Origin of the sequence: Shinella sp. CPCC 101442 (genome assembly GCF_024704725.1) — a bacterium.
Classification (GTDB): Bacteria; Pseudomonadota; Alphaproteobacteria; order Rhizobiales; family Rhizobiaceae; genus Shinella.
In genome coordinates this window covers 1-57022 of record NZ_JALIQS010000016.1, presented here as the reverse complement: position 1 = coordinate 57022, position 57022 = coordinate 1, and the positions used below count along the sequence as shown (strand labels likewise).

Below are 57022 nucleotides of genomic sequence, written 5' to 3'. Positions count from 1 at the left end.
TCGCAGCGCTTTGCCATCCGCATGCACGGTGCAACAGCCGCACAGAGCGGCGCCGCAGCCATAGCGCGTTCCGAGCAGCCCGAGCGTATCACGCAGCGCCCACAGGAGCGGGGTGTCGTCGGGAAGATCGATCTCGTGCGGCGATCCGTTGACCTTGAGAACCGGCATTCTTGCCTCCAGCAGTTGACCGGAAGCCAAGGTAGAATGAACCTGTCGCAGAATTTTCCCGTGAGGGGCGGGATTTGTATCGGATTGTCGCAGCCGCCTGATGCAATTTTTTACAATTTTTCGCTGCCGGAAGCGCGGCTCCATCCTGTATTGAAAGGCAATGGCTCCATTTCCCCACATCGTCGTCACCGACGACAACGCCGACATTCGTGAACTCCTCGCCGATTATCTCGGCGACCGCGGATTTCGTGTCGATACGGCCGATGGCGGCCCGGCGCTGCGGCAGATCCTGCAGGTGTCGTTGCCGGACCTGATCGTCCTCGACATCATGATGCCCGGCGAGGACGGCCTGACCCTTTGCCGCGACCTGCGTGCCAACATGGAAGTCCCGATCCTTTTCCTGACGGCGAGGACCGACGAGACGGACCGCATCATCGGCCTGGAGCTGGGCGCGGACGACTATCTGGTGAAACCCTTCAATCCACGAGAACTGCTCGCCCGCATCAAGGCGATCCTGCGGCGCGTGCGGTCCCTGCCGCCGCAGCGCGACGTCATCAAGGCGAACTTCGTGCATTTCGGCCAATGGCGGCTCGATACCGGCCGGCGGGAACTCGTCAGCGCTGAAAATGTCGGCGTGCCGCTTTCTTCCGCGGAGTTCCGGCTGCTGAAGGCCTTCATCGACCATCCGGGCATCGTGCTCAGCCGCGACCAGCTCCTCGACCTGACGGCCGGCCGCATCGCCGATCCATTCGACCGGGCGATCGACAACCAGGTCAGCCGGCTGCGCAAGAAGATCGAGGTCGATCCGAAGAATCCGGAAATCATCCGCACGCACTGGGGAGGAGGGTACAGTTTCATGCCCTCCGTCGCAAAATGTTGAAGCTATGGAAGAAGAGCCTTGCGGGCCAGTTCATCGTCGCGATGCTGGTGGCTTTGCTGGTCTCGCAGGCGATTGGTTACATCCTCGCCTCGGGAGACCGCATCCGCGACCTGCGCGCATCGGAGGAGACGGAGTTCCGCCGGGCGGCCAGCGCGTTGGCGGCGGCACTCGACTCCGCTTCGCCCGACATCGCCAAGCGGGTGACGGCGGCAAGCGGCAATGCCTATACGCGTTTCTGGATCGCCGATGCGCCCGAGCCGCAGCCGGGCGCCGTCTGCGTCCTGCCCGGCACGGCCGGCAGCAATCCGCCGGGCGCCTTCCCGGAAAAACCGGTCACGGACTGCACCGAGAGCAGCTACATAGACGGTAACGGGCTCGGCCTTGCCGTTCCCTCCGGCACGCGCTGGCTGAACGGCATCTACTACAAGCGCATCAGCAGCGGTTCCCTGCAGCGCCAGTCGATCATCAGCTTCGTGCTTTTCGCGCTGGTGCTGGCCGTCGGCGGGACCATTTTCGCGCGGCGCATCGTCCGGCCCCTCACGGCGCTCAGCGATGCCGCCGACCGGCTGGGCCGCGGCGAGCAGCACAGCCCCCTGCCAGAGACGGGGCCGGAGGACCTGCGCAAGACCGCCGCCGCCTTCAATCGCATGCAGGACCGGCTGCACCGTTTCGTCTCGGACAGGACGCAGATGCTTGCGGCCATCGGGCACGATCTGCGCACCCCGTTGACCACCCTGCGGCTGCGGGCGGAATACATCAAGGACCCCGCCCTGCAGGATCGCATCATCGCAACGATCGAGGAAATGCAGACCATGGTGGACGCGACGCTCGCCTTTGCCAAGGGCGAGGCGACGGCCGGCGAAACACGGACGGTCGATCTCAACGCCCTGGTCGATAGCCTCTGCGAGGACATGGCGGCGGTCTATCCGGGCATCGAGTTCACGGAAGGCGAGCGCCTCGATTTCCGCTGCCGCCCGGAGAACCTGCGCCGCGCTCTGCGCAACCTGATCGAAAACGCCATGCGCTATGGCAATGCGGCCCGCGTCAGCCTCGCCGTCAGCGATGCGGAGGTGCTGATATCGGTCGCCGACGACGGGCCGGGCATTCCGGCCAATCAGCTGGAAGCGGTCTTCTCACCCTTCGTGCGCCTCGAGGATTCGCGCAACCGCCAGACGGGCGGCGTCGGCCTTGGCCTGTCCATCGCCCGCGCGATCGCGCACCAGCACGGCGGCGACATTCGCCTCGTCAACCGGAATCCGGGTCTTTGCGCCATACTCGCGCTGCCGCGCGAACATCTGGCAAGTCTGGCGGCCTGAGGCCGCGGGCCGGCATCGGGAGATCGGCCCTTCCGCACAAAGAAATACCCGGCATCTCCGTTGTTGGTGATGCCGGGTCACTGGGTGGGGGACAGACTGCTGACGAGGATATCGTCGCCCGGGGCCGGGTCGCCGGGCTTCATCTATGTGCGGCGAAGGCGGCCGATGCAGCACCGGTTTCGAGTTGCGGATCCAGCCAGTGAGAGCGGCAATCCGCCCCGATCGCCATCGCCTCCTTCAACAGCGCCTGGGCCTGCTTGCGCCACAGCTCATTCGTCGAACCGGTCTGCGCCGCCGCGTTGATCAGGCGAAGCGAATGCTCGAAGAGGTCGGCCTTGCGCCGGACGGCTTCGTCGAAGGTTGGCGGCACGCTCACGGCCCGGCCGGCCACTTCCTGCAGGGCGCCCTCCCATATGCCGCTGACGAAGGTGCGTTCGGAAGCCTCGATGTCGGGCCGCTCATCGTTCCAGTCCGCGTCGCGAACCGCCAGGAGGCAGGCTTCCTCCAGCGTATCGGCATTGTAGACCCGATGCCGGTAGATCGGCAGCTTGTAGGTCGTTTCGATCGTGTAGGCGGGCATGGGGATCTCCTTCGCAAACTTTTGCGGATTCCAGTCTGCGGTCAACCTGTCTCAGCGTTTTGCCGTCTTTGTCGAAAATTGTACGCCACGGTCAAATGGCCCCGAAAGGGCGCGCGGGGCCGCGGGATTTCAATGCTGCAGTGCGATACAATTTGATACATTCAGCCGGCCTGCGGGCACATTCCTGAGACGGGGCGACGGTAGGCTCACGAGCAATCCCAACCGTAGCGAGGCCGTCTCATGTGGAAAACAGCGCCCCCCGTTTTCATCGCCCCTCTCCTGGCGCTGGCGCTCAGCGCCTGCACCGAAGCCAGTTCGAACACGGCCGGCCAGGCGGAGAAAGCGGAGACGGAGGTCAGCGTCATCACGCTTTCGCCGGAGGATGTGTCCGTCTCGTCCGAACTCGCCGGCCGCACGGTTGCATCCAGCGCCGCCGAGGTCAGGCCACAGGTTTCGGGGCTGGTGCGCGCGCGCGTCTTCACCGAGGGCCGCGAGGTGAAGGCGGGCGATGTTCTCTACGAGATCGAGCCGGCTTCCTATCAGGCCGCCTATGACAGCGCCGCCGCCGCTCTCGAGCGGGCAGGTGCTGCCCAGCGCAACGCACAGGCGAGGATAGACCGCCTCGGACGCCTTCGGACAGCCGATGCGGTCAGCAGTCAGGACTATGACGATGCTGCGCTGGCGCTCGGGCAGGCGGTATCCGACGTCGCGGCGGCAAAGGCGGCGATCGAGACGGCGCGCATCAATCTCCAGCGCACGGCCATCCGCGCGCCGATCTCCGGCCGTGTCGACCGTTCCTCCGTCAACGTCGGCGCGCTTGTCACCGCCGAGCAGGCCGCTGTCCTGACGACCATTCGCCAGCTCGATCCCATCTATGTAGAGGTGAGCCAGCCGAGCGCGCGCCTGCTGTCGTTCCGCCGCGCCGCCGGCGCGGGAGGCCTGACGCCGGCGACGATGCCGCAAGTGCGGCTCACCCTGGAGGATGGCTTGGCCTATCCCCATGCGGGCAAGCTGCAATTCTACGAAACGACCGTCAGCGAGACGGCCGGGACCGTCGTGGTGCGGGCGGCCTTTCCCAATCCCGATCACCTGCTGCTGCCCGGGATGTATGTTCGCGCCACGATCGACGAGGGTGTGATGGGCAACAGCTTCCTCGTGCCGCAGCGGGCCGTCACGCGCAATCGCGGAGGGGAAGCCCTTGTCAAGATCGTCGGCGAAGGCGGCAAGGTGGAGGAAAGGACACTCGCCATCGACCGCAGAAAAGGCAACAGCTGGGTGGTGACAGCCGGTCTTTCCGACGGTGCCCGGCTCATCGTCGAGGGCGCGCAGAGCGTTCGCAGCGGCGAAACCGTCAAGGCGCTCGAGGTTGCCATTGACGATGCGACGGGTGCCATCAGGCCGGTCGCCGGTGCCGATCCGGCAGAGGGCCGCCCCCCCGTCGAAGTCTCCAGCCGCTGAGGTGCCCATGTCCCGTTTTTTCGTCGACAGGCCGGTCTTCGCCTGGGTCATCGCCATCGTCATCATGCTGGCAGGCTTGCTTGCCGTCCGTCTGCTTGCCGTCGCGCAATATCCGCAGGTCGCGCCGATCACCGTTCGCATCAGCGCCACTTATCCGGGCGCGGATGCGGTAACGGTTGAAAACGCCGTGACGAAGGTCATCGAGCAGGGCCTGACGGGCATCGACCATCTCGACTACGTGACGGCCACTTCGACCGCCACGGGACAAGCCGATGTTTCGGTGGTCTTCACCTCCGCGGCCGATCCCGATATCGCGCAGGTTCAGGTCCAGAACAAGGTGCAGCTCGTCACCAGCCAGCTGCCGCAGGCCGTGCAGGCGAACGGCCTGACCGTCGCCAGGGCGGGAACCGGCTTCTTCATGGTGGTCGCGCTCGCCTCGTCCGACGGCCGGCTCAAGCCGATCGATCTCGCCGATCTTATTGACAGCGACATCAACGACCCGATCCGCCGGATCGACGGTGTCGGCGACCTGCAGATTTTCGGCTCCGGCTATGCGATGCGGCTCTGGGTCGATCCGGCAAAGCTTCTGAAGTATCAACTGATGATCGGCGACGTGCAGGCGGCGGTCGAGGCCCAGAACGTCCAGGTTTCCGCCGGCCAGCTAGGTGCGCTGCCGCAGCTTGCCGGCCAGCAGCTCAACGCCACCGTCACCGCCAAGAGCCGTCTGCAGACGCCAGAGCAGTTCGAAAATATCATCGTCAAAAGCGCGGCGGACGGCGCGGTCGTCCGGCTGCGCGATGTGGCGCGGGTCGAGATCGGCGCCGAGAGCTATGTTCGGTCCGGCACCTATAACAACCGGAACGCGGCCGGCTTCGGCATCCAGCTTGCCAGCAACGCCAATGCGCTCGACGTCGCCGCGAATGTGCGGGCGACCTTGGACCGCGTGAAGGCGGAGCTGCCGGAAGGGGTCGAGATCCACTATCCCTACGACACGGCGCCCTTCGTGCAGCTGTCGCTCGAGAGCGTGGTCGAGGCCCTCTTCGAGGCGATCGTGCTCGTTTTCGTCGTGATGTATCTCTTTCTGCAGAATTTCCGGGCGACGCTCATTCCAACGCTTGCCATTCCCGTCGTGCTGCTGGGCACGTTCGGCATCCTCGCGCTCTTCGGTTTCACCATCAACACGCTCACGATGTTCGCCATGGTGCTGGCCATCGGTCTGCTCGTCGACGACGCCATCGTCGTCGTGGAAAATGTGGAGCGGCTGATGGCGGAGGAGAAGCTTTCCCCGCGGGAAGCGGCGATCCGGTCCATGCGGCAGATCAGCGGGGCACTGGTCGGAATTGCGGCCGTGCTCTCGGCGGTTTTCGTGCCGATGGCATTTTTTCCGGGCTCCGTCGGTGTCATCTATCGGCAGTTTTCCATTACGATCGTCTCGGCGATGGTCCTGTCCGTTCTGGTGGCACTGGTGTTCACGCCGGCCTTGTGCGCCACGCTTTTGAAGGCCCGGCATGATGGCCCGCGTCGTGGTCCGCTCGGCCTTTTCGAGCGTCTGATGGAGCGCATGACCACGGGATACGGGCGGGCGACGGAGGGTCTGGTGCGCCGCGCCTTCCGCTTCCTCGTGGTCTTCCTGGCCCTGTCCGTCGCCGCGGGCTGGCTGTTTTACCGGCTGCCTACCTCCTTCCTTCCGCCTGAGGACCAGGGGCGTCTCCTGGTGACGGTCCAGATGCCGGCCGGGGCGACCATCGACAGGACGACCCGCGTGCAGAACGCGGTGATCGACTATTTTCTCACGCAGGAAAAGGACACGGTCGACGGCGTGTTCGGCAGCGTCGGCTTCAACTTCAGCGGACAGGGGCAGAATGTCGCTCTTGCCTTCGTGAGCCTCAAGGATTTTCGCGAGCGCACGGCGCCGGGGTCTGATGCCCAGTCCATCGCCCGGCGGACGACGCAGGCCTTTTCGGGGCTCAAGGACGGGCGCGCCTTCGTGATTGCGCCCCCGGCGATCCAGGGCTTCGGCAACGCGGCCGGCTTCGAATTCTACCTGCTCGATACCGCCAATACCGGGCGTGAGGCGCTGGTGACGGCGCGCAGCCAGCTGCTGGCCGCAGCCTCACAGAATCCTGCCCTGACCGGTACGCGCCCGAACGGGCTGGAGGATGCGGCGCAATATGCGATCACCATCGATCAGGACAAGGCGAGCGCGATGAACCTGAGCCTTGCGGACATAGACGCGACGCTCTCCGCTGCCTGGGGCAGCCGCTATATCAACGATTTCGATCTGGATGGGCGTATCAAGCCCGTCTACATCCAGGGCGAAAGCGACGCCCGCATGCAGCCCGACGATCTCGACAAGTGGCACGTGCGCAATGCCGACGGCGAGATGGTGGCGTTCTCCGCCTTTTCCTCCGGCGCCTGGACCGCGGGCTCGCCGCGAAGGGAGCGTTACAACGGCCTGCCGGCGGTCCAGATCCAGGGCGCGGCCAATGGCGTCAGCTCCGGCACGGCGATGCGGGAGGTGGAGGAGCTCGTGCGCGCTCTGCCGCCGGGCTATGCGCTCGCCTGGAGCGGCCTTTCCGCGCAGGAAGAGGCATCGGGAAATTCGGCGATGCAGCTCTTCGCGCTTTCGGTGCTCGTCGTCTTCCTGTCGCTCGCCGCGCTTTACGAAAGCTGGACCATTCCCTTCGCGGTCCTGCTCTCCGCGCCCATCGGCATTTTCGGGGCACTGGCGGCGGCGACGCTCTTCGATCAGGCCAATGACATATACTTCAAGGTCGGGCTTTTGACGACAATGGGGCTTGCCGCGAAGAACGCCATTCTCATCATCGAGTTCGCGGTGGAGAAGATGCGCCATGGCGCAGACCTCGTGCCTGCCACCGTGGAGGCGGCCCGCCAGCGCCTGCGACCGATCCTGATGACCTCCTTCGCCTTCATCCTCGGCGTGCTGCCGCTCGCGCTCGCGCAAGGGCCTGGCTCAAATGCGCAAAATGCCATCGGCATCGGCGTGATGGGCGGCACGATTGCCTCCACGATCCTCGGCACATTTTTCATCCCGCTCCTCTTCGTTGTAACATGGCGGGTTTTCAAAACCGGGAGAGGCCGCCGGGGCATCCGGGCCGAGCACGCCGCTGCGCCGGGGACAACTCTGTCGTGACTGGTGGACCGTCTGTGCGAGGCGGGCGGTCATACATAGCCAGGCCCGCGCGCCAAACGCATCGAGGCGGTCATCTCGATACCTGAACGGCAATCCGCCCGAAATCTCTACTGTTCAGCGGTGTTGGCCGGGAGAAACCAGCCGTGACGTAACACGCGGTCGAAAGCGTCACCCAGACGACGATCCTGAAGGCAATCGCGAGAAGGGCTGGGAGGTCGATTTTGCCTCCCATCCATGGTCTCGCCGCAGTTGCATCCATGTTCACTCCATCCGCAAGTCCGTCGGACACATGTTTTCTGTCTCTGGGCGCCGGAATCTTCAGCCAAGACATTCACTCTCCGCTATTACGAGAACGATGTTGTATTATTAGTAAAACCGTGTTTTGTTGTGCGGCGCTTGAGCGGGCATCCTTTTCCCGCGAGCTCTTTCGAAAGAGAAGTGAGACCGAATGCCAGGTGATCCGAACTTGCCCAATCCCCATCGCCGGAATTTCCTGAGAGGATCGGCTGGCGTCGCCATTGCGCCTTTTGCCGTGCGTGCGGCGCGGGCCGAGATACCGGCGCTTGATGCCTCGGAAGATGCCCGGGCGCTGACAGCCGTCGGAATGACGGTCAACGGCCAGCGCCGGCGGCTTTCTGTCGACGCCCGCACGAGCCTCCTCGATGCGCTTCGCGACCAGGCCGGCCTGACCGGTGCGAAGAAAGGGTGCGACCAGGGCCAGTGCGGCGCCTGCACCGTCCATGTCGATCGACGCCGCATCCTGTCCTGCCTGATGTTCGCCGTGGCGTCTGACGGCGCCGACATCACGACCATCGAGGGTCTTGCCGGCGAGGATGGTGCATTACATCCGATGCAGGCGTCCTTCATCGATCAGGATGCCTTCCAGTGCGGTTTCTGTACGCCGGGGCAGATCCTGTCGGCGGTCGCCTGCGTCAAGGAGGGGCATGCTGAGACGGAGGCCGATATCCGCGAATATATGAGCGGCAATCTCTGTCGATGTGCCGCCTATCCGAACATCGTCGCCGCCATCCGGCAGGCAAAGCCTTTGATGGAGGGGTGAGCCATGCAGCCGATCACCTATGAAAGGCCAGAGACCGTGGAGGCGGCCGTGCGGGCGCTCGGTCGGCCGGAAACCCTGTTCGTGGCGGGCGGGACGACGGTCTTCGATCTCATGAAGGTCAATGTTCTGAAGGCCAGCCATCTGGTCGATGTGACGCGGCTTCGCGATCCGCGCCTTTCCGCCATTGAAGTCAGTGATACGGCAATCCGTCTTGGCGCGCTGGTGCGCATGGCCGATCTGGCGGCCCATCCCGGTATCCGGGCGATCTGCCCGCTCATACCTCTGTCGCTCGATCTCGGTGCGTCGGAGCAGATCCGCAACATGGCGCGGCTTGGCGGCAATGTGCTGCAACGCACGCGCTGCGCCTATTTCCGGGATACCAGTTTCGAGGCTTGCAACAAGCGCAATCCGGGCTCCGGCTGCGCCGCCCTCGACGGCCACAACCGACAGCATGCGATCCTCGGAACGAGCACCGCCTGCATCGCGATCTATCCGGGTGATTTCCCGCAGGTGCTCGCGGCAGTCGACGCGCAGGTGGAAATCGCCGGCAGGCAGGGCAAGCCGCGCACCATTCCCTTCACGGACCTGCATCGGCTGCCGGGCGAAACACCTGATGTCGAGACCGTGCTGAAGCGCGACGAGTTGATCACTGGCTTCCTCATTCCACGCGGGCCGTGGCTGCGCCGGTCGCTGTATCTGAAGATCAGGGATCGGCAATCCTATGCTTTTGCGCTGGCAAGTGCTGCCGTCGCGCTCGACCTTGCGCCCGACGGTACTGTGCGGGAGGCCCGTGTCGGGCTTGGCGGCGTGGCGACCGTTCCATGGCGCGCCCGCGAGGCGGAAGCCGCCTTGAAGGGGAATGCATTGACGGAGGCGATCGCGCATCGCGCCGCCGAGGCGGCCTTTGCGGGGGCCGTCACGCGCTCGCACAATCATTACAAGATCCCGCTCGGCAAGCAGACCCTGGTTCGGGCGCTGCTCGGCGCGGCGGCGATGGAGGTCTGACCATGTCGGGACATGAAACCGCGCTTCGCGAACTGCCGCTCATCGGCCGCGGCCATGCACGCTATGACGGCCGGGCCAAGGTGACGGGCCGCGCCCAGTTCGCGGCCGATGTCGTCGTTGCCGATCCGATCCATGCATTTTTGCTTCTCAGCACCATTCCACGCGGGCGCATCGACAGGATCAAGACGGACCGCGCGCTGGTCCTGCCGGGTGTGATCGATATTTTGACGCATGAAAACGCACCCGCGCTTGCAGCTCCTGTCAGCCAGGCGGCGGGCTCGGCGACCAATCACCAGCCATTGATCGATCCGGACATTGTGTTCGACGGCCAGGTCATCGGTGTCGTGCTGGCAGAGAACTTCGAGACCGCCCGTGAAGCGGCCGCGCTTGTCGATATTCACTATGTGAAGCAGCCGGCGGCGGTGACACTGGATAGTCCGGGCGCTGTTACGGAGCGTTGGTCCGAGATCAATCAGAACTTTGAGGATCTGGAGGTTGGCGATGCCGAAAAGGCGTTGGCGGAGGCGCCTGTGACCATCGACGCGACCTATCATATGCAAAGCCAGGTCCATAATGCCATGGAGCCCTTCCCGACAACGGTCCTGTGGGACGGTGACGATCTCATCGTCCATGAGCCCAGCCAGTACGTCGTCGGCCTTCAGCGGGGTGTTGCGCGACAGCTCGGGATCGATCCGTCCCGGGTCCGTATCATAAGCCCTTATATCGGTGGTGGTTTCGGCAGCAAATTGAGCCTGACACCGCGAACGGCGATCCTCGCCGCGCTTGCGCGCAAGCATCGCCGGCCGGTGAAGCTGGTGGCGACGCGTTCGCAGGGCTTCACCTTGTCCACCTATCGCGGCGAGAGCCGGCATCGCATCCGGTTGGGCGCTACGCCTGATGGCAAGCTGACGGCATTCGCGCACGAGGCGTGGGAAATGTGCTCGCGTTTCGGAGCCTATGCCAGCGCTTCGACGGACCTCACGGCGGACATGTATGCAGCGCCGTCGATTCTGACGCGCGTGAACATCGTACGTACTGATCGGACGACGCCCGGTTTCATGCGCGGGCCGGGCGAGATGCCCTATATGTTCGCGCTCGAGACGGCCATGGACGAACTGGCATATCGCCTCGAAATGGACCCTGTCGAATTGCGGCGTCTCAATGAGCCGGCCAGAAGCCCGATCGACGGCTCCCGCTTCACCAGCCGGTCACTTGTCAAATGCTTCGACGAGGCAGCCGAGCGCTTTGGATGGCGCAACAGAAATCCGGTTCCGGGCGCGAACCGCGACGGCGACTGGCTTGTCGGCTACGGCTGCGCAGCCGCGACATTCCCCTGCTTTAACTATGGCGGCAGCGCAACCGTCACGTTGCTGCGTTCCGGCAGGGCGCGGGTCGAAACGGCCGCCTCCGAAATCGGCACTGGCGCCTATACGGCATTGGGTCAAGTGGCGGCGGAGCTTCTGGACCTGCCGATCGAGAATGTCGAAGTCCTGTTGGGGGACAGCCTGCTGCCGCCGACGGCGCCGGCGGGCGGTTCCATGCAGACCGCCAGCACCGTTCCGGCAATCCGGCTCGCCTGCGAGCGCATCGTTTCGCGGCTTGGGAACAGGATGCCTGCCCTGGCCGATCTCGGAGCGGCATTTGACAGGTTGGGAACGCTTTCAATCCAGGAAACGGCACAATATGCCGCCTTCGACGGCAAAAACGCCAACGGCGGCCGAGCCGTCCTTTCGACGCCTGATGGCGACGAGCCCATCGCCATCGCATCCTACGGTGCGCAGTTCGTGGAAGTCAGGATCAATGCCCGCACGAAGGAGCTGCGCGTGCCACGTCTCGTCGGCGCCTTCGCCGCCGGGCGCATCCTCAACGAGCGCATGGCGCTCGCGCAGTATCGTGGCGGCATGGTCTGGGGGCTGTCTTCGGCCCTCTTCGAAGGATTGGCGATCGATCCGATCCAAAGCAGGGTCACCAACACCAACTTCGAGGAATATGCCATCCCCGTGAATGCCGATGTGCAGATGGTCGAAGCGATCCTCGTTCCTGAAGAGGACCATGAGGTCAATCCGCTCGGCGTGAAGGGTATTGGGGAAATCGGCATCGTCGGTGTCGCCGCCGCGGTCTCGAACGCGATCTTCCATGCGACCGGCAAACGCCTGCGCGATCTGCCGATCACCTTGGACAAGCTGTTCTGATGCGAGGGGTCGCGTGGCGCTAACCGTGCGGTTCCAACTCGATCGTCGTCGCAAAGACGAGCACGGCCTCGCCCGCGATACGGATGCCGAACGTTTCGCCGGCGTGGCGGACTTCGACTTTTACGAGACCAGGCCGACCCATGGACTCGCCTTGGCGCACTGTGAATTCGGTTGTTTTTGCTGGCTCTAGGGCAATAAGGCCGTGCCGGGCCAGGTAGGCACCGAGTGGGCCGCAGGCGTTGCCGGTGACCGGGTCTTCTGGAATGCCGATTGCCGGAGCGAACATTCGTCCGTGTGCGAAAACGTCTTCGGACGGATCGGCAAGCACGAAGGTGAAAAAGCCGTTGCAGCCGATCCGTTCACTGATCCGAGAAAGTGCGGCGAGATCGGGTCTCAGCCCATGCAGGATCGCGGTCGACGTCAGTGGGACCATGACCTTGCTATGGCCGGTCGAAACGATCTGGACCGGTCCGATGGCCGAGAGATCGGCGATACCCAGGCTTCGCGGATATCGCCCTTTACCGTCTCGCCGAAGGGTACGCCAAACGTTGCCGGCTTTTGCGTCATCCAGATGCGTGTCGCATCGCCGACCCGCTCGATCTCCACGGGCAGGATTCCCGCTCCGGTGTTCTGCATGTAGGTGCCATCGGTCGCGCCTTCATGGGCGCGGACCCAGTGTGCGGAGACCGTGGCGTGGCCGCAGATTGGCACCTCTGTCGTGGGCGTGAAGAAACGCACAGTCATGTCCGAACCGTCCGCCCTTGCCGGAAAGATGAAGGCTGTCTCGGAGACATTCATCTCCCGCGCGATTGCCTGCATTTGTGCGTCGGAGAGCCCCGTCGCGTCCGGCACGACGCCTGCGGGGTTGCCGGTGAACCGCTCGCGAGTGAATGCGTCGATCTGATAGAGGCGATATGATGTCATGTTCTTTCAGACCTCGTCAGCAAGCCTTTGGCGACCTGGTGAAAATCGGCTATACGATTACACAACCATGGCCGCACTAATAACGCAACAAAGTTTTGATAATGGCGATGACGAACACGTTCCAGCGAGCCCGCAGCGCTGAGGCCAAAGAGCAGCGCGAGAATGACATTCTGCAGGCCGCCCGCAGGCTCGCCGCAGAACAGGGTATTCGCGCGATCACGCTGACGGAGATCGCGAATACGATCGGCATGCACAAGTCAGCCCTGCTACGGTACTTCGAAACCCGCGAGCAGATTTTCCTGGTTTTGGCCGGGCAGGGGTGGCGGGAATGGTCCCCCGCGTTGCGCGCAGCTCTGGAAGAGATCGAAACGCCCGGTTCGCAAACGGTGGCGGAGGCCTTCGCCCGTACACTCGTCGCGCGCCCTCTGTTCTGCGACCTGCTCGCCCACGTTCCGTTGAACCTCGAACGCAATGTCTCGGTGGAACGGGTGCGCGCCTTCAAGCTGATTGCACTGGAGGAAGTGGCGGCTATCGCTGCGAAACTGGAGGGCCGGATAGGCCTGTCCAGAGCACAGGCGGTCAACATCATATCCACGGCGACGAGTATGGCTGGTGCGCTCTGGCAGATGGCGACGCCTGGCCCGGACGTTGCGCGACTCTATCGCGAAGAGCCGCTTCTTGCTCATGCGGTTGTCGATGTCGAGTCGCGGCTGGTCGATATTCTTTCCGGGCTCATGACCGGTTATCTCGCGAAGAACTGTCTTGGGACGTAGCGCCTGCAAGGCGATGCCATGGGTGTAAAATGCCCTAATTTCGAGACCAGGCGTCGAGGGCGAGGTCGACAAGTCGGCGCATGGCAACAGGTATAAGGTACTGGATTTGCCGGGCAGTGGATGTCACCTATGCCGAGCTGCATTCTTGGCTTGAGCGCACCCTCTCGATCGATCAGGATGCAGGTAAATGCCGCTTGCATGCGCGCCCGGTTCGGCGAGGTGGAAGCCCTCATATGGACGGCATTCGCAGCCCTCCGGACTACAATGCCCGCATAGCAGCAGGTTGACGGCCCCGCCTCACGGCACAAAAACGGATATTGCTTTCTCCAGAATCCTGAAATCCACGGGCGTCGTGGTCTTGAGTTCGCCGTCGAGATTGACCGGGCGGGGGCGGCTGGTGCGGATTGTCAACGACTTGGTCGAGAAAGCCCTCACGTCGTCCCATTCGCCGTGCGTGCCCCTGCGCAGGCTGGGAAGCAGCCGCAGAAGCCGCCACCAATGGTCGACCTCCAGGCTGTAGAAATCGAGCATGCCGTCCGTTGCGGTGGCATCGGCGTGCACGGTCATCCCGCCGCCGTAGAAACGCCCGTTGCCGACGGAAACCTGAAGCGTGCGCAATTCTTCGCTCCGGCCGTCATGGTCGAGCGTTGCGGTGAACAGGCGCGAGCCGGCCAGAAGTCGCGCCGCCACGAGGGCGTATCCGAGCTTGCCCCAGCGTTTCTTGGCCTCTTCCGTCAAGGACATGGCGAGATCGGCGCTGAAGCCGATGCTGGCGACGTTGAAGAACGGGTGGCCGTTCGCCTGGCCGAGGTCGACCGCCACGGTGTTGCCCCTGGCGATCACGCCGATGGCGGAGGGCAGGTCGAGGGGGATGCCGACCGTGCGGGCAAAGTCGTTCGCCGTGCCGAGCGGCAGGACACCGAGCGGCAGCCCCGTCTCTAGAAGGGCTTGAGCCGTGCCGTTCAGGCTTCCGTCTCCGCCGCCCACGATCACGCGGTCGATGCGCGCGGCATGCTCGCGCAGGAAACCGAGCGCCGTGGCATCCTTCCCGTCGGGCAATTCGGTGAATGCAATTCCCGCACCGGCAAGCAGTTGGCGAACCTGCGGAAGGTTTTCCCTGCCGCGCCGTGCGTTCGGGTTGACGAGTAGCAGAGCTGTCTTTTGGTTCATGCCATCCTGTCTTTCGGGCCGCTGGGCAACCTACATATGTGCAGTGCAGCATCGCCATTCAATGTGAGAGCATGCGATCAGAGCCAGCCGGCCATCTTGAAGCGCATGAACAGAGTGGCATAGGAGGGGGCGATGACGCCGAGCACGACGAAGTAGCCGTAGCGAGTCTCAAGTACCGGCATGTGCTCGAAGTTCATGCCGTAAATGCCGGCGATCGCCGCCGGGACAGCGAGGATCGCTGCCCATGCCGCAAGCTGACGGGTGATCGTGCCCTGGCGCTGCTGTTCGAGAGGGTTGCTCGCCTTGAATACCGACGTGATAACGCGCGCTCGCCATCAGGATAGATGAAGGGGGCAACGATCGTCATGAAGGCGATTCCCTGAACGTTTGGATGATACTTGAGGCAGCGGATATCCGTCTTGTGCGATGGGGTATGGGGGTAACCTCGGTGTCTTATGCGATCCACCGCCCTCGCAAACTGTATGGGGTTGCCTCTGAATGTGTCCGTTGGCCTCTATGGAATCTTGATTTCTTTCCCCCTCCACCTGAATGGAATCTATATGGGGAAAGCATCAGTCTCTCGGAACGGCGGTTGTCGCCGAAGCGAAGGACTGGAGCACGAAGATGTCCTTGGAGTTCAGGGGCGATACCGCGGCCGTGCTGGCGGAGAGCCGGCGGCTGAACGTGCTGTGCGACCTTCCACTCGACCGGATCGCATCGCAGGCCGAAGCCTACGACATCCTTGCGGCCGCGGAAGACGCCTATAGTTTCGAGCGCGGCGGCTATGCCGTCGTCGGTTCGGGCGAAGCCGTCCGCAAGACGCTTGGCCTCGCAACGCCGATCTTTTCCGAAATTCCGGCCTCGGGTTTGCTGCGGGGCCAGAGGCGGTTCAAACTTCCGGCGGGCGTCATCGGCGCCCAATGCGAACTTGTCTTCTCCATGCTGCGGCCGTTTCCGGATGCGGGCGAGGCGGTCACGCTCGAAAGCGCGGCCGATGCCGTGTTCGGCTGCATGCCGGCCATCGGCATTCTCGGGCGCAGAACCCGTAGCGCCGGCATCGGAACCGAGGCGGCGATCGCCGACTTCGCCCTCCATGCCGCAACGATCTGCGGTGGGGTCGTGACGACCCTCGGTCCGGCCAGCCTCGCTACAATCGAGGTTGGCGTGTCACTCGACGGACGGCAGGTGCTGACCGGGCGTTCAGATTGCGTCATGGGCCATCCCCTGAATGCCGTCGCATGGCTGGCGCGGCAGCTTTCGGCGCGAGGACACAAGTTCGGGATCGGCGACGTCGTCGCAACCGGATCCTGCACCACCATCCTCCAGGTTCTGCCCGGACAGACGATGGTCGCGGATTTCGGCCCGCTCGGCAGCGTCGAATGCAGCTTTCACTGACCATATCCAAGGAAATCGAGATGCGACCGCAGGCGAAACCATTTGTCGTCGAATTCAAGAAAGGCCGCCGCCGCAAAGGGCCGGCAGCGGCTGGGGAGGGGGCCCTCGTTGTCAAAATCCGGCGCGACGCTGCGTTGCTGCGCCGACCCGTCGTAAACGAGGTTCGCAAATGAGCGTGAGCCGCAGCCTTCCCTACGAGTACTTCGTACTTGCCGGGACCCGCAGTGTCGGACCGATTGCGGGCTATGTCCGCGACCGGTCGATCTATGCCGCGGTTATCGATGGCCATGGCCGCCGCTACCGCTTTGTCGGGCTTGCCGGCCGGGATCGAAGCGGTCGGCTGAACGTGTTGTCGTTGCGACAGGACGAATGGATCGTCGCGCCAGACCTCATCTATAGGAAAATGCCATCCGCCTAGTAGTGTTGATCGCGTTCTTCATTCGCCGCAGGGATAGGCGTCGTCCTCGGGGAAGTCGTGGCTGCGCAGGAACTTCGCCAAGGCGGCCGCTGGCGGACCAATCCCCGATGAACCGATGATCATGTGAAAGCTCACCGTTCTGCATCAGGTAGAAACGGGGAGGGATGCAGACGGTCGGTGTCTCGCACGGTGGCAGAACAACGAAAATCCATTGTTTGGCCGATACTCGCGGCTGGATCGCTGCCCTCGCCCCAGCTGATCGCCGACAAAGCCTACGACGCGGACCGGCTACGTCTTTGGATCAGGGAAAGAGGAGTAGGGGCCATTCGCCCCGGAAGGGCAAGTCGCTACGTGGCTTATCCCCTCAACCGGGCCGCTTACAGACGTCGAAACATCAGCGAGTGTATGTTCGGCAGACTCAAAAATTGAAAGCGCACCACCACTCCATACGATCGCCTCGCTGTCCACTATCTCGCTGCAATCGCCCCTGTTGCTCTTGCGACACAGAGGCTTGAATGAGCCCCCTCCCCGGAGGAGTTTTTCGAGCGCGCCAGCTTTGTGAAGTCGTGAGAGATCCATCAAAATGTCGGGGGCGTGCAGACCCAGAGAATGCTGGCCGCGTCGTCGCCGATGTTCCGGTAGGAATGGGGGATGTTCGAGCGAAAGCAGAAGCCATCTCCGGTTTCCAGGCGGAATGCATCGCCGTTGAGGGTCAGTTCGACGGTACCGGTAAGGACATAACCGACTTCCTCACCCTCGTGCGTGATGGTCTCGCCACTTTGCCCGCCCAGTTCCAGGTGGTGGATGTTGCACTGGAGCAGGTGGCCGTCCTTGTAGGGAATGATGCGTTCGAGCATCAGGCCGCGGGACGTTCCTTTGTGCCTGTCGAGGGTTATGAAGGGGCGTGTACCCTTGCGGAAGATGACCGATTCATCATCAGCCGGCTCGTCGAAGAGCCAGCTGATATTGGTTTCCAAGACCTGCACGACGCGGTGGATCATCGGGAGGGAAGGCAGCACCTTGCCGTTTTCCACCTTTGACAGGAGGCTCTCCGAGCATCCGCTGCTTTCGGCGAGTTCCTTCAGCGTCAGCCCCTTCATCTGCCGTGCGAGCCGCAGCCGCACGCCGAGGCTTTTCTTCGTGTCGCTGAGGCTGTCGCGCTGAGAGCCCTGGCTCTTCTCCCGCTTCATTCCGGTTCCTTCTCGGCCGTGGATCGTGCTGGTTGGCTTGTCGTTGAAATTCAATGGGCCATGCCGCCATCGACCATCATCTGCTTTGCAGTGATATAGCGGGATTCCTCCGATGCCAGAAACACATAAATCGGCGCCACTTCGTCCGGCGTACCCTGACGGCCGAGCGGCACGATTCGCTTGACAACCTCGCCATGGGCCTCGACGCCTCCCATGAGAGCGATGGCCGGGTTGTTGAACGGTGTGTCGATCCAGCCCGGCAGGACCGAATTCACGCGAATGTTGTCCGGCGCGAGTTCCTGGGCAAGCGCGACGGTGTAAGCGATGACGGCGCCCTTCGCTGCGGCATAACCCGTCATCCCCGGTGCGCCGCGCAGACCCGCCAGCGACGAGGTGGTGATGATGCTGCCGCCGCCCGCCTTGCGGATGACGGGGACGGCGTATTTCGTCGCGAGGAACGTGCCGCGGGCATTGACGTCGAACACCGCGTCCCAGTCGGTGGTGGAAAATTGCTCGGCATGGCCGAGTTTCTGCAGCCCGGCGAAGAAGACCAGCGTGTCGATCCCGCCCATCCGGCTCTCCGCGGTGGCAACGGCATCGCGCACGCTCGCCTCGTCGCGGACGTCGCAGGTGATGGCCGAGGCGTGGCGGCCTGCTTTCACAAGGTCTGCGATCGTTTCCTCGGCGGCCGGCAGGTTGATGTCGGCGATGACGAGGTCGGCCCCGTTCTCTGCGAACTGGATGGCGGCAGCCCTGCCGATGCCGGTGGCCGCGCCGATCATCAAGGCTTTCTTGCCCGAAAGTCTCATGTCTTTTCTCCTCAGGTCAGGTCGTTACAGGATTGGGGATTGGCAGGCCTGCGCAAGGGCGACCCAGTATTGCGCACCGAGCGGCAGGACATCGTCGTTGAAGTCGAATTCCGGGCTGTGCAGCGCCGTCGATCGACCGTTGCCGATCCAGGCATAGGCGCCCTTGCGCGCGGCGAGCATGAAGGCGAAGTCTTCCGAGGCCATGCTCGGCGGGAACTGCGTGATCGCCGTTCCGCCGGCCGGCGAGAGTGTCGCAGCGCGCAGCATGATGCCGGCGGCGTCCGGATCGTTCGTCGTCACGGGATATTGCGATTTGAGGTCGAGCGCGATCTCGACCGCATGTGTCCGGGCCGTGCCTTCGACGATTTCGTGCATGCGCCGGTGCGCGGTGCGTGCGGTGCCGTCGTCGAAATAGCGCAGGGTTCCGCGCAGCTCCACGCTGTCCGGCAGCGCATTCAGGGATTGGCCGCCATGGATCTGGGTGATCGAGAGCACGAGTTGTTGGTGTGGGTCGATGGCGCGGCTGACGATAGTCTGCAGCGCTTGCGTCAGAGCGCCCGCCGCCACGATCGTGTCGGTGCCGAGATGCGGCAGGGCCGCATGCACACCGCTGCCGCTGATCGTGATGGTAAAGAGGTCCATGGCGGCCATCATCGGTCCCGGCTGTACGGCGATCCTGCCCGTTTCCAGGGAGGGCCAGTTGTGCAGGCCGAAGACGAGGTCGCATGGCGCATGGTCGAAGAGCCCGTCCTCGACCATGACCCTGCCGCCGCCCGCCGCCTCTTCCGCTGGCTGGAAGATGAAGTGCAGCGTGCCTGCGAAATCGTCCTGCCGGCTGAGGTAGTCGGCCGCAGCCAACAGCATGGTCATGTGCCCGTCATGGCCGCAGGCATGGGTGACGCCCGGGCGGGCAGAGCGATAGGGCAGGCAGGACTGCTCGTTCAGAGGCAGGGCGTCCATGTCCGCGCGAAAGCCGACGGTCGGCCCGGACCTCTTCCCCCGCAGGCTCGCGACGAGGCCGGTCCCCGCAAAACCCTGTTTTACCGGCAGTCCCATCTCGCCGAGACGAGCCGCGAGGAAGCCGGCGGTGTCACGCTCTTCGAAGGCGACCTCCGGGTTCTGGTGGAGATGATGCCGCCAGGCGCGGTGGATCGGGGCATGCTCGCTGAAGAATGCGGGCGCCTGTTGAAGTGGGGAGTTCATAAGCTGTCCATTCGTTTCGGGGCGGCCCCGATGCGTGCCTTCGCAAGGATCGACGGCGCAGGCAGGCGATCGACGTCCAGATGGCAAGCGGTCGCGGTTCCGCCCGCCTTGATCGAAAGCGTCGGCTCGACGGTTCGGCAGGTGTCGATGACGAAGGGGCAACGGCTGCGGAAGGAGCAACCTCCGGGGATGTGGATCGGATCCGGCGGTTCGCCTTCGAGCAGGTAATCCCTCGGCAGGAAGGGCTTTGCTTCCACCGTGCTCACCGAACTCAGAAGGGTGCGCGTATAGGGGTGGGCGGGCGCATCGAAGATCGTCTCGTTGTCGCCTATCTCGACGATCTTGCCGAGATACATGACCGCGATGCGGGCGCAGGCGCGCCGCACCATGGCGAGGTCGTGGGAGATGTAGAGATAGGTTATGCCGTGTTTGCGCTGAAGGCTGTCGAAGAGATCGAGGAGCTTTGCCTGCTCGACCTGATCGAGTGCGGACAGCGTCTCGTCGAGGATCAGTACGCTCGGTTCGAGAACCATAGCTCGCGCGATGTTGACGCGTTGCCGCTGACCTGCGCTGAGGCCGACCGGCAGGGCGTCGTAGAGGTCCGGCGGCAGGCCCACTTCCCGCATGACCTCGCAGACCCGCTCCCTCAGCTGCTGCCCCGTAGCAAGCCGATGGATACGCAGGGGCTCGGCGATGGTTGCGCCAATGGAGACGTGCGAGGGGATGGAATTGTAGGGGTCCTGCAGCAGCAGCTGGAACCGCCGCCGCATCGAAAGCAGGGCATCGCCGCGCAGGGTGGCGACGTCGACGCCGTTCACTTCGATCGCACCGCGATCCGGCGATTCGAGCGAGGAGAGCAGGCGCGACAGGGTGGATTTCCCGCAGCCGGATTCGCCGATGAGCCCGAGGCTCTCGCCGCGCCGAACGTCGAAGGAGACGCCGCGAACCGCCTGTACGCGGTTCTTCCTGAACAGGGACGCGCGGTCCTTGACCTCATAGGTCTTGGCGACGTCGCGCACGCTGAGCACGACGGGCTCGGCATTGGTCTCCGGCACGCTGCCGACGTCGTGCCAGAGGCGCGGCACCTTGGCGAGCAGTTCCTTCGTGTAGGGATGGACCGGGTTCTTCTGGATGCTGCCGGTATCCTGGGCCTCCACGATCGTTCCTTTGTCGAGAACGACGACCTCGTCGGCGACCTCGACGATCGTGCCGAAGGATGAGGAGACGAAGACGATGGAGGTGCCGAAGTCGCGTTGCAGGTCGCGCAGCAGCCGGAGGATCTGTGCTGCGACGGTCACGTCCAGCGGCTGGGTGATGTTGTCGGCGACCAGCAGCTTCGGTTTCGAGATGAGCGCATCGACGATCATCGCTCGCTGCATCATGCCGCCGGAGAACTGGAACGGATACTCGTCGAAGCGGGAGCGGGCGGAGGGGATGCGCACGGCATCGAGCAGATCGATGACGCGCTGTCTCGCCTCCCGGCGCGGCAGGTCCGGTTCGATGGTCCGCAGCTTCTCCTCGATCTGGTGGCCCACCGGCATGGTCGGGTCGAGCGCCGTCGTCGGGTTGGCGCCGATATAGGCGATCTCGCGGCCGCGCAGGCGCGCCATGTCGGCCTCGGGCAGCTCGAGCAGATCGCGGCCCTGGTAGATCACCCTGCCGGACGTGACACGCAGCGGCGGACGCACCCAGTTCACCAGGGCGCGCGACAGGAGCGTCTTGCCCGAGCCGCTTTCGCCGATGATGCCGAGGACGGATTTCGGCCTCACCTCGAAGGCGACGTTGGAAATGAGCGTGCGCGCGGCCTCGCCCGAACCGAGGGAGATGCTGAGGTTTTCGACTTTCAGGAGGAGTTCCGCCGCCATCATGCAGCTCCCTGCAGGACGAGGTTCCGGCTTTTTTCCAGAACGCCGCCGATGAGATTGAGGCTGCCAAGCGAGAGGGCGAGCAGACAGCCGGGCACGATGGTGATCCACCAGGCGTTCAGGAGATATTGCGTGCCGCCCGAAATGATCGTGCCGAAGGTCGGTGTCGGCGGCTGGATGCCGATTCCGATGAAGCCGAAGATCGCCTCGAAAATCATCATCCGTGCCACGTCGAGAACCGCGACGAAGGCGATGGGCGGCAGGATGGACGGGGCGATATGGCGAACCATGATGCGCAGGTCCGACGCCCCGATGATGCGTGCGGCGCGGACATATTCCTTCTGGCGTTCGGCAAGCGTCACGCTGCGCGCGACACGGGCATAGATGGGCCAGCCGGAGAGCACGAGCACCGCGACGATGGTGAACGGGTTCGGCCGGGACATGCCGAGAATGGTGATGGCGAGGATGATGACTGGAATGGACATCTGCACGTCGGTGATGCGCATCAGGATGACGTCCGTCCAGCCGCCGCGATAGCCGGAGAAGATCCCGATCGCGCAACCGAGGACGAACATCAGGACGACGCTGACGACACCGATGAGAAAGGCGTTGCGCAGGCCGACCAGCGAGCGGAGCAGGAGGTCACGGCCGAGCTGGTCGGTGCCGAGGAAATAAGGGAGCCTGCCGCCCTCCATGAAGACCGGCGGCAGGAACTTGTCGGCGACGGAGATTTTCGTTGCGGAGGCGTCGATGATGAAAGGTCCGAGAAGCGTCAGGAGACAGAGCGCGAAGAACAGAGCGCTTGCCACCTTCATTTCGGGCGATCGCCAGGCAAGGCGCAGGATGCGGGCATTGACGCTCTGGCCGCGGGCCGGTGCCGGCGATGCCGAGGATTGCGGGGTGGAGGATGCGATGGCCATGATACCCCTCAGAACTTCAGGCGACGGTCGATCGTCGTGGAGGCGAAATCGACGGCGATGTTGATGAAGACGAGCACGGTGCTCGCGAAGATCGCCACTGTCTGGATCACCGGAAAGTCGCGCTGGAAGACGGCGTTGATCGTCAACAGCCCGATACCCGGGAAGCTGAAGATGTATTCGACGACGAAGAGCCCGCCGAGCAGCATGCCGATCATCTGGGCGCCGAAACTGTTGAGCAGCGGAACGGCTGCGTTGCGCAGCACGTGGCGAAACAGCATGGTCCTCGCGCTGAGACCGCGCACCTGACCGATCTCGTAGAACGGATCCTGGACATTCGTCGCGACCGCCACCGAGATCGAGCGGATCATCACCGGGGCCAGCTCCACCGCGACGACGATCGCGGGAATGATGACATAGCCGATATGCTGGTAGCCGATGGCGGGCAGCCAGCCGGTGCGGGCCGAAAGCAGGTAGATGAGCACGATACCGACCCAGACATTCGGCAGGGAGACCAAGAGGGAGGAAAGGTAGAGGGCGACCTTCTGGGGCCAGCCGCTATTTTTCACCCCGGCCATGATGCCGAGCGGTATCGAGACCAGACAGGCCAAGAGAAAGCCGCAGGCGGCGAGCAGCAGCGTATAGGGCAGGGCCTTGGCGATCAGTTCGATCACCGGTGCGCGCTCGACAGGCGGCGAGCCCGCGGCATCTTGGGAGCCGCCGGTGGTGCCGCCCTGCTTGCCGCGAATGAAGGAGTTGCCGAAGTCGCCCTTGGCGATGTCGCCGAGATAACGCAGGAACTGCATCGGAATGGGATCGCGCAGCCCGAGGCGCTCCGCCGTTTCCTCCATGGCGCTCGGCGTTGCCATCGGCCCGAGGATGATGCGGATCGGATCACCCGGCGCGATGCGCAGCAGCGTGAAAATGACGAAGGCGACGGCCAGGACGATGAGAACGCCCTGACTGATGCGCCGCAAGAAGAATTCCAGGGCAAAAGCCATATGTGGTCATCCGGCGAGACGGGAACGAGAGCGGGCGATGCGGTGATGCGCATCGCCCGCAGGCGGCCTAGGACAGTGTCGCCTTGGACAGATCGATCGGGCCGTTCGGATAGAACTTGACGCCGTCGAGCTTCGCACTCATCGCGCGCAGGAAGACCGAGGAGAAGAGCGAGATGCTCGGCGCCTTCCCGGCGATGAGCGGCAGGGTCTCTTCCTGCAGGATCTTCAGTCGTTCCTCCGTGGAGGTGGCGCCGCGTTCCTTGTCGAGGGACTGATCGATCTGCGGATCGCTGATCCCGTTGATGAGCGCGAACGTGGAATGATAGTTCGGCCGCAGCACGAGGTCGGGTTCGGGCGAGCCGGTGATCCAGCCGACGTCGATGATGTGGCCGGGGCCCTGGCCGTCGGCGCGGCGATAGAGCTGTTCTTCCCAGGCTGCCGGTTCGAGCGTCGTGAGCTTCACCGGGAAGCCCTGTTCCTGCAGCATCGCCGTGATGAGTTCACCATATTCGCGGGTCTTCGGATAGAAGCCGACCGAGGTGATGTATTCGATTTCCGGCAGGCCCTGGCCATTCGGGAAACCGGCCTCGGCCAGAAGCGCCTGCGTCTTTGCCGGATCGTATTCCGGATAGCCCTTCACGTCGGCGAAGCCGAACTTGACCGGCGAGACATGGCAGTTCGATGCCTGCCCGGCTTCTGCGACCACGGCAAGGACCTGCGTGCGATCGATCGCGTGGCAGACGGCCAGCCGGATGCGGGGATCGTCGAAGGGCGGCTTGTTGCAGCGGAAGTGAAGATATTTGTTCTCGCTGGAAAGCGAGCGGTCCGTCTTGAGGCCTGCTTCCTTCTGAAGGGAGAGATACTGCTCCGGCTCCAGGCGCTCTGTCAGGTGGTACTGGCCGTTGAGGAGGCCGAGCACGCGGGTGTTGGCATCCGGCACATAGGCCCAGACGATTTCCTCGATGGCGGGCTTGCCCTCGTGGAATTTGTCGAAGGCGGCGAACTTGATCTGGTCGCCGACGGTCTCGACATATTTGAACGGACCGGTGCCGTTCGGCTTCTGCTTGAGCGTGTCGGGATTGGCGACGTCGGCGGCCGACAGGATCGGCAGGAAGCTTGAAACATACCAGAAGTTCAGCGCCGGATAGCCGTACTGCTTGGTGTTCAGCCGCACCGTGTAATCGTCGACCACGTCGACGTCCACGCGCCCGGGATACCAGGCCGAAGCCGGGCGATCCGGATTGGAGGCATATTCGTAGGTCGCCTTGACGTCCGCCGCGGTAAAGGGCTTGCCGTCATGGAACGTGACGCCCTGGCGCAGCTTGTACTCCAGCGTGTGTTCGTCGATCACGGACCACTCGGTTGCGAGGTCCGGCAGGATTTCGCCCGGATTGGCCTCGCTCATGGGGCATTTGGTGAGATGGCCGAAGAGGAACCCTTCGGCGGTAATCTGCGGGGCGACCGTGTGTGAGGTCGGATCCCAGCTGCTGGTCACGGTGCCTGCGGCGGCGAAGATGAGCGGGCCGGATGCGGCTGCCGCCCGGCTGGCGAGGCTCGGCAATGAAAGTGCTGCGACGCCGAGGGCGGTCGCCTTCATGAATTCACGTCGGTTGATCGTCACGGTCAGGTTCCCTCTGGTTGGCAAAAAAGCACGCAAAGGGGCGCCGGCTAACGGCCGGAAAATGTTGAAAAAAATGCTGCCCCTCTCGGAAGGCGGATTTCTTTGGATCCACTTGCTTCCACGGTTTTTGTAAACAGAAACGCAATTCTATTCAAGTGACTTGAATGTGAGTGTGATGTAATTTCTCTTCGCGACTCCCGTCGAGGGAGCGTGGTCGGCAAATCCGCGAAAGGGGCTATGGTCCCAATCGTAGCGGTTTGCGGCGTGTTGCGCCGGGCAGGGCAGGCGACACGGCGGCGACATCAGGGCTTGAAGAACCGCATGTTGACATTCCGCATTTCTCGATCCTATCGTAAGGGAACGTCAATCCGGTGACGGGCGGCAAGGTTGCCGCCGAACTTCTGAGCGCAATGTCGCCTCCTGTGCCTCGCATCGTTCCGAGGCTGGGAGGTTTTTTGTTTTCTGGCGGGAGAAAGAAAACAGGCGCATCCCGGGGGAACGCGGACGGACGACACTTCGGCAAGCTGATGCGATGGGGCGGCAAGACCTCACCAGCGGTGGCCGATCAAAAAAAGGGGATCAAATACAGGGATGAACCGAGACAATGGGAGCTCTCAATCGAAACCAGCGGACTTCTGCGCCATGGCGTGTCGGGGTCCTGTTCTCGAAAACCGGATTCATGTCGGTCATCGAGGAAACGCAGCTACGCGGCACGCTGATCGCCATCGATGAAATCAATGACCGGGGCGGCGTCAACGGGCGCCCGATCGAGCCGATCGTCTACGATCCGGGCTCGGAGATCCGGTCCTACGGGCAATATGCCAAGCGCCTGATGGTCGAGGACGGCGTCAGCACCATCTTCGGCTGCTACACCTCGTCAAGTCGCAAGGCGGTTCTGCCTGTCGTCGAACGGCTCGACGGCCTGCTGTGGTATCCGACGCTCTACGAGGGTTTCGAGTTCTCGCCGAACGTCATCTATACGGGCGCAACGCCGAACCAGAACTCCGTGCAGCTTTGCAAGGCGCTGATGAGCCAGTTCGGCAACCGGTTCTTCTTCGTCGGCTCGGATTATGTCTATCCACGTGAATCCAACCGCGTGATGCGGGAACTGGTGCGCAACAATGGCGGAACGGTCGTGGGGGAGCGGTATCTGCGCCTCGAGGCCGATCGCAGCGAATTCGTGCCGCTCGTGCGCGAGATAAAGCAGGCGCAGCCCGACGTGATCTTCTCGACGGTTGTCGGCGAATCCACGACCTTCCTCTATCAGGCCTATCACGATCTCGGCCTCAATCCGAAAACCGTTCCGATTGCCAGCCTCACCACGACCGAGGCGGAAATCCGCGCGATGGGCTATGATGTCGGGGAGGGCCACTACACGGCCGCAGCCTATTTTCAGGGTATCGAGACGGCGTGCAACAACAGCTTCGTCAGCCACTACCAGAAGCGTTATGGTGGCGACGAGCCGACCAATATGTGTCTCGAAGCTTCGTATTTTCAGGTGAATCTCTTTGCGCGCACACTGGAGGAGACCAATTCCCTCGACACCAAGCAGCTTCGCACCTTCGTCATGGGTGCGGAGTTCGAGGCGCCGCAGGGAAGCGTGTCGATCAACCCCGTCTGGGGGCATGCGGACGTGTGGACACGCATCGGCCGGGCAAACCGGCAGGGCCAGTTCGACATCGTCTTCCAGTCGCAGACGAGCGTGAAGGCCGATCCCTATCTCATCGGCTATGGCCGTTGTCTGGAGAATTGCTGAATGCAGGGAACAGGAACGCGCCGTCCCGCGCGGGAGGAAAAGATGCCGGATATGCCGAGGGCCGACTATGGACATGACCGCTGGATCGGCACCCAGAAGCCGGAGGGCCGTACTGCCGCGGAGGAACGTCCGCGGCAGGCGGGCCTGCCTGCCGAGTTCACCGTCGCCGTTGTCGTCGAGCGGGACGATCATGGCGAGTTCCTGATCCGGGAGCTGCAGCGCCAGCGCGTCGCCGTCCGGCACATCTGGCCGAAGCCGGCGCAGATCCCCTTGCAGTACGATGCGATCTTCTGCCTGCTGTCGGACGATCTACCCCAGCGCATCCCCTGGGTGCCGGGCGAGCCGTCTTCCGCGCTGATCCTCGTGGACGATGGCAAGGCGCCGCTCAACCTGAAGCTCGTCCACAATTGCGCGGCGCATGGCATGCTGCATTATCCGGCGACGGCACGGATGATCCAGTCGGTGCTGATGATGGCGCGCGAGCATTTCCAATATGAGCGGCGCCTTCGCGGGCGGATCGACAAGCTCGACGAAAATCTGCGCACCATGCGTGTCGTCGAGCGGGCGAAGGCGCTGCTCATCCGCTTGAAAAACCTGAGCGAAGAGGAGGCCTATAACTTCCTGCGCAAGCAGGCGATGGAGAAGCGCGTGACGATCGGCGCCGTCGCTGCGGCGGTGATTGACTCGCATGAACTTCTCAGTTAGCGTTTTGGAATTGTCCGCGGCAAAGACGCTGCGCACATAAAGGGTGACGAAACCCCGCGGGTCCGCAAAGAGCGGAACGTGGGGTTTTTTGTTTTTCTACTTGGCCTGAAACAGATCCGGAAAAAGCACGCCGTGGCGTTGCGGCCGGGCCTGAAGGCGGCATAAGCGCATTCCCCGCGGCAGGGCGCCGCAAACAAATCCAGAGGCGAAGAGGCCCCGAAACGATCCGCCATTCCGGCGGAGCGCTTCGGGGCCTTTGTTTTTTGATGGAGACAGAGGGTGAACAAGAACAGGCGCGAATTTCTGAAAGTAGGAGCTGCAGCCGGCGCGGCATCGCTGGTCGGCTTTCCCCATATCTGGTCGAAGAATTCCTCGCTGGCCTTCGCACAGGGCGGCGAGATCAAGGTGGGCGTGCTCTTCTCGCTGACCGGCACGACGGCGATCATCGAGGAGTCGCTCAACAAGGCGACGCTGATGGCGATCGAGGAGATCAATGCCAATGGCGGCATCAATGGCCTGAAGATCACGCCGGTCGTGGAAGACCCGGCATCCGACCCGGCGACCTTCGCCGAAAAGGCCCGCAAGCTGGTGCTCAGCGATCGCTGCGTTTCCGTCTTCGGTTCCTATACGTCGGCAAGCCGCAAGGCCGTGCTCCCGGTCTTCGAGAAGCAGGAGAACCTCTTCTGGTATCCGACGCTCTATGAGGGCCGCGAATGCTCCAAGAACGTCATCTACACCGGTGCCGTGCCCAACCAGCAACAGGATGATTTCATCCCCTGGCTCGTCGAAAAATTCGGCAAGCGCTGGTACCTGATCGGCTCGAACTACATCTATCCGAAGGAAGAGAACAACTACTGCAAGAAGCTGCTCGAAGGGCTCGGCGCGGAAGTCATCGCCGAGGAATACGTACCGCTCGGCCATTCGGAGTTCTCCTCCGTCATCAACAAGTTCCGCTCGGAAAAGCCCAACGTCATCTTCTCGACGGTGGTCGGCGATTCCGTCGTGGCGCTGCACCGGCAGTATCGCGCGGCCGGTCTCGACCCGGCCACCATGCCGATGGCGAGCCTCACCACCTCGGAGAATGAAGTCGCGGCCATGGGCGGGGACGCCGCTGCTGGCCATTTCACCTCCGCACCCTACTTCATGGTCTTCGATTCCCCGGAGAACCAGCGCTTCGTCGAGGCCTACCGTTCCCGCTGGGGCGGCGACAAGGTCACGCACTTCGTGTCGGAATCCTCCTACTTCCAGATACACCTCTTCAAGCAGGCGGTCGCCAAGCTGGCGGCGAGCGACATCAGCCCGCTCGCCATCCGCGAGGCGGTGAAGAGCGAGGAATACAAGGCGCCGCAGGGCCTTGTGAAGGTCGAGCCGGAGAACCTGCATTGCTGGCTGCGCCCGAAGATCGGGCAATGCAAGGCGGACGGGCAGTTCGAGATCCTGACGCAGTCCGCCGACTGGCTCGAGCCCAATCCGTACAGCGCCTATCCGAACCAGAAGTGCACCGCCGAAGGCCTCAAGGAGGTCTGATCCCCCAAGCAGCCGGCGGCCGTGCTTCGAGCGGCCGCCGGCCCAACCTGCGGAGAAGGTGCATATGGATTTCGTCGTTTCGCAAATTCTGACCGGCCTCAGCCTGTCGTCGATCCTGCTTCTCGTGGCTCTCGGGCTTGCGATCATCTATGGCGTGACCGGGGTCATCAATCTTGCCCATGGCGAGTTCGTGATGCTTGGCGCCTATTGCGCCTGGCTGCTGCAGAGCCAGTTCGGCTGGAGCCTGCTTGCAAGCCTCGCCGTCATCTTCCTCCTGGTCGCCGCGCTCGGCTGGCTGATCGAGATCGCCGTCATCCGCCATCTCTACGACAGGCCGCTGGACACCATCCTCGCCACCTGGGGACTGGGGGTGATGACCCAGCAGATCGTCCGCCTGACGGCCGGTGGTGAATTGCGCTACGTCCAGATGCCGCCTGCGCTTTCCGGCAGCGTCGATATCCTCGGCGCCACCGACTCCGCCTACCGGCTTTTCGTGCTCGCCGTGGCACTCGGCCTCTTCATGCTGACCTGGGGCATTTATCGATACACGTCCTTCGGCCTGAAACTGCGGGCGATCACCCAGAACCGCGCCATCGCGTCGAGCTTCGGCATCAATTCCGCCCGCGCCTACCGGCTGACCTTCGCCTATGGCGCCGGCATCGCGGGGCTCGCCGGAGCGCTGATCTCGCCCTTGAAGAGCGTGTCGCCGGAAATGGGCACGACCTATGTCGTCGACGCCTTCATGGTGGTCGTGCTCGGCGGTGTGCAGAGCCTTGTCGGCACGCTCGCGAGTTCCGCCGTGCTTGGCGAGACCTCGGGTCTCATCGCCTATTACAGCAACGACACGATCGCCAAGGCGCTCGTCCTCGTCGCCATCGTCATCATCATCCGGTTCCGGCCGCAGGGCCTGTTCGCCCCGCGCGTGCGCGCCTGACCGTCCGCGTCAACGAGAGGTCCCGTCTTGTCTGGAAAAGTCTCCCGCCAAATCCTTCTCTACGGCATCGTTTGTCTGGCGATCCTGCTGGTGCCCGTGTTCGTCGAAGACGCGTTCCTGCTCAATAAATATGCCCGCTACCTGATCTTCGGCATGCTGGCGATCGCCCTCAGCCTGTCCTGGGGTTACGCCGGCATCCTCAATCTCGGCCAGGCGACGACCTTCGGCATCGGCTCCTACTGCATGGCGATGTTCCTGAAGCTGAAGACGGTGCCCATCCATACCGGCAGCGATGGCCTTCCCGACTTCATGGTCTGGAACAACGTGACGGAACTGCCGTGGATCTGGATGCCGTTCCACTCCATGCCCTTCGCGCTCCTTGCCGGCATCCTCGTTCCGGCGCTCTTCGCGGCCCTGCTCGGCTGGTTCATGTTCGGCGGGCGCATCGCCGGCGTCTATGCGGCGATCATCACGCTCGCCGCCATGGTGGTGGTCAATCTCATCATCATCGACCAGCAGAGCTATACCGGCGGCTTCAACGGCATCACCGATCTCGCGCAGTTCGAGATGGCCGGCTTCACCTTCGATGCCTATTCCGCCTCGACCTACTATCTCGTCGCGATCTGCCTCACGGTCACGCTGTTCCTCGCGCTCGCCGTCTCGCGCAGCAAGACCGGTCTCATCCTGCAGGCGGTGCGCGATCAGGAGGAGCGGGTGCGCTTCTTCGGATACGACGTGGCGCTCTATAAGACCTTCGTCTTCGCGTTTTCCGCCGCCATCGCCGGCCTTGCGGGCATGCTCTACACGATCGTCATGGAGTTCGCCTCGCCGACCTTCCTCGGCGTGCCGCTCAGCCTCTCCATCGTGATCTGGGTCGCCGTCGGTGGCCGGCAAAGCCTCGTTGGCGCCATGCTGGGGGCGGTGCTCGTGACCGGCGTGCAGGGCGCTCTGTCGGAATCCGAGGCCTTCCTCGAAACCTGGACCCTCGTCATGGGCGGCCTCTTTGTCCTCATCGTGCTGTTCATGCCGAAGGGGATGGCGGGCGCCTTCGAAGCCCTCGCGCGCCGCTTCCCTAAGGCGGCACCTGAGGGCGGCGCCCGCCATGCCACCGAGCAGGCACCCAAATCCCAGCCCCATCTCGGAGGTGCGCTATGACCCCGGCACGCGAACAGCTCCTCGCCCTCAAGCAGGTGACCGTCGCCTTTTCGGGTTTCGTCGCGGTCGATCGCCTCGATTTCGAGGTGGCGTCAGGCGAACTGCGCTGCCTGATCGGGCCGAACGGAGCGGGCAAGTCCACGACGCTCGATCTGATTTGCGGGAAGTCCCGCATCACGGCGGGTGAAATCGCCTTCCGGGGCGAACCGATCCATTCCTTCAAGGAATTCCGGATCGCCCGTGCCGGGATCGGCCGAAAGTTTCAGGTGCCGAGCGTCTTCCGCGAACTGACGGTGCGCGAAAACCTCGAGATCGGCTGCTCGCGTGATCCGGGCGTCTGGCGCAACCTGCTCCGCTTTTCCGGCGGGGTGGATACCGAGCGGCTGGAACGCCTCGCCGTCCTCGTCGGTCTTGAGGATCATCTCGAGACCCAGGCAGCACAGCTCTCGCACGGCCAGACGCAATGGCTGGAGATCGCGCTGATTCTCGCCCAGGACCCGGCCCTCATCCTCATGGACGAACCGACGGCAGGCATGACGGCGCATGAAACCAACATGACCGCCGAGCTGTTCAACCGGTTGCGCGGCAAGCACACGCTTGTCGTCGTCGAGCACGACATGGGCTTCGTGCGCGACATCGCGGAAACCATTTCGGTCATGCATCAGGGCAAGATGCTCGCGCAGGGCACCGCCGACGAAATTTCGCAGGATGCGAAGGTCCGCGAGGCCTATCTCGGTTCGGGAGGCATCGGCCATGCTTGAGCTTTCCGATGTCGACGGCTTCTACGGCCGCAGCCCCGCCCTCCAGTCTGTCTCGCTCTCGGTGCGGGAAGGGGAGTTCCTGACCGTGCTCGGGCGAAATGGCGTCGGCAAGACGACATTGCTGCGCACTATCCTCGGTCTCATGTCCCGCTGCGCCGGCTCGATCCGGCTCGACGGCGCGGAGATCAACAACCTGCCAACACACATGAGGGCGCGCGCCGGGCTCGGATACGTGCCGCAGGGGCGGGGGATCCTGCCGAACTTCACCGTGCGCGAAAACCTCCTGCTCGGGACCTTCGCGGCGGAAAAGCCGGCGCGAAACATTCCCGATCACATCTTCGATCTGTTCCCGATCCTCAAGGAATTCCTCGGCCGGCCCGGGGGCAACCTCTCCGGCGGTCAGCAGCAGCAGCTTGCCATCGCGCGGGCCCTGCTGTCGGAGCCGAAGATCCTGCTCCTCGACGAGCCGACGGAGGGCATCCAGCCCAACATCGTCGAGCAGATCGAAGACGTTCTGATCGATCTCAACCGCAAGCACGGCCTCGCCGTGATCCTTGTCGAACAGAACATCAAATTCGCGCGGCGGGCCTCGCACCGTTTCGTGATCCTCAATCGCGGGAGCGTGGCCCTGTCCGATGACATCGGCGCGCTCAGCGATGACCTCATCCAAAGCCACCTCGTCGTTTAAGGAGACCGGAAATGTACCATGGTGACATCACCAGCAGCAAAGATACCGTCGGCGTTGCTGTCGTGAACTACAAGATGCCGCGGCTGCACACCAAGGCTGAAGTGCTCGAGAATGCCCGCAAGATCGCCGCGATGGTCGAGGGCATGAAGGTCGGCCTGCCGGGCATGGATCTGGTCATCTTCCCGGAATATTCGACCCACGGGATCATGTACGATTCCAGGGAGATGTATGAAACCGCCTCGCAGATTCCAGGCGAGGAAACGGCGATCTTCGCGGAAGCCTGCCGCAAGGCCAATGTCTGGGGCGTCTTTTCGCTGACCGGCGAACGCCATGAAGAGCACCCGAACAAGGCGCCCTACAACACGCTCATCCTCATGAACAACAAGGGGGAGATCGTCCAGAAGTACCGCAAGATCATGCCCTGGGTTCCGATCGAGGGCTGGTATCCCGGCGACTGCACCTATGTCTCCGACGGTCCGAAGGGCATGAAGATCAGCCTGATCATCTGCGATGACGGCAATTACCCGGAAATCTGGCGGGACTGCGCGATGCGCGGCGCCGAACTCATCATCCGCTGCCAGGGCTACATGTATCCGGCCAAGGAGCAGCAGGTGCAGATTTCCAAGTCGATGGCCTGGGCCAACAATGTCTATGTGGCGGTCGCCAATGCCGCGGGCTTCGATGGCGTCTACTCCTATTTCGGCCATTCCGCGATCGTCGGCTTCGACGGGCGCACGCTCGGCGAATGCGGCACGGAGGAGAACGGCATCCAGTATGCGCAGCTCTCCGTCTCGGCTATCCGCGACGCCCGCCGCAACGGCCAGTCGCAGAACCATCTCTTCAAGCTCCTGCACCGCGGCTACACCGGCACGATCAATTCCGGCGACGGCGATCGCGGCGTCGCGGCCTGCCCGTACAACTTCTACGCCAAATGGGTGAACGACCCGGAAGGGACGCGCGAGATGGTCGAGGCCATGACGCGCGGCACGGTCGGCACGGACGAATGCCCGATCGAGGGCATTCCGCACGGCACTACCCATCGCTGATGCCAGCCGGACCGCCCGGCTCGGAGGCCGGGCGGTCTTCTTCGACAAAACAGACATGAGGGGAACGAACATGTCGACACACTCCACGCGACCCGGCGATCCGTCGCCGCTTGATGCCGACCACGTGCTCGGCGAGGAATACGAACATTCTCCGGTGCCGCTTTCGGCCCGGCACAGCCTCTTTTCCATGGTGACGGTCTGGGCCGGCTTTCCGGCGATCATCACCGGTTCCATGACCGGCTCGATCCTCGTGCTCGGCATGGGGTTTTCCCGCGCGCTCGTCGCGATGGTTCTCGGCAATCTGATCATGTTCGCCTATGTCGGGGCACTAGGCTTTTCGGCCACGAAGAGCGGCCGGAACTTCGCGCTGATTGCCTCCGAGGTCTTCGGCACGAAGGGATATGCGCTCGCCTCCGGTCTGCTCTCGACGCTGCTGCTCGGCTGGTTTGCGGTGCAGACCGGCATTACCGGTGCGTTGATCGCCAGTACCTACGGTATGAACTATGTCGCGATGACCGTCGTGGCGGGCCTGCTCTACATCGCCATCACCTTCATCGGCGTGCGCGGCCTGCATCTGATCGGTCTCGTCTCGGTGCCGCTGTTCTTCGTGCTCGGCCTTTTCGTGGTGATGCATTCCGCATCGACCACGACGTTCGACGCCATCTGGAACTACGCCGGCAACAACGGCGTCGCGACCATGTCGATGGGCGTCGGGCTGACGGTCGTCATCGCCCTCTTCATCGATGCGGGTACTGTTACCGCTGACTTCAACCGATGGGCAAAGACTGGCACCCATTCCCTCATCGCGACCTTCTCGGCCTTTCCGGTCTCCAATCTCGTCGCCATGCTGGTGGGCGGCATCCTGACGGCGGCACTTGCCGTGCCGAATGCCAACCCGTTCGGGGCGGACAATATGTTCGGTTACATGAACATGCTGCAGGTTGGCTGGCTCAGCGCACTCGCCTTCGTGTTCCTCTACATCAATCTCGGCTCGGTCTGCTCGCATTGCCTCTACAATGCGGCGACGGGCTGGTCGCGCATCCTCGGTTCGAAGATGCGGCTGCTTGCGGTCGTGCTCGGTATCCTCGGCATCGTGATTGCCGCCGGCAATGTCTGGGCCTTCTTCATCCAGTGGCTGTCGCTGCTCGGCATCGTGGTTCCGCCCATCGGCATGATCCTGCTCGTCGAGACCTACATCCTCAGGAGCGGCGGCGCAGCGGAGAGGGAATGGCGCTCGACGCCCTTCATTTCCTGGGCGATCGGCGCGGCCGTGGGCTTCGTCGTCGAATTCTACGCGCCGCAGTTTTCGACCGCGATCAGCGCGGGCATCGTCGCCGGCATAGCCCATCTCACACTCTCTTCACTGAGGGACCGGCGACCCGCCGCAGGTGCATCCGCTTGAAACCGGCGGCGCGCCGTGGCGCGCCCCGAACACTCATTTTCAATGAAGGAAACAGAAATGACGCTCGACTACGAAATCTTCCAGCTTGGCGATTTCACCCTGCAGAATGGCGCGATGCTGCGCGATGCCAAGCTTGCCTACAAGACCTTCGGCACCCTCAATGGCGCCAAGGATAATGCCATCGTCTACCCCACCTGGTATTCAGGCCAGCACTACGACAACGAATGGCTTGTCGGCCCCGGGATGGCGCTTGATCCCGACAAATACTTCATCATCATCCCGAACATGTTCGGCAACGGCCTGTCTTCCTCGCCGAGCAACACGCCGGAACCTTACAATGCCGCCCGCTTCCCGAAGGTGACGGCCTACGACAACGTCCGCGCCCAGCACCGGCTGGTGACGGAGCATTTCGGCATTTCGCATCTGCGCATGGTGACCGGCTGGTCGATGGGCGCGCTCCAGACGTTCCATTGGGGCGCGATGTACCCTGACATGATGGATCTTCTGGCGCCCTTCTGCGGTTCGGCGAAATGCGCGCGTCACAATTTCGTTTTCCTCGAAGGCGTGAAGGCGGCGCTTACGGCGGATGGAGCGTTCCAGGACGGCTGGTACAGGGAAAAGCCGCACAAGGGCCTGCGCGCGGCCGCCCGCGTCTATGCCGGCTGGGGTTTTTCGCAGTCCTTCTACCGCGAGGAACTTGATCTGAAGGCGCTGGGCTACGCCTCGCTCGAGGATTTTCTCGTGGCCTTCTGGGAGGGCTTCTTCCTGCCGAAGGACCCGAACAACCTGCTGGCCATGCTCTGGACCTGGCAGAATGGCGACATCTCGGCAAATGCGCTCTACAACGGCGACTACAAGGCCGCCCTCGGCGCGATCAAGGCGAAGACCTATGTCATGCCCGGTGGAACCGACCTCTATTTCCCGCCGGAGGACAGCCAGAACGAGGTCGCGAACATGCCGAACGCGACCTATGTGCCGATCCCTTCGATCTGGGGGCACTTTGCCGGCGGGCCGGGCACCAATCCCGTCGACGTCAAGTTCCTGGACGACAAGCTGAAGGAACTGCTGGCGTCCTGAATTTCCCTGCGCCGCGATGGCCGGGAGCATCGCGGGGCCAACTCCATGAGGTCCATCTTGACGAACCTGGATGCCTATCGCATTTCCAGCGAACCTTTCTATCGGCCGGTCGAAAGCGAGATCGCGCTGTTCGAGGCCGCGCACAAGAGCCGCATGCCCGTCATGCTGAAGGGGCCGACGGGCTGCGGCAAGACGCGCTTTGTCGAGCATATGGCCTGGCGCCTGGGCAAGCCGCTGATCACCGTTTCCTGTCACGAGGATATGACCGCCTCCGATCTCGTCGGCCGCTATCTGCTCGATACGAACGGAACGGTCTGGCATGACGGACCGCTGACGCTCGCGGTGCGCGAGGGCGCCATCTGCTATCTCGACGAGATCGTCGAGGCACGGCAGGACACCACCGTCGTCATCCATTCGCTGACGGACGACCGCCGTATCCTTCCGCTCGAAAAGAAGAACGAGGTGGTAAGGGCACATCCGGATTTCCACGTCGTCATATCCTACAATCCCGGCTACCAGAGCGTGCTCAAGGACCTGAAGGAATCGACCAAGCAGCGCTTCGGCGCCATCGCTTTCGGTTATCCGGCACCGGCCATCGAGGCGGAGATCGTCGCCCGGGAGGCCGGCATCGAGCGGCGAACGGCGGAGACGCTGGTGCGCATCGCCGAGCGGTCGCGGAACCTGAAGGGGCAGGGGCTCGAAGAAGGAGCTTCCACCCGCATGCTCATCAATTCCGGTCTGCTCGTCGCCGCCGGCATTGCCATCGAGGCGGCCTGCCAGGTGGCCATGGTCGTACCGATCACCGACGATCCGGACCTGCGCGACGCACTGTCCGGTGCGATCGCCGCCTGCCTTTGAGGTGATTCATGCAGGAGGCCGCAACCCTCGACGCGCAAGACGGCTTTCCGCCGGAATGGCGGGAGCGCTGGCATGCCGCGCATGGCCGCATCGATCAGGCCGGTTATGGCGCTCTCGTCGCGGATGCCTATCGCCGTGCCGGCCCGGCCCTTGCAGCGCATGCCGGCCCGGCCTTTGCCGTGCGGCTTGCCTCGGCGGTCTCGCAGGTGGCGATCCGCGCGGGCCGGCTGACCGCGAGCCGCGTGCCGCAGGCGGCGCTTGTCGCGGCGCGGCATTTCGACGAGGTGGCGATGAACGCCTGGGCGGCTGCGGTGGAGGATGTGGCGCGCCGGGCGCCTGAGGCCGCGCTGCCGCTTCTGGAAAACACCGGCCGCCTCACACAAGCGCTCGCTGCGGCGGACTTCACCGCCTTCGTACGCATGGGGCTCCATCTCGGCGACAAGGACAAGGCCCGCCGTCGGGCGTTCTTTGCCCTGGAAAGCAGCGACGCGATCCGCCTTGTCGAGGGGCATCGCGTGGATACCGGCCTTGCCGCATGGCGCCACGGCCTTGGCCTCTACCTCAATGCTCTCTGGGGCATCGCGCCGCCGATAGCGGAAGCCCCGACCGATGCACCGGAGCAGATGCGGCGCCGGCCCGGCTTCGGTGGCGGCGGCGTGCGGCTGCCGGCCGGTTTCTCCGGCTTCGAGGGGGCCGAGGCGAAACTGCTCTACCGCGCCGCCGTCGCGCATATCGGCGCCCACCATCGTTTCACGCGGGCGAAGTTCCCCGTCGCCGGGTTGAAGCCACTGCAGATCGCCCTCGTTTCCCTCATCGAGGACGCGCGTGTCGAAAGGCTTGCCGCGCAGCAGATGCCCGGCCTTGCTTCTCTCTGGCGGCGCTTCCACGTCGCCCGGCCGGAAGGCCCACCCGTTGCGATCGCCCTGATGGCGCGGCTTTCGCGGGCGCTGGCGGACCCTGATTATATCGACCCGCATGGCTGGGTGGAAAAGGGGCGGACGCTCTTTGCTGAGGCCGTCAGCGAGGAGATCGGCGAGCAGCAGTTCAGCCGGCGCATCGGCGGACTGCTCGGCAACGACATCGGCCAGATGCGCCTGCAGTTCGATGCAAAGACCTATGTGGTCCAGCCGGCCTACCGCGACGACAATATGGGGATCTGGGATTTCGGTCCGGACGACAGCCAGGCGCCGGTCGAGATCGAGGCCATGCTCGAGGGGGCGCGGATCGAGCAGCAGGCCGGCGACGACGGGCGGCGGGAACAGGGCGAGGATGGCGAGACGGCGACAGGCCGGCTGACCGAGGCGCGGGACGATGGCGACCGGGTTGTCGCCCGATATCCGGAATACGATCACGTTACCGGTCGCTACCGGCCCGAATGGTGCCATGTGCGCGAGATGCCGGGGCAGACCGGCTCGGCCGCGATGGTGACGACCCTCAGCGAGGTGCGTTCCGACCTTGTCGATCGGCTTGCGGCGCTGATCAAGGCGTCCAGGATCAGCCGCCAGCAGCGGGTTCGCGGCCGGACGGAAGGAGAATTCCTCGACATGGATGCGAGCATCGCCGCCATGATCGCACGACGCGCGGGCGAGGTGCCGGATACACGTGTCTACGGCCGCTACGAGCGGCGTTCGCGCGACATGTCGGTGCTCGTGCTGATCGATTCATCACGCTCCACGACGGAGCGAGTGCGCGGTTCACAAAGCTCCGTGCTGGACATGGAGCGGCTGTCGACGGCGTTGCTCGCCCGCGCGATGACCAATGCCGGCGATCCCTTCGCCATTGCGGCCTTCTGCTCCAACGGACGCGAGGACGTGCGCTATCAGCGCATCAAGGATTTCAACCACGCCTTCGATCGCTTGGCCCTTGCTCGACTAGCGGGGATCACGGGAGAGTATTCGACCCGTCTCGGCACGGTCATCCGTCACGCGGGCAACGACCTTCGCCGACAGCGCAGTCACCGCCGGCTGCTCCTCATCGTCACCGACGGCGAACCCTCGGATGTCGATGTCGATGATCGGCGCTACCTGGTGGAGGACGCGCGCATGGCAGTGCACGAACTCGGCCGGAGTGGAATCGATACTTTCTGCGTGGCCCTGGATTCGGAAGCGGATTCCTACGCGCAACGTATTTTCGGTTCCCGCGGTGTGGCCCTTATCGACTCGATCGATCGGCTCGATAAATTCTTACCTGCGGTTTACCTGAGACTGCGTTCCTAGATGGGTAGATACGTGCATGGGTGGAACGAGGATCGCCGGCGTCGCGACCAAACGAGCGGCGTGCCTTAACGTGGAGCCGACGATGGCTTAGCCTTTCTTGGCCGCCTCATGGATGTTCGTGCGAACCGCAGGTCTTCGTCGGTCACGCTGAAGGGCGTGAGCGGGCGCAAATCCGTCAGGGGGAAGGCTTTCCCCTGTTCGGCGGCGGTGCGCCGCGACAAGGTTGCGGTTCCCGAGGCCGTGAAGAGCACCGGCAGGCGGCTTCCCACCATGATGTCGACATTGACGAGATGTTGGCCGGAAAACTGGCCGACAGTCTCGTATGCAATACCGACAGGGCTACGTGGCGCCCTCTTCGATCCTTGGCAGAAACCAGGCGAGAAGCCCCGCAAGCGGCAGGAAGGAGCAGAGGGTGTAGACGGCCTCGACGCCGTAGCGGTCGGCGGCAATCCCCAGAAGTGCTGCGGCAATACCGCCGAGCCCGAAGTTCAAGCCGTAGAACAGGCCACCGATCAGTCCGATGCGATGCGGCAGAAGTTCGATGGCGTAGATCAGGATCGATGCGAAGGCGCTGGCCATGATCAGGTTGATCAATACGGTTAGAACGCCGGTCCAGAACAGATCGACATGCGGCAGGATCAGCGTCAGGGGCAGCGGCCCCAGGACGGAGATCCAGATGATCCGATAGCGGCCGATCCGGTCGCCGACGATGCCGCCGATAAGGGCGCCCACGGCCGAGGCCAGCAGGAAGATGAACAGCATCATCTGGGCGGAGGGGATGGAGAGGCCGAATTTCTCCATCAGATAGAATGTGTAGAACGAGCGGAAGCTCTCGCCATAGGCGTTCTTGGTGAACATCAGCAGTGTCAGAACCACGAGCCCGATGCCGATCGTCGCCGGTGCGTGGCGGGCAGCGCTGCCAGCCTTTCTTCCATCCGCCCGCAGGGCCGCAAACTCCGCGCTGATCTGGCGCTGCTTGCTGCCGATCCAGACCAGCAGTGCCATGGCCAGCAAGGCGAGGACCGCGAACCACGCGAGGCTCGGCTGGCCCCAGGGCACGATGATCAACGCCGCGAAGACCGGGCCGAGCGCGCCCCCTGCCTGACCGCCGACCTGGAACAGTCCTTGTGCCAGTCCCTGCCGTCCACCGGCGGCGTAACGCGCCATGCGGGTCGCTTCGGGATGGAAGATGGACGATCCGATGCCGATGAGGGCGACCGAGACGAGGATCACCGAATAGCTGTGGGCGAACGCGAGGCTGACCAGGCCTGACAGCGTGAACATCATGCCGACCACCGGCGAATAGGGGGCGGGATGTTTGTCGGTCATCATGCCGATCGCGGGCTGCAACAGCGAGCCGGCGATCTGAAATGTCATGGTGATCATGCCGATCTGCACGAAATCCAGGGCGTAGGCATCCTTCAGGATCGGATAAGCCGCCGGGATCAGCGATTGCATGAGGTCGTTGAGAAGGTGCGTCAGGCCGAGAACCGCCAGAACGGCAATATGTGTTCTCGGCCGCGCGATAGTAGGGACGGCGGCTGTCATGTCTGCTTCCGTGGTCATTCAGACACTACGGTGGAAGATTGGCGACAGATCCGCAAGCGTCACGTGCAAGGGATTGCCTTCGCGGATCGCTCAGAGCGTCTGAACGTTTTCCGCCTTGGACTTTCCGGTCTTACGGTCCTGGCCGATGTCGTAGCTGACCTTCGAACCGTCCCGCAGCGGAGCACCAGGCTGCACGGCCGATACGTGGACAAAAACGTCTGCTCCGCCATTGTCGGGGGTAATAAAGCCAAAGCCCTTGTCTTGATTGAAAAACTTAACGGTTCCGGTTGCCATGGTATCCTCGTGATTGACGCGGCGTTCTTGATGCCGCTTAAGCATATTCGTCGTCTGATGGACCTGCAACCGCTTATTCACGCTGACATGGCGGAATGGGAACAATCTTACGCATGGTATTCTCACGCGTCATTCAAATCTATTCAAGGCCGTTGGCACCGAACATCATCCCGGACAAGCGTGTTGTCCACTGTCATCGCAATGATTTCAGCGCTCGAAGGGCTCTCCAAGCGAGGCGACGCCGTTGAGCTTGAGCAGGCGGCGGTCGGCGGAGATGATACCGAGCACGATGATGGTGACGAGATAGGGCAGGCTCGAGAGGAGCTGCGAGGGCAGGTCGAGGCCGGTCGTCTGGGCGGCAAGGCTCATCAGGGAGACCGCGCCGAAGAGGCAGGCGCCCAGGAAGACGCGGCCGGTGAGCCAGGTTCCGAAGACGACGAGGGCAATGGCGATCCAGCCGCGGCCGGCGATCATGCCGTCGGCCCATAGCGGCGTATAGACCACCGAGGCGTAGGCGCCGGCAAGGCCGGCCATCATGCCGCCAAAGGCGACGGCGGCGACCCTGACGCCGATGACGGGGTAGCCGATGGCGTGCGCCGCCTTCGGATTCTCGCCGACGGCGCGGATGACGAGCCCGGTCTTGGTGAAAGCGAAGGTGGCCCATATCGCCAGTGTGGCCAGCAGCGACAGCCAGACCACGATGTCCTGTACGAAGAGGCCACCGACGACAGGCAGGTCGGAAAGGCCGGGAATGCCGATCTTCGGCAGGCCCTTGACGGTCATGCTCTCGTAGCTCTTGCCGAAGAGGGCGGAAAGGCCCTGGCCGAGAATGCCGATGGCAAGGCCCGTCGCCACCTGGTTGGCGCGGAAGCCGAGCGCGATGAGGGCGAAGACCAGCGAGAGCAGCGCGCCGCAGACGCCGGCGGCCACGAAGCCGAGAAAATGCCCGCCACCGTGATAGACGATGATGAAGGCGATGACCGCCCCGAAGGCCATCAGCCCTTCGACGCCGAGATTGAGCACGCCGGCACGTTCGACGACCAGCTCGCCGAGCGCCGCAAGCAGGAAGGGCGTCGCGGCCGCCAGCATGCCGGCGAAGATGAATTCGACGGCGTTCATGACGGGCTCCGCGCGGTTATCTGCGGCCATTCGAGGCGATAACGCACGAAGGCGACGGCGACGAGATAGGCGAGCAGCAGGCTGCCCTGAAAGACGCGCACCGCGGCGATCGGCAGGTTGGCCGAGACCATGGCATTGTCGCCGCCAATCGAGATCGCGGCCATGACCAGCGACGAGACGACGATGCCGATGGGGTGCAGGCCTCCGAGATAGGCCACGATGATGGCGGAATAGCCGTAACCGGTGGAAATCGAGCGCTGGAGCTGGCCGAGTGGGCCTGCGACTTCCGCCGCACCGGCCAGGCCTGCGGCAAAGCCGCCGATCAGCAGCGACAGCCAGATCGCCCGGCCCTCGCTGAAGCCGGCATAGCCGGCCGCGCGCGGTGCGAGGCCGCCGACCTGCAGCTTGTAGCCCATAAAGCTTTTCTGCATGAAGATCCACGCGGCGAGCGAGAGTGCGAGTGCGATCAAAAGCGAGACGTTGACGCGGGTGCCGGCAAACAGCGTCGGCACCATGGCGTCGTACTGGAACATCACCGATTGCGGAAAATTGAAGCCGTTCGGGTCCTTCCATGGGCCGAGCAGCAGGTAGTACAGGAGCTGTGCCGCCACCAGGCTCAGCATCAGCGAGACGAGAATTTCATTGGCGTTGAGACGCACGCGCCAAAAAGCCGTGATGCCGGCCCAGAGCGCGCCGCCGATTGCACCGAGCAGCAGCATGGACGGCCAGATCCAGCCGCCGGCCGCCTGCGGAAACCAGATCGGAATGGCGGACGCGAAGATCGCACCGAGGATGAACTGCCCTTCCGCGCCGATGTTGAAGACCTTCGCGCGGAAGCCGATGGCGAGACCCTGCGCGATGAAGAGCAAGGGGCCGGTCTTCAGCAGCACTTCGGAAAACGACGACCAGGAGAGAAAGGGCTCCAGCAGCAGAGCGTGCACCACGGCGGCGGGATCACGGCCCATCAGCACATAGAGCCCTAGATTGAGCAGGATGGCGGCGGCGAGCGCCAGCGGCGGAGCCAGCAGCGTCGCCTTCAGCGAAGCGCGCTCCCGGCGCACGAGGGTGGGCAGCAGGCTCGTCATGCTCATGCGTCGGCCTTTTCCGGCTTTGCGCCCATCATATGGCGGCCGATCTCTTCCGGCCTGGTATCGCGCGTCACGAGCGGCGGGCTGAGACGGCCGTGATAGAGAACCTGGATCGTGTCGGCGAGTTCGAACAGCTCTTCCAGCTCCTCCGAGATGACGAGGATCGCCATGCCTTCATTGCGCAAGGCGACGAGCCGGCGGCGGATCGCCGAGGCTGCGCCGATATCGACGCCCCAGGTCGGCTGGGCGATGAAGAGCAGTTTCGGCGCCAGCATGATCTCGCGGCCGACGATGAATTTTTGCAGATTGCCGCCGGAAAGCGACCCGGCCTCGGCCTCGGGACCGGGGGTGCGCACGTCGTAGTCGCGGATACAGGTCTCGGCGAAGGCGCTCGCCGCCGCCTTGTCGACGAGACCGCGCTTCAGGAGTTTCAACGGATGGGCGGTCAGCAGCCCGTTCAGCACCAGCGACATTTCCGGCACGGCGCCGCGGCCGAGCCGGTCCTCCGGCACGAAGGCGAAGCCGCGCTCGCGGCGGGCCGCGGGGCGGAGCTGGCCGACGTCCTCACCCATCATGAAGATGCGGCCCCGCTCCTGTCGCGAAAGTCGCGTTTCGCCCGAGATCAGCGCGGCGAGTTCGCTCTGGCCGTTGCCGGAGACGCCGGCGATGCCCAGGATTTCGCCGGCGCGCACCGCCAGATCGATTCCGGCCAGCGGCACGGCGAAGGGGTCGTCCGGCGTGTAGTCGAGGCCGATGATTTCGAGCTGCTTGTCGCCGCCGGCCCTGGGCTCGGCCGGCATCGGCTCGGGCATGTCGCGGCCGATCATCATGCGGGCGAGATCATGGGCGTCGTGCTCGCGCGGATCGACATTGCCCGTCACGCGGCCGGCGCGCAGGATCGTCGCGCGGTCGCAGATCGCCCGGATCTCCTCCAGCTTGTGCGAGATGAAGAGGATGGAAACGCCACCGTCGCGCAGGCGCCGCAGCGTGTCGAAGAGCTTTTCCACGAGCTGCGGCGGCAAAACCGAGGTCGGTTCGTCGAGGATCAGCAGCTTCGGGTTGGTCATCAGGCAGCGGATGATCTCTACCCGTTGCCGCTCGCCGACGGAGAGCGCGTGCACATGGGCGAGCGGATCGACCTCAAGGCCGAAATCACGTCCCAGCGCGCGGATGCGCTCCGTCAGCTCCGCCTTGTGGCCGGGCACGACGAGCCGGATGTTCTCCACCACCGTCAGGGTCTCGAACAGCGAAAAATGCTGGAAGACCATGCCGATGCCCTGTCGCCGCGCCTCGGCGGGGGAGGCGAGGGCGAGAGGCTCGCCCTGCCAGGAAACCGTTCCGTCATCGGGCTGTTCGACGCCGTAGATGAGCTTCATCAGCGTCGATTTGCCCGCCCCGTTCTCCCCGAGGATCGCATGGATCGACCGGTCGGCCACATCAAGGTCGATGCCCTGGTTGGCCTTGATCTGTCCGTAGCTCTTCGAGATGCCGCGCAGCGACAGAAGGGGCGGGGTCATGGGCTTACTTCGGCAGCGGGGTGGCGACGCCCTTGACGTGCCAGTCCATGGCGACGATCTCGGCATCGGTCATCGTTGCGCCGGCCGCGACACCATCGCTGCCATCCGCCCTGGCGATCGGCCCGGTGAAGGGCGAGAAGCTGCCGTCGGCGATCTTCGTCTCGACGTCCTTGATCTTCGCCATCATGTCGGCCGGGATGGCGGGGTTCCAGTCCGTCACCTGCACGACCTTGTCGGCGACGCCGAGGAAGGCGTTAGCACCCTTGAAGGTGCCGGCAAGATGGGCTTCGACCGAGGCGAGGAAGAAGGGCGACCAGTCGGTGGCGACGCAGCCGAGATAGGTCTTTTCGGCGTATTTCTTCATCGAGGAATTGAGGTTGAAGGAATAGACGCCGGCCTCCTCGCAGGCGGCCACGACGGAGGGCGTATCCTGGGCGTTCGAGAAGATCACGTCGCATTTCTGCGCGATCAGCGCCTTGGCCGCTTCCTGCTCCTTGGCCGGATCGAACCAGGAGTTGACCCAGACGACTGAGACCTCGATGTCGGGGTTCACGGCCTGGGCGCCGAGCGCGAAGGCGTTGATGGAGGTGATCAGTTCCGGGATCGCGAAGGCCGAGACGGAGCCGAGCTTGCCGGTCTTGGAAAGGGCGGCGGCGGCCATGCCGAGCAAGTAGGTGCCCTGGAAATACTTTGCCGCAAACGGCGAGAAGTTCGGCGCGACCTGGAAGCCGGAGGCATGCAGGACGGTGACGCCGGGGTCGCGGCGGGCGATCTGCAGGGCGCCGTTCTGGTAGCCGAAGGAGCCGGCGATCAGGAGCTTGTTTCCGTCGGCGACAGTCTTGGTCATGATGCGGTCGGCGTCGGGGCCTTCCATGATGTTTTCCAGCACCGTGACCTTGACCTTGTCGCCATAGGCGGCCTTCACCGGCTCGAGACCGGCGGAAAGCGCATGGCCCCAGCCGACATCGCCGATCGGCGAGGGCACGACGAGCGTGATGCCGAGCGGCTCGTCGGCGGCAAAGGCAAGGCGGCTGCCGAACGCACCGGCAAGCCCGGTGGCGGCTGCGGCCTGCATCAGGGTTCTGCGGGTCAGGTTGGTCATGATGGTTCCCTCTGTTGGTTCTTTTAGAATTCTACGGTGGCGAGTGCGGCTTCCGCGTCGGCGGCGAGTTTTGCCTCGTCGAGGCCGGGAAACGCGCCGTCCTGCCAGACGATGCGGCCATTGATCATCGTCATGTCCGTCGCCATGCCGATGCCGACACGCGGGATCAGGCTGACGGGATCATGGCGGGTGCCGACATAGTCCATGCGGCGCGTGTCGATGGCGAAGAGATCGGCGGCCATGCCGGGCGCGAGCCGGCCGATGTCCGGCCGGCCGAGCAGGCTTGCGCCGCCCGTCGTGCCGTAGCCGAGAAAATCGGCCGGGTTGGGCACGGCATGTTTGCGCGTCGAGGCGACGAGGCATTGCAGCATATAGGCCGAATGCAGGCAGTGCATGAGGTTGGAATTGTCGTTGGAGGCAGCGCCATCGCAGCCGAGGCCGACGCGCAGGCCGAAGGCTGCCATGGCGGGAATGTCTGTCACTTCGGCGCCGACGAGGTAGACCGGTTCCGGGCAATGGGAGACGCCGGTGCCGCTCGCCGCCATGGTTTTCAGCTCGCCATGCGTCAACTCCCAGCAATGGGCGTAGAACGCATCCGGGCCGGCAAAACCAAGCTCTTCCAGGTAATCGACGGTGCGTTTGCCGTGACGCGCTTCAATCACCGGGCTTTCACCCTCCCCCACATGGGTGTGCAGGAATACACCACGATCCCGCGCGAGCGAAACCGATTCGACGAAGGTTTCACGGTAGCAATTCACCGGCTGGCAGGGCGCAACGACGACCTGGCGCATGCTGAACGGCTTGGCGTCGTGATAGGTGTCGATCAGGCGGGCGCAGTCTGCGATGAATTCGTCCGTCGTCTCCAGCATCGCGTCGGGAATGGTCGACCCTTCCGATTTCGGCAACGTATTGCCGCCGCGGCCGGCGTGGAAGCGCATGCCGAGCAGGTCGGCGGCCTCGAACTGCCGGTCGATCAGCCGCTTTCCGGCATGGCGCGGAAAATTGTACTGGTGATCGAAGGCGGTCGTGCAGCCGTGTTTGATCAACTCGGCCATGGCCGTGACCGAGGAATGGTAGAAGCATTCCTCGTTGAGCTGCGAAAACACCGGATAGATGCGGTCCAGCCACTCGATGACGGACAGTTTTGTCCAGTCGAGATCGGCGCGGTTGCGCACGAAGCACTGGAAGAAATGGTGATGTGTGTTGACGAGGCCGGGATAGACGAACCAGCCGGTAGCGTCCTGAACCTGTATGCCGGGAGCGGCGGCAAGGTTTTCGCCGATCGCCTTGATTGCCGATCCCTCAGTCAAAAGATCGACATTGCGCCGTACTGTCGGGCCGTTGCCGTCGTTGACGATCACCGCAGCGCAGTTCTTCAGGAGATAACCGGTCATGTCAGGCCCCGCCCGCTTCGAGCTGCGGTTCCGGTTTCAGCTCGTGCAGCCGATGGATGCCGGGCATTTCAATGAAACCCTTGAGGGAGCGAAGCGCGCGCGACCAGAGGCGGATTGCCGGATAGGGGTCGAGCGACACGCCGCCATCGGGTGCGAGCGCCACATAGGGGAAACACGCGATGTCGGCGACGGTCGGCCGGTCGGCGGCGAGGAAGCGCTTGCCGCGTTCCGCCTGTTCGACGAGGCCGAGTTCCAGTTCGCGAAGGGCGGCGATGCCCTGCGATTGCAGAACGCCGATATCGCCGGGCCGGAGCAGCATTTCATGCAGCCGCGCACCGCCGAGACTGGCCGTGAGCCGGCCGGAGAACGATAGCCATTGCTGTACGCGGGCAGCCTCTTCCGCATCGCTGCCGGCGAGCCAGCCCGGTGCCGCCTTGGCGGCGAGATAGACCAGCATGGCCGAGGATTCGGTCAGCAGCAGGTCGCCGTCTTCGAGGATGGGGATCGAGCCCGCGGGGTTGAGTGCCAGGAGTTCCGGGCCGCGATGCTCGAGGCCGGGATGGAAGTCGACGGCGCGCAGGTCGAGCTTGACGCCTGTAAGCGCCGCCATCAGGCGGACCTTGTAGCAACTCGGCGAGAGAATGTAGTCGTATAGCTTCATCATTGCGCCACCAGTTGCGCGCCATAGGTATAGTTGTGGCGCTTCAGCCAGCGCCGGTAAGCCACCGAGGTCAGGTCCGCGCGCGTCGGCATTTCCATGCCGGGATCGAGCGGCAGGAGCCGCGGCACCTGGTTTTCCAGGATCGAGCGGTCCTGCAGGAAGATCGTCTGCTGGAAGTGGATAAGGTCGGTCATCGGTGTGTCGTCGTCGAACAGTGCCATCCATGGCCAGACGTCGCAGAGGTCTTCGGCGAGCGGTTGCACGAAAAGCGTGATGACGTCCCATTCGCTCGGCCGTGGCGGGCAGGTCTTGTAGAGCACGGTGGAGGTCGGTCCCGCGACCCGATACATATATTGCGTCGTGATGCCGCCGCTGGCCGATTTCGCCGCCTGCGGCTGGTAGAACTGCACCTGCGTTGCCCAGACCTCGTCGACATCCTCGCGGATCTCGACCTTGTAGGCCTGTACTTCCGTATGCGGCTCGGCGCCGAGGATGTCGGTGTGTACGAAGGGAAAATGGGCAATGTCGAGGAAATTCTCGACGGCCCGCAACGGCGAGCAGCGCACGCGCACCACGCCGACATCGACGAAACGGCGACCCGGCTGGTCGGCCTCGGGAATGGCGAAGAGCTCCTTCTTGGGTTCACCAAGCGAGGTCCAGACATGGCCGTAACGCACGCGCACCGGCAGGATGCGGCCGCTGCTGTCGGTCACCTTGGCGTCGCCGTTTCCATCGCGCGCGACCACGATCGGCTCATCCATCAGCATGGTCTTGCGGCCGGCCTCGTCGAGTTGGCCGAAGATGCCGACCGGGTACCATTCATCGAGCATGGGACCTACAGTCATCGGGCGGCTCCCTTCTTCTGGAAATCCTCGGCCTTGCGGCGAAGGCCCTCGGCGGCGCGTGCGGCGGCGATGCGGGCGGCAGGGCTCGCATCGGCTTCGACCAGCACGTGGATGAGGGTTTCGCCCTCCCTGGCAGACGACAGGAGGAGCCGGATATCTTCCGCTTCCAGCAGTCCCGCGGCATTCGCCCTGGTTCCGGCCGCCGCCTCGATTGCGGCGATGCCCGCGAAGGCGGCGAGCGAGCGCAGCGGCACGAGGCCGGCAAGGGCCGGCGGCGTGCCGGCAGGTTCGCCGACGGCGATCCAGATCACGCCATCGGCCTCCGCCACCGGATGGGTGACGGTGCGGATCGCTTCAGGCGGCGTCAGTCCCGGATGGGCGGGAATGCGAAGACAGTTCCCGGCCTGTCCGTAACTCCAGCCGTGATAGATGCAGGAAAGCGTCTCGCCGCGCACGAAGCCGTGCGAAAGGCTCATCCCGCGATGCGGACATCGGTCCGCCGATGCGGCGACATGGCCGGACTGGCTGCGCCAGAGGGCAAGGGGACCGGCGGGAATTCGCGCCGGCATTACGGTTCCCGATGGCAGATCCGAAGAAAGGGCGACCGGCACCCAGGAGCTCGCCGTACCGGACGGCATGGGGATATTTTCCAAGTTACATCAACCGCTTGATTTGACGGGAGGCGAAAGATGGTCCTACGTTTGCACAAAGAGTTCCGCATTGGCAAGTTTGATCAAATACCAGAACGGCGGCTTTTCCGGCTATCCACCGGCATTGCCGACAGGCCTGCGATCGATCGTTTCAACCCATACGTTAATCGGGCCGAGCAGGCAGCCGACTTCCATCATGTCGATCAGTTCCGGCGCGCCGGAAAGATCGACCTCGATGCGGTCCGGGCCGCTGTGGGTTATGACCTGCGAAACGCCGAGCTTGGCCGCGTGACGGCGGATCCATGGTACGAAGCTCTCCGCGTCGAGTTCGCCGAGGATCGTCATGCGCTCTTGCAAAAGATGTTGGGCTTCACCCGCCATGGGATGCTCCAAGACTGCCATTGCCTCTACAGCATAGCGGCTTGATCGGTTTGTGGAAGAGGTATGCCGCCTGAAGGGTGTGGCAGTCCAGTCTCCACGTTCGCTTATCCCGGATATTGATCTGGACGACCGGCGTGAAGCCGGCTGTCGGGCGCGAACACTACGCGGACCGGCGCAGCATCAGTTCGGACTTGAGCAGGATTTGCTCTCTGCCTGGCGCCGGATGGTCCGCTTCGTCCAGCTTGTGCAGCAGCAGCTGGATCGCGAGACGGCCGATCTCGTCGTAGTTCTGGGCGACGGTGGTGATCGGCGGGCAGGCATATTGCGAGAGGGGATGGTCGTCATGGCCGGCGATACGCAGGTCATAGTCGGTGCCGTGGCCGACCGTCAGGCCCTTCTGCCAGGCGGCGGCGATGACGCCGAAGGCGAGGCGGTCGTTGGCGCAGAGAATGGTGCGGCTCTTCAGTTCTCCCGGTTTTTCGAGCAGGCGGCCTGCTTCCTCGAAGGCGAAGCGTTCGAAATCCCAGTTGACGGCCTCCGACACCGGCAGGATGTGCGGTTCCATGCCGAGGCGCGCCATGGCCTCGAGATAGGCGGTTTCGCGGGTGAGCGCGTTGGTGTTGACGTGCGGCATGCCGAAATAGCAGGGCGGCTCGCCGGAGCGGCAGAGATAATCGACGATCAGGCCGAAGCTCTGGCGGTTGTCGGTGCCGACGAAGGCGGAGGTCTCGTCGAGCGGCGAGTCGACATAGACGAGCGGAATGGACTGGCCCAGCTGTTCCAGTGTCTTCGGCCGCGCAGCGGAGCCGAGCGGGGCGATGATGGCGCCGGCGACGTTCATCGACTTGAACGTCTTGATCGCGTTGTCCTCGATATCGGCCCGGCCATCGGCCGAGAGCACGAAGGCGTGGAAGCCGGCCTCGTTGGCGATGAGTTCGATGCGCCGCGTCAGGGCCATGTAGAAGGGGTCGATCGAGGTCGGCACGACGATGCCGATGATGTTCGAGCGGCGGCGGTTGAGATTGACGGCAAAAATGTTGGGCCGGAAGCCGGATTTCTTCAGCGCTTCCTCGATGACGTCGCGGGTCTTCTTGCGCACGGAGGAGGGGTCGTTGAAGTATTTCGATACCGTGGGCCGGGACAGGCCGACGAACGAGGAAAAATCCTCCATGGTTCTGATCGACTTGGCCAAGCGGCTGCTCCCTGCGGTTCCCGTGTTCGCTTTCTTAGCCGGCCTCATTTCGCGGGAAAAGCTGAAATCGAGGCCGGCCAAGCGGTTCTGCGATCAGTCGGCGACGAACTGTACCTTCATGGTCGCGGGATCCGTTGGCTTCTTGGTGAAGAAGGGCAGGACCTCTTCGAGTGTCAGCCGATGCGAAACGAGCCGGGCCATGCGCCCGTCATCCCTTTCGAGGATAGCCAGGGCATCGGGGATGTTGCGGTTCAGCGAATGGGAGCCGGCAAGCTTGAGCTGGCGGCGGAAGATCTCGAAGGGCGCGACGGATATGCGGGCATCCGGCGCGCAGACACCGAAGAGGAGTGCCGTGCCGCCATCGGCGACGAGATCGATCATGCCTTCGACGACGCTGGCAATGCCGGTGGCATCGGCCACGAAATCGTAGGAGCGCCTGTTGGCTGCAAGCTCGGCGGATCCGGAAACGATCCCGCCGAGACCGAGATCGCCGGCAAAAGCGAGCCTGTTCTCGTTGATGTCGGCGACTGTGACGTTTTGCACGCCCTCGGCCTTCAGCGACAGGGCAAGCAACAGGCCGATCGGCCCTGCGCCGATGACGAGCGCTTCCCGCGGCAACGCCGCGCCGCTGCGCAGGCCCGCGCTGTTGAGGCCGTTCACCACGCAGGCGAGCGGTTCGGCAAGTGCTGCGACGGGGAAGGGCAACGCGCCGATGCCGTGCACCTGGTCGGCGCGCACGCAGCTGTATTCGGCAAAGCCGCCATTGTGCGAAACGCCGTAGGCCTTGAGGTCGCGGCAGAGGTTAGTCAGGCCCTTGCGGCAGGCCGGGCAGGTGCCGCAGGGCAGGTTCGGATCGACAGCGACGCGCGCGCCGACGCGAAGGCCGGTGACATCGGCCGCGATGGCCTCGATCACGCCGGCATATTCGTGGCCCGGCACAAGCGGAAAGGCGCCGTCGCCATAGCGGGCGTGCAGCACGTCGATATCCGTGTGGCAAAGACCGGATGCCTTGACCTTCACGAGGACGTGGCCCGCAGGGATGTCGCCGACCTTGAGGTCGGCGATCCTTGCCTCGCCCTTGGCGGTGAACTGGATCGCTTTCATGCTGCTTGCCATGGCTCAGCTCATCCAGTTGCCGCCGTCGACATTGTATGTCTGGGCGAGAATGTAGTCGCTGTCGCTGGAGGCAAGGAAGAGGGCGAGGCCCTTGATGTCATCGGGCGTGGCGAAGCGGCCGATCGGCACGGACTTCGCGACCGCAGCCTTCTTCTCGCCGGGCTTCAGCCCTTCCCATTCGGCGAACTTGGCGTCGACGATGTCCCAATGCTCGCCGTCCACGACGCCGGGGGCAATCGCGTTGACATTGATGCCGTATTTGACGAGCGCAAGCGCGGCCGACTGGGTCGCGGATATGATCGCAGCCTTGGAGGCGCAGTAGAGTGTTACCAGCGCCTCGCCGCGGCGACCGGCCTGGCTTGCCATGTTGATGATCTTGCCGCCGCGTCCGCGCGCGATCATCACGTTCGCCACCGCTTTCATCGTGAAGAGCGGTCCCTTGAGGTTGACGTCGAAGACGCGCGCATAGCTCTCCTCGGTGATCGCCTGGATCGGTGCCATGTCGAAAATCGCGGCATTGTTGACGAGGATGTCGATGCCGCCGAAATCGGCGTCGATCTTGCCGACGACCGCGTCGATGTCCTGGAGATCGGTAACGTCGATCCTGATGGCGGTCGCGGCGGGTCCGATGGAGGCTGCCGCTTCCTCGGCGCGTGCGAGATTGATGTCGGCGATGACGACCTTTGCGCCTTCGGCAGCGAAGGCTTCGGCAAAGCCGAGGCCGATGCCGCGCGCGCCGCCGGTGATCAGCGCCACCTTGTCCTTGAGTTTCATGTCTCTTCTCCATGCGCTGCGGGATAAAGCCGGCGCCGCGAAATCCATCGGTTGATCGGGAAACCCGGCGCCGAAGCGCCGGGTCCTCCTGGGAGGGCCTGCGGGGTAAACCGCAGGCGGGGAGCCTTTACTTGATGTAGCCGGCGCGCGTCATGTCGCGCTCGACCTGGGTCTGTGCCGCCTCAAGAGCGGCATCGACCGTCTGCTGGCCGGCGAGTGCGGCGCTGACCTGCTGCCCGACGAAAGTGCCGATCGCCTGGAATTCCGGAATGGCGACGAACTGCACGCCGGTATAGGGCACCGGATCCTTGGTGGGTTTGGACGGATCGGCGGACATGATCGCCTCCAGCACGGTCGCGGCGAACGGCGCGGCCTTCTGGTATTCCGGCAGGGCGTAGGTGGATTTGCGCGTGCCCGGCGGCACGGCGACCCAGCCTTCGCTTTCGCCGACCAGCTTTACATAGTCCTTGGACGTCGCCCATTTCAGGAAGGACTTGGCGACCTCGGCCTTCTGCGAGGTTGCCGGGATCGCGAGGTTCCAGGACCAGGACCAGCTGGATCCGTTGGCGGTTTCGGCGATCGGCGAGCGCGTGAAGGCGATCTTGTCGGCAACCTGGCTCTGCTTGGGATCATAGACGCGGCCGGCAGCCGACGTCGCATCGATCCACATGGCGCAATGGCCGGTCGCAAAGAGCGTCTGGTTCTCGTTGAAGCCGTTGGCGGTCGCTCCCTGCGGGCCGTATTGCGAAAGCAGCGCGACATAGTCGGTGATCGCCTTCTTCCAGGCGTCCGAGTTCAGCTGCGGCTTCCAGTCCATGTCGAACCAGCGGCCGCCATAGGCGTTCACCATGGTGCCGACGAAGGCCATGTTTTCACCCCAGCCCGGCTTGCCGCGCAGGCAGATACCGTATTGCTGCTTGTCCTTGTCGGTCAGCTTGGCGGCGAATTCCTTGATCTGCTCGTAGGTCGGCTGCTCGGGCATGGTGAGGCCGGCGGCCTCGAACAGGTCCTTGCGGTAGAGCGTGAACGAGCTTTCCGTATAGAAGGGCACGGCATAGAGCTTGCCATCGACCGTCAGACCCGCCTTGATCGGCTCCAGGAGGTCTGCGTAATCGTAGTCGTCGCCGAGATCGTCGACCGGCGCCAGCCAGCCCTGCTTGCCCCAGATCGGCGCCTCGTAGCCGCCGATGGTCATGATGTCGAACTGGCCGCCCTTGGTGGCGATGTCGGTCGTCACGCGCTCGCGCAGCACGTTTTCTTCCAGCACGATCCAGTTGATCTTGTTTCCGGTTTCCTTCTCCCAGGCGCCGGAAAGCTTCTGCATGATGATCATGTCGCCGTTGTTCACGGTGGCGATGCTGATGTCTTCAGCCTGTACAAGGCCGGTCATCAGGCCAAGGCCGACGGCGGACGACGATAGAATGCGGGTCATGTTCCTCATTGGTCCGTTCCTCCTTTACGGATGTGTACGCATAAAATGCCATGCGTAAAGTTTTATCAGGCGAAGTGACGGTTGTTGTCAAGCGGCAAAATTTGCATCATCGGCGTTCAGGTGGTCGGCTTCGAACGAAAGTTGCTGTTTCTAAAGGCAATAAGCCGCAAATGAATCGGCTGAATGCTAGTTTTCTTCCGCACTGCAAACAAAGGATTCCATCAATAAATTTACGCGCGTAAAAAATTGTTGACTTTTGCTGAACCTTTCCGCTATTACCAATGAGAAATGATCGCGGACCGCCTCGGCGCCGCCGCAGGGAGGGTGCATTGAAGAGAGTGAGCGCATTGGCGCCGGAAGCCCTGGGGCCGACGGTGACTGTCGGTGAAATCCTGGTGGAGATCATGGCGACCACGGTCGGCGCAGGGTTCCTGTCGCCGCAGCCGCTTGTCGGCCCGTTCGCAAGCGGCGCGCCGGCGATCTTCATCGATCAGGTGGCCCGGTTCGGTGGCGGGGCGGGCATCGTCGCAGCCGTCGGTGCGGATGATTTCGGCACGCTCAATGTCGAGCGGTTGCGGGCGGACGGTGTCGATGTCTCGGCCATCGCGATCGTGCCCGGCAAGCCGACCGGCAGCGCCTTCGTGCGGTATCGCGCCGATGGATCGCGCGACTTCGTTTATAATATTGCCCATTCCGCAGCCGGCGATACGCGCATGACCGAAGCGGCGCGCACGCTCATCGCACGCGCGGGCCATGTTCATGTCATGGGGTCCGCCTTCGCGATCCAGGGCATCGGCGCCGTCATTCTCGAGGCCATCGCGTCCATCAGGGCGCGCGGAGGTTCGGTCTCCTTCGATCCGAACATCCGCAAGGAGCTGGCCCAGGGCGGCGAGGGCCGCAAACTCATCGATGACATGCTGGCCGTGACCGATCTCCTGCTGCCCTCGGGAGACGAGCTGCTCGTCGCTGCCGACGAGGCGACGGAGGATGCCGCAGTAGAGCGCCTGCTCGGCCTCGGTATCGGCGAAATCGTGCTGAAGCGCGGCAGCGCCGGCTCCAGCCATTTCAGCCAGGCATTCGGTCGCGTCGACTGCCCGGCCTTCGCCGTCGAGGAAATCGACCCGACGGGTGCGGGCGACTGTTTTGGCGCGGCCTATCTCACGAGCCGGCGGGCGGGGCTGCCGCCAGCCCGTGCGCTTCTCTACGCCAACGCCGCCGGTGCCCGCACGGTCACCCGCCAGGGGCCGATGGAAGGTGTTTCCGGCCGGGAAGACCTCGACCGTTTCATTGCGGCCGCCGGTCGGGAGGTGACGGAATGAGCCGCTTTCTCACGGATATTGCCGGCGCCCGCCGTGCTGGCCGCCCCTATGGCATCGCCTCCGTCTGCTCGGCCCATCCGACCGTGCTGCGCGCTGCGCTGCGCCGGGCGGCGAAGGGTGAGGGGCCGGTGCTAATCGAGGCGACCTGCAACCAGGTCAACCAGTTCGGCGGCTATACCGGCATGACGCCCGCCGATTTCATCGCCTTCGTCGAAGCCATCGCCAGAGAAGAGGGTGTCGCGCGGGAAACGATCATCTTCGGCGGCGATCATCTGGGGCCTAATCCTTGGCGCAAGGAACAGGCTCCCGTCGCGCTCGAAAAAGCAGCCGGCATGGTGGAGGCCTATGTCGCGGCCGGGTTCACGAAAATCCATCTCGATGCCTCGATGGGCTGCGCCGGCGAGCCGGTCGCCCTGGACGATCGGACGGTCGCCGAGCGTGCTGCCGTCCTCTGCGCCGTTGCCGAGCAAACCGCCAGGCGCGGGAACCTGCCCCTGCCTGTCTATATCCTCGGCACGGAAGTGCCGGTGCCGGGCGGTGCCGACCATGCGATTGCAAGCGTCGAGCCGACCGCGCCGGAGGCCGCGCGCGAGACGATCGCCGTGCACCGTGCCGCGTTTGCCCAGGCAGGCCTCTCCGATGCCTTCGAGCGTGTCATCGCCTTCGTCGTGCAGCCCGGCGTGGAGTTCGGCAGCGACAATGTCGTCGCCTACGATCCGCCGCGCGCCGCCGCTCTCAGCGCCCTGCTCGACGAGGAGCCCGCGCTGGTCTTCGAGGCCCATTCCACCGATTACCAGACCGAGGCGGCGTTGGCCGCGCTCGTCGCCGATGGTTTTCCCATCCTGAAGGTCGGGCCTGGCCTTACCTTCGCCTATCGCGAGGCGCTCTACGCTCTCGATCTCATCGCCTCCGACATCGTGTCCGGCTATGGCGACCGTCCGCTGGCGCGGTCGATGGAGGCGCTGATGCTCGCCCTGCCGGGCTATTGGAGCGGCTACTATCACGGCGACGAGACGGCACTGCGTATCCAGCGCCATTTCAGTTACAGCGACCGCATCCGCTATTACTGGACCCGGCCGGAGGCCGAGGCTGGCGTTTCGGCTCTGCTGGCGGCGCTCGAAGGGATACGCATTCCCGAAACGGTGCTGCACCAGTATCTGCCCGGTATTGCGCCGGAGGAGGCGGGCAGCGCCGAAGACATCCTGATCGCTGCGGTGGACCGGGTTCTGGCGATCTACGATACCGCGGCGGCACATCGGCCGTAGGAGACAGCATGCGGCGGGATGATCCCCCGCCAGAGGACACGGGGAGGTTATGTTAATGGCGACGGAGAACACGCGCGGTTTGGCGCGGATGATGTTGGCGC

52 protein-coding genes and 1 pseudogene (1 of these 53 cut by a window edge) are annotated in these 57022 nt (G+C 63.8%); 25 read left to right on the top strand and 28 right to left on the bottom strand.

The window, feature by feature from the left end; all coding sequences use genetic code 11:
• Positions 1-168, bottom strand: the 5' portion of a protein-coding gene (locus MUO32_RS28410) for a (2Fe-2S)-binding protein (RefSeq protein WP_257951740.1). It extends 288 nt beyond the left edge of the window; 168 of the gene's 456 nt are visible here — the first part of the coding sequence; it begins with the start codon at positions 166-168; its stop codon lies off the left edge, out of view.
• A gap of 160 nt (positions 169-328) precedes the next feature.
• On the opposite strand from MUO32_RS28410, the gene MUO32_RS28405 reads away from it, so the two are divergent.
• Both MUO32_RS28405 and MUO32_RS28400 read left to right on the top strand, forming a co-directional pair.
• Positions 329-1048, top strand: coding sequence for a response regulator (locus MUO32_RS28405; RefSeq protein WP_257951739.1), 720 nt, complete (start codon positions 329-331; stop codon positions 1046-1048).
• Complete coding sequence (locus MUO32_RS28400) at positions 1042-2364, top strand: ATP-binding protein (protein ID WP_257951738.1); 1323 nt, start codon at positions 1042-1044, stop codon at positions 2362-2364. Before MUO32_RS28405 ends, MUO32_RS28400 begins: the two co-directional genes overlap by 7 nt.
• Before the next feature lie 139 nt (positions 2365-2503).
• Here the strand turns inward: MUO32_RS28400 and MUO32_RS28395 are convergent, their stop codons facing one another.
• Positions 2504-2944, bottom strand: a complete 441-nt coding sequence (locus MUO32_RS28395) for a hypothetical protein (RefSeq protein ID WP_257951737.1) — start codon at positions 2942-2944, stop codon at positions 2504-2506.
• A gap of 240 nt (positions 2945-3184) precedes the next feature.
• On the opposite strand from MUO32_RS28395, the gene MUO32_RS28390 reads away from it, so the two are divergent.
• The 5 genes from MUO32_RS28390 to MUO32_RS28370 all read left to right on the top strand — a co-directional run bounded on the left by MUO32_RS28390 (position 3185) and on the right by MUO32_RS28370 (position 11813).
• Entirely contained in the window at positions 3185-4402 is a 1218-nt protein-coding gene (locus MUO32_RS28390; protein ID WP_257951736.1) for an efflux RND transporter periplasmic adaptor subunit, read from the top strand.
• A 7-nt stretch (positions 4403-4409) separates the two neighbouring features.
• Positions 4410-7556 (top strand): efflux RND transporter permease subunit, encoded by a 3147-nt coding sequence (locus MUO32_RS28385; protein ID WP_257951735.1) that lies wholly within the window; start codon positions 4410-4412, stop codon positions 7554-7556.
• A gap of 448 nt (positions 7557-8004) precedes the next feature.
• Entirely contained in the window at positions 8005-8616 is a 612-nt protein-coding gene (locus MUO32_RS28380) for a (2Fe-2S)-binding protein (RefSeq protein WP_374708734.1), read from the top strand.
• A 3-nt stretch (positions 8617-8619) separates the two neighbouring features.
• Positions 8620-9621, top strand: a complete 1002-nt coding sequence (locus MUO32_RS28375) for a xanthine dehydrogenase family protein subunit M (RefSeq protein ID WP_257951734.1) — start codon at positions 8620-8622, stop codon at positions 9619-9621.
• 2 nt (positions 9622-9623) lie between these two features.
• On the top strand, positions 9624-11813 hold the full coding sequence (locus MUO32_RS28370; RefSeq protein WP_257951733.1) for a xanthine dehydrogenase family protein molybdopterin-binding subunit: 2190 nt from the start codon (positions 9624-9626) through the stop codon (positions 11811-11813).
• A 19-nt stretch (positions 11814-11832) separates the two neighbouring features.
• Here MUO32_RS28370 and MUO32_RS28365 read toward each other — a convergent pair whose 3' ends face one another.
• Together MUO32_RS28365 and MUO32_RS28360 are read right to left on the bottom strand one after the other, a co-directional pair.
• Entirely contained in the window at positions 11833-12273 is a 441-nt protein-coding gene (locus MUO32_RS28365) for a PhzF family phenazine biosynthesis isomerase (protein ID WP_257951753.1), read from the bottom strand.
• Positions 12234-12737 carry a PhzF family phenazine biosynthesis isomerase gene (locus MUO32_RS28360; RefSeq protein WP_257951732.1) on the bottom strand — a complete coding sequence of 168 codons (504 nt, stop codon included), beginning with the start codon at positions 12735-12737 and terminating at the stop codon, positions 12234-12236. Before MUO32_RS28360 ends, MUO32_RS28365 begins: the two co-directional genes overlap by 40 nt.
• Positions 12738-12844: 107 nt before the next feature.
• On the opposite strand from MUO32_RS28360, the gene MUO32_RS28355 reads away from it, so the two are divergent.
• A complete protein-coding gene (locus MUO32_RS28355; protein ID WP_257951731.1) occupies positions 12845-13510 on the top strand; it encodes a TetR/AcrR family transcriptional regulator in 666 nt (221 codons plus the stop codon).
• 297 nt (positions 13511-13807) lie between these two features.
• Here the strand turns inward: MUO32_RS28355 and MUO32_RS28350 are convergent, their stop codons facing one another.
• On the bottom strand, positions 13808-14680 hold the full coding sequence (locus tag MUO32_RS28350; protein WP_257951730.1) for a lipid kinase: 873 nt from the start codon (positions 14678-14680) through the stop codon (positions 13808-13810).
• A gap of 77 nt (positions 14681-14757) precedes the next feature.
• Positions 14758-15003 (bottom strand): annotated as a pseudogene (locus MUO32_RS28345) (CorA family divalent cation transporter); the annotation flags it as partial.
• A gap of 301 nt (positions 15004-15304) precedes the next feature.
• Here MUO32_RS28345 and MUO32_RS28340 point away from each other — a divergent pair.
• From MUO32_RS28340 to MUO32_RS28330, 3 genes are read left to right on the top strand one after another with little or no spacing between them, the layout of a single operon-like run.
• Complete coding sequence (locus tag MUO32_RS28340; protein ID WP_257951729.1) at positions 15305-16075, top strand: 2-keto-4-pentenoate hydratase; 771 nt, start codon at positions 15305-15307, stop codon at positions 16073-16075.
• On the top strand, positions 16060-16248 hold the full coding sequence (locus MUO32_RS28335) for a hypothetical protein (RefSeq protein ID WP_257951728.1): 189 nt from the start codon (positions 16060-16062) through the stop codon (positions 16246-16248). Before MUO32_RS28340 ends, MUO32_RS28335 begins: the two co-directional genes overlap by 16 nt.
• Positions 16245-16493 carry a hypothetical protein gene (locus tag MUO32_RS28330; protein WP_257951727.1) on the top strand — a complete coding sequence of 83 codons (249 nt, stop codon included), beginning with the start codon at positions 16245-16247 and terminating at the stop codon, positions 16491-16493. The genes MUO32_RS28335 and MUO32_RS28330 overlap by 4 nt, the downstream gene beginning before the upstream one ends.
• A 578-nt stretch (positions 16494-17071) precedes the next feature.
• On the opposite strand, the gene MUO32_RS28325 is transcribed toward MUO32_RS28330, so the two are convergent.
• The 7 genes from MUO32_RS28325 to MUO32_RS28295 form a co-directional block, all read right to left on the bottom strand.
• The gene (locus MUO32_RS28325; protein WP_257951726.1) at positions 17072-17683 is read right to left on the bottom strand and encodes a cupin domain-containing protein; all 612 of its coding nucleotides are present in this window, start codon (positions 17681-17683) and stop codon (positions 17072-17074) included.
• 50 nt (positions 17684-17733) lie between these two features.
• On the bottom strand, positions 17734-18492 hold the full coding sequence (locus MUO32_RS28320; RefSeq protein ID WP_257951725.1) for an SDR family NAD(P)-dependent oxidoreductase: 759 nt from the start codon (positions 18490-18492) through the stop codon (positions 17734-17736).
• Between the two features lie 24 nt (positions 18493-18516).
• Positions 18517-19695 carry a M20 aminoacylase family protein gene (locus MUO32_RS28315; RefSeq protein ID WP_257951724.1) on the bottom strand — a complete coding sequence of 393 codons (1179 nt, stop codon included), beginning with the start codon at positions 19693-19695 and terminating at the stop codon, positions 18517-18519.
• Positions 19692-21560 carry an ABC transporter ATP-binding protein gene (locus MUO32_RS28310; protein ID WP_257951723.1) on the bottom strand — a complete coding sequence of 623 codons (1869 nt, stop codon included), beginning with the start codon at positions 21558-21560 and terminating at the stop codon, positions 19692-19694. The genes MUO32_RS28315 and MUO32_RS28310 overlap by 4 nt, the downstream gene beginning before the upstream one ends.
• On the bottom strand, positions 21560-22480 hold the full coding sequence (locus MUO32_RS28305) for an ABC transporter permease (RefSeq protein ID WP_257951722.1): 921 nt from the start codon (positions 22478-22480) through the stop codon (positions 21560-21562). Before MUO32_RS28305 ends, MUO32_RS28310 begins: the two co-directional genes overlap by 1 nt.
• An 8-nt stretch (positions 22481-22488) precedes the next feature.
• Entirely contained in the window at positions 22489-23478 is a 990-nt protein-coding gene (locus tag MUO32_RS28300) for an ABC transporter permease (RefSeq protein WP_257951721.1), read from the bottom strand.
• 67 nt (positions 23479-23545) lie between these two features.
• Positions 23546-25075: an ABC transporter substrate-binding protein gene (locus MUO32_RS28295; RefSeq protein WP_374708735.1), complete on the bottom strand. Its 1530-nt coding sequence runs from the start codon at positions 25073-25075 to the stop codon at positions 23546-23548.
• 628 nt (positions 25076-25703) lie between these two features.
• On the opposite strand from MUO32_RS28295, the gene MUO32_RS28290 reads away from it, so the two are divergent.
• From MUO32_RS28290 to MUO32_RS28235, 12 genes are all read left to right on the top strand, one after another.
• Positions 25704-26855, top strand: coding sequence for a transporter substrate-binding domain-containing protein (locus MUO32_RS28290; RefSeq protein ID WP_257951720.1), 1152 nt, complete (start codon positions 25704-25706; stop codon positions 26853-26855).
• Between the two features lie 42 nt (positions 26856-26897).
• Positions 26898-27560 carry an ANTAR domain-containing response regulator gene (locus MUO32_RS28285; protein WP_257951719.1) on the top strand — a complete coding sequence of 221 codons (663 nt, stop codon included), beginning with the start codon at positions 26898-26900 and terminating at the stop codon, positions 27558-27560.
• Positions 27561-27839: 279 nt separating this feature from the next.
• The gene (locus MUO32_RS28280) at positions 27840-29087 is read left to right on the top strand and encodes a transporter substrate-binding protein (protein WP_257951718.1); all 1248 of its coding nucleotides are present in this window, start codon (positions 27840-27842) and stop codon (positions 29085-29087) included.
• Positions 29088-29151: 64 nt separating this feature from the next.
• Entirely contained in the window at positions 29152-30021 is an 870-nt protein-coding gene (gene urtB, locus MUO32_RS28275) for an urea ABC transporter permease subunit UrtB (RefSeq protein WP_257951717.1), read from the top strand.
• A gap of 27 nt (positions 30022-30048) precedes the next feature.
• Positions 30049-31176: an urea ABC transporter permease subunit UrtC gene (gene urtC / locus MUO32_RS28270; RefSeq protein ID WP_257951716.1), complete on the top strand. Its 1128-nt coding sequence runs from the start codon at positions 30049-30051 to the stop codon at positions 31174-31176.
• Entirely contained in the window at positions 31173-31937 is a 765-nt protein-coding gene (gene urtD, locus MUO32_RS28265) for an urea ABC transporter ATP-binding protein UrtD (RefSeq protein ID WP_257951715.1), read from the top strand. The genes urtC and urtD overlap by 4 nt, the downstream gene beginning before the upstream one ends.
• The gene (urtE, locus tag MUO32_RS28260) at positions 31930-32625 is read left to right on the top strand and encodes an urea ABC transporter ATP-binding subunit UrtE (RefSeq protein WP_257951714.1); all 696 of its coding nucleotides are present in this window, start codon (positions 31930-31932) and stop codon (positions 32623-32625) included. The genes urtD and urtE overlap by 8 nt, the downstream gene beginning before the upstream one ends.
• A gap of 11 nt (positions 32626-32636) precedes the next feature.
• Positions 32637-33671: an aliphatic amidase gene (locus MUO32_RS28255; protein ID WP_257951713.1), complete on the top strand. Its 1035-nt coding sequence runs from the start codon at positions 32637-32639 to the stop codon at positions 33669-33671.
• A 70-nt stretch (positions 33672-33741) separates the two neighbouring features.
• Entirely contained in the window at positions 33742-35073 is a 1332-nt protein-coding gene (locus tag MUO32_RS28250) for a cytosine permease (protein WP_257951712.1), read from the top strand.
• A gap of 57 nt (positions 35074-35130) precedes the next feature.
• On the top strand, positions 35131-36150 hold the full coding sequence (locus tag MUO32_RS28245; protein ID WP_257951711.1) for an alpha/beta fold hydrolase: 1020 nt from the start codon (positions 35131-35133) through the stop codon (positions 36148-36150).
• Positions 36151-36207: 57 nt separating this feature from the next.
• Entirely contained in the window at positions 36208-37008 is an 801-nt protein-coding gene (locus MUO32_RS28240; protein WP_257951710.1) for a CbbQ/NirQ/NorQ/GpvN family protein, read from the top strand.
• A gap of 8 nt (positions 37009-37016) precedes the next feature.
• Positions 37017-39224, top strand: a complete 2208-nt coding sequence (locus MUO32_RS28235) for a nitric oxide reductase activation protein NorD (protein ID WP_257951709.1) — start codon at positions 37017-37019, stop codon at positions 39222-39224.
• Positions 39225-39563: 339 nt separating this feature from the next.
• Here MUO32_RS28235 and MUO32_RS28230 read toward each other — a convergent pair whose 3' ends face one another.
• The 15 genes from MUO32_RS28230 to MUO32_RS28160 form a co-directional block, all read right to left on the bottom strand.
• A complete protein-coding gene (locus MUO32_RS28230; protein ID WP_257951708.1) occupies positions 39564-40772 on the bottom strand; it encodes an MFS transporter in 1209 nt (402 codons plus the stop codon).
• Positions 40773-40862: 90 nt separating this feature from the next.
• Complete coding sequence (locus MUO32_RS28225) at positions 40863-41066, bottom strand: cold-shock protein (protein ID WP_257951707.1); 204 nt, start codon at positions 41064-41066, stop codon at positions 40863-40865.
• Positions 41067-41273: 207 nt separating this feature from the next.
• Positions 41274-42185, bottom strand: coding sequence for an ABC transporter permease (locus MUO32_RS28220; protein ID WP_257951706.1), 912 nt, complete (start codon positions 42183-42185; stop codon positions 41274-41276).
• Positions 42182-43276, bottom strand: coding sequence for an ABC transporter permease (locus MUO32_RS28215; protein WP_257951705.1), 1095 nt, complete (start codon positions 43274-43276; stop codon positions 42182-42184). The genes MUO32_RS28220 and MUO32_RS28215 overlap by 4 nt, the downstream gene beginning before the upstream one ends.
• Positions 43273-44790: an ABC transporter ATP-binding protein gene (locus tag MUO32_RS28210; RefSeq protein ID WP_257951704.1), complete on the bottom strand. Its 1518-nt coding sequence runs from the start codon at positions 44788-44790 to the stop codon at positions 43273-43275. Before MUO32_RS28210 ends, MUO32_RS28215 begins: the two co-directional genes overlap by 4 nt.
• Before the next feature lie 4 nt (positions 44791-44794).
• Positions 44795-45892 carry a BMP family ABC transporter substrate-binding protein gene (locus MUO32_RS28205; protein ID WP_257951703.1) on the bottom strand — a complete coding sequence of 366 codons (1098 nt, stop codon included), beginning with the start codon at positions 45890-45892 and terminating at the stop codon, positions 44795-44797.
• Between the two features lie 23 nt (positions 45893-45915).
• A complete protein-coding gene (locus MUO32_RS28200; protein ID WP_257951702.1) occupies positions 45916-47286 on the bottom strand; it encodes an amidohydrolase in 1371 nt (456 codons plus the stop codon).
• Position 47287: 1 nt separating this feature from the next.
• Complete coding sequence (locus MUO32_RS28195) at positions 47288-47947, bottom strand: glutathione S-transferase family protein (protein ID WP_257951751.1); 660 nt, start codon at positions 47945-47947, stop codon at positions 47288-47290.
• Complete coding sequence (locus tag MUO32_RS28190; RefSeq protein WP_257951701.1) at positions 47947-48792, bottom strand: aromatic ring-hydroxylating dioxygenase subunit alpha; 846 nt, start codon at positions 48790-48792, stop codon at positions 47947-47949. Before MUO32_RS28190 ends, MUO32_RS28195 begins: the two co-directional genes overlap by 1 nt.
• Positions 48789-49430, bottom strand: coding sequence for a Rieske (2Fe-2S) protein (locus MUO32_RS28185; RefSeq protein ID WP_257951700.1), 642 nt, complete (start codon positions 49428-49430; stop codon positions 48789-48791). Before MUO32_RS28185 ends, MUO32_RS28190 begins: the two co-directional genes overlap by 4 nt.
• Before the next feature lie 123 nt (positions 49431-49553).
• Positions 49554-49823, bottom strand: a complete 270-nt coding sequence (locus MUO32_RS28180) for an acylphosphatase (RefSeq protein WP_257951699.1) — start codon at positions 49821-49823, stop codon at positions 49554-49556.
• A 160-nt stretch (positions 49824-49983) separates the two neighbouring features.
• Positions 49984-50994 carry a LacI family DNA-binding transcriptional regulator gene (locus MUO32_RS28175; RefSeq protein ID WP_257951750.1) on the bottom strand — a complete coding sequence of 337 codons (1011 nt, stop codon included), beginning with the start codon at positions 50992-50994 and terminating at the stop codon, positions 49984-49986.
• A gap of 114 nt (positions 50995-51108) precedes the next feature.
• Positions 51109-52119 carry a zinc-dependent alcohol dehydrogenase family protein gene (locus MUO32_RS28170; RefSeq protein WP_257951749.1) on the bottom strand — a complete coding sequence of 337 codons (1011 nt, stop codon included), beginning with the start codon at positions 52117-52119 and terminating at the stop codon, positions 51109-51111.
• A 15-nt stretch (positions 52120-52134) separates the two neighbouring features.
• Complete coding sequence (locus tag MUO32_RS28165) at positions 52135-52905, bottom strand: L-iditol 2-dehydrogenase (RefSeq protein WP_257951698.1); 771 nt, start codon at positions 52903-52905, stop codon at positions 52135-52137.
• A 127-nt stretch (positions 52906-53032) separates the two neighbouring features.
• On the bottom strand, positions 53033-54346 hold the full coding sequence (locus MUO32_RS28160; RefSeq protein WP_257951697.1) for a sugar ABC transporter substrate-binding protein: 1314 nt from the start codon (positions 54344-54346) through the stop codon (positions 53033-53035).
• Positions 54347-54618: 272 nt separating this feature from the next.
• Between MUO32_RS28160 and MUO32_RS28155 the strand changes: the two genes are divergently transcribed.
• Together MUO32_RS28155 and MUO32_RS28150 are read left to right on the top strand one after the other, a co-directional pair.
• Positions 54619-55656: a sugar kinase gene (locus MUO32_RS28155; protein WP_257951696.1), complete on the top strand. Its 1038-nt coding sequence runs from the start codon at positions 54619-54621 to the stop codon at positions 55654-55656.
• Positions 55653-56921 (top strand): D-tagatose-bisphosphate aldolase, class II, non-catalytic subunit, encoded by a 1269-nt coding sequence (locus MUO32_RS28150; RefSeq protein WP_257951695.1) that lies wholly within the window; start codon positions 55653-55655, stop codon positions 56919-56921. The genes MUO32_RS28155 and MUO32_RS28150 overlap by 4 nt, the downstream gene beginning before the upstream one ends.
• Positions 56922-57022: the final 101 nt, after the last annotated feature.

Coding starts and splice junctions, on each gene's coding strand:
- MUO32_RS28405 (WP_257951739.1), top strand. CDS start 329: ATGGCTCCATTTCCCCACATCGTCGTCACCGACGACAACGCCGACATT.
- MUO32_RS28400 (WP_257951738.1), top strand. CDS start 1,042: ATGTTGAAGCTATGGAAGAAGAGCCTTGCGGGCCAGTTCATCGTCGCG.
- MUO32_RS28395 (WP_257951737.1), bottom strand. CDS start 2,944: ATGCCCGCCTACACGATCGAAACGACCTACAAGCTGCCGATCTACCGG.
- MUO32_RS28390 (WP_257951736.1), top strand. CDS start 3,185: ATGTGGAAAACAGCGCCCCCCGTTTTCATCGCCCCTCTCCTGGCGCTG.
- MUO32_RS28385 (WP_257951735.1), top strand. CDS start 4,410: ATGTCCCGTTTTTTCGTCGACAGGCCGGTCTTCGCCTGGGTCATCGCC.
- MUO32_RS28380 (WP_374708734.1), top strand. CDS start 8,005: ATGCCAGGTGATCCGAACTTGCCCAATCCCCATCGCCGGAATTTCCTG.
- MUO32_RS28375 (WP_257951734.1), top strand. CDS start 8,620: ATGCAGCCGATCACCTATGAAAGGCCAGAGACCGTGGAGGCGGCCGTG.
- MUO32_RS28370 (WP_257951733.1), top strand. CDS start 9,624: ATGTCGGGACATGAAACCGCGCTTCGCGAACTGCCGCTCATCGGCCGC.
- MUO32_RS28360 (WP_257951732.1), bottom strand. CDS start 12,737: ATGACATCATATCGCCTCTATCAGATCGACGCATTCACTCGCGAGCGG.
- MUO32_RS28355 (WP_257951731.1), top strand. CDS start 12,845: ATGACGAACACGTTCCAGCGAGCCCGCAGCGCTGAGGCCAAAGAGCAG.
- MUO32_RS28350 (WP_257951730.1), bottom strand. CDS start 14,680: ATGAACCAAAAGACAGCTCTGCTACTCGTCAACCCGAACGCACGGCGC.
- MUO32_RS28340 (WP_257951729.1), top strand. CDS start 15,305: ATGTCCTTGGAGTTCAGGGGCGATACCGCGGCCGTGCTGGCGGAGAGC.
- MUO32_RS28335 (WP_257951728.1), top strand. CDS start 16,060: ATGCAGCTTTCACTGACCATATCCAAGGAAATCGAGATGCGACCGCAG.
- MUO32_RS28330 (WP_257951727.1), top strand. CDS start 16,245: ATGAGCGTGAGCCGCAGCCTTCCCTACGAGTACTTCGTACTTGCCGGG.
- MUO32_RS28325 (WP_257951726.1), bottom strand. CDS start 17,683: ATGAAGCGGGAGAAGAGCCAGGGCTCTCAGCGCGACAGCCTCAGCGAC.
- MUO32_RS28320 (WP_257951725.1), bottom strand. CDS start 18,492: ATGAGACTTTCGGGCAAGAAAGCCTTGATGATCGGCGCGGCCACCGGC.
- MUO32_RS28315 (WP_257951724.1), bottom strand. CDS start 19,695: ATGAACTCCCCACTTCAACAGGCGCCCGCATTCTTCAGCGAGCATGCC.
- MUO32_RS28310 (WP_257951723.1), bottom strand. CDS start 21,560: ATGGCGGCGGAACTCCTCCTGAAAGTCGAAAACCTCAGCATCTCCCTC.
- MUO32_RS28305 (WP_257951722.1), bottom strand. CDS start 22,480: ATGGCCATCGCATCCTCCACCCCGCAATCCTCGGCATCGCCGGCACCG.
- MUO32_RS28300 (WP_257951721.1), bottom strand. CDS start 23,478: ATGGCTTTTGCCCTGGAATTCTTCTTGCGGCGCATCAGTCAGGGCGTT.
- MUO32_RS28295 (WP_374708735.1), bottom strand. CDS start 25,075: ATGAAGGCGACCGCCCTCGGCGTCGCAGCACTTTCATTGCCGAGCCTC.
- MUO32_RS28290 (WP_257951720.1), top strand. CDS start 25,704: ATGGGAGCTCTCAATCGAAACCAGCGGACTTCTGCGCCATGGCGTGTC.
- MUO32_RS28285 (WP_257951719.1), top strand. CDS start 26,898: ATGCCGGATATGCCGAGGGCCGACTATGGACATGACCGCTGGATCGGC.
- urtB (WP_257951717.1), top strand. CDS start 29,152: ATGGATTTCGTCGTTTCGCAAATTCTGACCGGCCTCAGCCTGTCGTCG.
- urtD (WP_257951715.1), top strand. CDS start 31,173: ATGACCCCGGCACGCGAACAGCTCCTCGCCCTCAAGCAGGTGACCGTC.
- urtE (WP_257951714.1), top strand. CDS start 31,930: ATGCTTGAGCTTTCCGATGTCGACGGCTTCTACGGCCGCAGCCCCGCC.
- MUO32_RS28255 (WP_257951713.1), top strand. CDS start 32,637: ATGTACCATGGTGACATCACCAGCAGCAAAGATACCGTCGGCGTTGCT.
- MUO32_RS28250 (WP_257951712.1), top strand. CDS start 33,742: ATGTCGACACACTCCACGCGACCCGGCGATCCGTCGCCGCTTGATGCC.
- MUO32_RS28245 (WP_257951711.1), top strand. CDS start 35,131: ATGACGCTCGACTACGAAATCTTCCAGCTTGGCGATTTCACCCTGCAG.
- MUO32_RS28235 (WP_257951709.1), top strand. CDS start 37,017: ATGCAGGAGGCCGCAACCCTCGACGCGCAAGACGGCTTTCCGCCGGAA.
- MUO32_RS28230 (WP_257951708.1), bottom strand. CDS start 40,772: ATGACAGCCGCCGTCCCTACTATCGCGCGGCCGAGAACACATATTGCC.
- MUO32_RS28225 (WP_257951707.1), bottom strand. CDS start 41,066: ATGGCAACCGGAACCGTTAAGTTTTTCAATCAAGACAAGGGCTTTGGC.
- MUO32_RS28220 (WP_257951706.1), bottom strand. CDS start 42,185: ATGAACGCCGTCGAATTCATCTTCGCCGGCATGCTGGCGGCCGCGACG.
- MUO32_RS28215 (WP_257951705.1), bottom strand. CDS start 43,276: ATGAGCATGACGAGCCTGCTGCCCACCCTCGTGCGCCGGGAGCGCGCT.
- MUO32_RS28210 (WP_257951704.1), bottom strand. CDS start 44,790: ATGACCCCGCCCCTTCTGTCGCTGCGCGGCATCTCGAAGAGCTACGGA.
- MUO32_RS28205 (WP_257951703.1), bottom strand. CDS start 45,892: ATGACCAACCTGACCCGCAGAACCCTGATGCAGGCCGCAGCCGCCACC.
- MUO32_RS28200 (WP_257951702.1), bottom strand. CDS start 47,286: ATGACCGGTTATCTCCTGAAGAACTGCGCTGCGGTGATCGTCAACGAC.
- MUO32_RS28195 (WP_257951751.1), bottom strand. CDS start 47,947: ATGAAGCTATACGACTACATTCTCTCGCCGAGTTGCTACAAGGTCCGC.
- MUO32_RS28190 (WP_257951701.1), bottom strand. CDS start 48,792: ATGACTGTAGGTCCCATGCTCGATGAATGGTACCCGGTCGGCATCTTC.
- MUO32_RS28185 (WP_257951700.1), bottom strand. CDS start 49,430: ATGCCGTCCGGTACGGCGAGCTCCTGGGTGCCGGTCGCCCTTTCTTCG.
- MUO32_RS28180 (WP_257951699.1), bottom strand. CDS start 49,823: ATGGCGGGTGAAGCCCAACATCTTTTGCAAGAGCGCATGACGATCCTC.
- MUO32_RS28175 (WP_257951750.1), bottom strand. CDS start 50,994: ATGGAGGATTTTTCCTCGTTCGTCGGCCTGTCCCGGCCCACGGTATCG.
- MUO32_RS28170 (WP_257951749.1), bottom strand. CDS start 52,119: ATGAAAGCGATCCAGTTCACCGCCAAGGGCGAGGCAAGGATCGCCGAC.
- MUO32_RS28165 (WP_257951698.1), bottom strand. CDS start 52,905: ATGAAACTCAAGGACAAGGTGGCGCTGATCACCGGCGGCGCGCGCGGC.
- MUO32_RS28160 (WP_257951697.1), bottom strand. CDS start 54,346: ATGAGGAACATGACCCGCATTCTATCGTCGTCCGCCGTCGGCCTTGGC.
- MUO32_RS28155 (WP_257951696.1), top strand. CDS start 54,619: ATGAGAAATGATCGCGGACCGCCTCGGCGCCGCCGCAGGGAGGGTGCA.
- MUO32_RS28150 (WP_257951695.1), top strand. CDS start 55,653: ATGAGCCGCTTTCTCACGGATATTGCCGGCGCCCGCCGTGCTGGCCGC.